At 41.4% G+C, this 57,671-nt stretch carries 52 protein-coding genes and 1 tRNA gene (2 of these 53 only partly in view); 22 read left to right on the forward strand and 31 right to left on the reverse strand.

All coding sequences use genetic code 11. From position 1 onward, the window contains the following. The 5 genes from BST97_RS09710 to BST97_RS09725 form a co-directional block, all read right to left on the reverse strand. Positions 1–262, reverse strand: the start of a protein-coding gene (locus BST97_RS09710; RefSeq protein ID WP_245833527.1) for a CocE/NonD family hydrolase. It extends 1,754 nt beyond the left edge of the window; 262 of the gene's 2,016 nt are visible here — the first part of the coding sequence; it begins with the start codon at positions 260–262; its stop codon lies beyond the left edge, outside the window. Positions 263–316: 54 nt separating this feature from the next. Continuing rightward, positions 317–1,024: a M13 family metallopeptidase gene (locus tag BST97_RS16320; protein WP_317043408.1), complete on the reverse strand. Its 708-nt coding sequence runs from the start codon at positions 1,022–1,024 to the stop codon at positions 317–319. Between the two features lie 5 nt (positions 1,025–1,029). Continuing rightward, positions 1,030–2,385, reverse strand: coding sequence for a M13 family metallopeptidase N-terminal domain-containing protein (locus BST97_RS09715; protein ID WP_317043409.1), 1,356 nt, complete (start codon positions 2,383–2,385; stop codon positions 1,030–1,032). A 170-nt stretch (positions 2,386–2,555) separates the two neighbouring features. Next, entirely contained in the window at positions 2,556–5,903 is a 3,348-nt protein-coding gene (locus tag BST97_RS09720) for a T9SS type A sorting domain-containing protein (RefSeq protein WP_085767051.1), read from the reverse strand. Between the two features lie 122 nt (positions 5,904–6,025). Further along, positions 6,026–6,514: a nuclear transport factor 2 family protein gene (locus tag BST97_RS09725; protein ID WP_085767052.1), complete on the reverse strand. Its 489-nt coding sequence runs from the start codon at positions 6,512–6,514 to the stop codon at positions 6,026–6,028. 29 nt (positions 6,515–6,543) lie between these two features. Here BST97_RS09725 and BST97_RS09730 point away from each other — a divergent pair, with 29 nt between their 5' ends. The 3 genes from BST97_RS09730 to BST97_RS09740 are packed head-to-tail and all read left to right on the forward strand — an operon-like array spanning position 6,544 to position 8,321. Beyond that, on the forward strand, positions 6,544–7,107 hold the full coding sequence (locus BST97_RS09730; RefSeq protein WP_085767053.1) for a DNA-3-methyladenine glycosylase I: 564 nt from the start codon (positions 6,544–6,546) through the stop codon (positions 7,105–7,107). Next, positions 7,067–7,678 (forward strand): hypothetical protein, encoded by a 612-nt coding sequence (locus BST97_RS09735; RefSeq protein ID WP_157111601.1) that lies wholly within the window; start codon positions 7,067–7,069, stop codon positions 7,676–7,678. The genes BST97_RS09730 and BST97_RS09735 overlap by 41 nt, the downstream gene beginning before the upstream one ends. After that, positions 7,659–8,321, forward strand: a complete 663-nt coding sequence (locus BST97_RS09740; protein ID WP_085767055.1) for a DUF2490 domain-containing protein — start codon at positions 7,659–7,661, stop codon at positions 8,319–8,321. The genes BST97_RS09735 and BST97_RS09740 overlap by 20 nt, the downstream gene beginning before the upstream one ends. Here BST97_RS09740 and aat read toward each other — a convergent pair. From aat to BST97_RS09755, 3 genes are all read right to left on the reverse strand, one after another. Next, positions 8,306–8,959, reverse strand: a complete 654-nt coding sequence (aat, locus tag BST97_RS09745; RefSeq protein WP_085767056.1) for a leucyl/phenylalanyl-tRNA--protein transferase — start codon at positions 8,957–8,959, stop codon at positions 8,306–8,308. The two genes, BST97_RS09740 and aat, sit on opposite strands and share 16 nt — an antisense overlap. Before the next feature lie 331 nt (positions 8,960–9,290). Continuing rightward, positions 9,291–9,665 (reverse strand): DUF3127 domain-containing protein, encoded by a 375-nt coding sequence (locus BST97_RS09750; protein WP_085767057.1) that lies wholly within the window; start codon positions 9,663–9,665, stop codon positions 9,291–9,293. Positions 9,666–9,672: 7 nt separating this feature from the next. After that, the gene (locus BST97_RS09755; RefSeq protein WP_245833695.1) at positions 9,673–10,476 is read right to left on the reverse strand and encodes a flavin reductase family protein; all 804 of its coding nucleotides are present in this window, start codon (positions 10,474–10,476) and stop codon (positions 9,673–9,675) included. Positions 10,477–10,723: 247 nt separating this feature from the next. Here BST97_RS09755 and BST97_RS09760 point away from each other — a divergent pair, with 247 nt between their 5' ends. Next, positions 10,724–13,123, forward strand: coding sequence for a M28 family peptidase (locus tag BST97_RS09760; protein ID WP_085767059.1), 2,400 nt, complete (start codon positions 10,724–10,726; stop codon positions 13,121–13,123). After that, entirely contained in the window at positions 13,116–13,892 is a 777-nt protein-coding gene (locus tag BST97_RS09765) for an NAD(P)H-binding protein (protein ID WP_085767060.1), read from the forward strand. Before BST97_RS09760 ends, BST97_RS09765 begins: the two co-directional genes overlap by 8 nt. Here BST97_RS09765 and BST97_RS09770 read toward each other — a convergent pair. Next, positions 13,889–14,161 (reverse strand): type II toxin-antitoxin system RelE/ParE family toxin, encoded by a 273-nt coding sequence (locus tag BST97_RS09770; RefSeq protein WP_085767061.1) that lies wholly within the window; start codon positions 14,159–14,161, stop codon positions 13,889–13,891. The genes BST97_RS09765 and BST97_RS09770 overlap by 4 nt on opposite strands. Then, complete coding sequence (locus BST97_RS09775; protein ID WP_085767062.1) at positions 14,158–14,394, reverse strand: ribbon-helix-helix domain-containing protein; 237 nt, start codon at positions 14,392–14,394, stop codon at positions 14,158–14,160. Before BST97_RS09775 ends, BST97_RS09770 begins: the two co-directional genes overlap by 4 nt. A gap of 192 nt (positions 14,395–14,586) precedes the next feature. Between BST97_RS09775 and pbpC the strand changes: the two genes are divergently transcribed. Next, a complete protein-coding gene (gene pbpC, locus BST97_RS09780; RefSeq protein WP_245833528.1) occupies positions 14,587–16,974 on the forward strand; it encodes a penicillin-binding protein 1C in 2,388 nt (795 codons plus the stop codon). 110 nt (positions 16,975–17,084) lie between these two features. On the opposite strand, the gene BST97_RS09785 is transcribed toward pbpC, so the two are convergent. The 11 genes from BST97_RS09785 to BST97_RS09835 form a co-directional block, all read right to left on the reverse strand. After that, a complete protein-coding gene (locus BST97_RS09785) occupies positions 17,085–17,579 on the reverse strand; it encodes a YciI family protein (protein ID WP_085767063.1) in 495 nt (164 codons plus the stop codon). After that, positions 17,573–18,040 (reverse strand): CYTH domain-containing protein, encoded by a 468-nt coding sequence (locus BST97_RS09790; RefSeq protein ID WP_085767064.1) that lies wholly within the window; start codon positions 18,038–18,040, stop codon positions 17,573–17,575. The genes BST97_RS09785 and BST97_RS09790 overlap by 7 nt, the downstream gene beginning before the upstream one ends. Before the next feature lie 5 nt (positions 18,041–18,045). After that, positions 18,046–18,720 carry an NAD-dependent epimerase/dehydratase family protein gene (locus BST97_RS09795; protein WP_245833530.1) on the reverse strand — a complete coding sequence of 225 codons (675 nt, stop codon included), beginning with the start codon at positions 18,718–18,720 and terminating at the stop codon, positions 18,046–18,048. Beyond that, the gene (locus tag BST97_RS09800; protein ID WP_085767065.1) at positions 18,708–19,145 is read right to left on the reverse strand and encodes a hypothetical protein; all 438 of its coding nucleotides are present in this window, start codon (positions 19,143–19,145) and stop codon (positions 18,708–18,710) included. The genes BST97_RS09795 and BST97_RS09800 overlap by 13 nt, the downstream gene beginning before the upstream one ends. 87 nt (positions 19,146–19,232) lie before the next feature. Further along, entirely contained in the window at positions 19,233–22,526 is a 3,294-nt protein-coding gene (locus tag BST97_RS09805; RefSeq protein ID WP_085767066.1) for a TonB-dependent receptor, read from the reverse strand. Between the two features lie 121 nt (positions 22,527–22,647). Next, on the reverse strand, positions 22,648–24,276 hold the full coding sequence (pgi, locus tag BST97_RS09810) for a glucose-6-phosphate isomerase (RefSeq protein WP_085767067.1): 1,629 nt from the start codon (positions 24,274–24,276) through the stop codon (positions 22,648–22,650). A gap of 12 nt (positions 24,277–24,288) precedes the next feature. Further along, the gene (locus BST97_RS09815) at positions 24,289–25,545 is read right to left on the reverse strand and encodes a M23 family metallopeptidase (protein WP_085767068.1); all 1,257 of its coding nucleotides are present in this window, start codon (positions 25,543–25,545) and stop codon (positions 24,289–24,291) included. A gap of 2 nt (positions 25,546–25,547) precedes the next feature. Continuing rightward, positions 25,548–26,561 carry a tryptophan 2,3-dioxygenase family protein gene (locus tag BST97_RS09820; RefSeq protein ID WP_085767069.1) on the reverse strand — a complete coding sequence of 338 codons (1,014 nt, stop codon included), beginning with the start codon at positions 26,559–26,561 and terminating at the stop codon, positions 25,548–25,550. A 135-nt stretch (positions 26,562–26,696) separates the two neighbouring features. Then, complete coding sequence (locus BST97_RS09825; protein WP_085767070.1) at positions 26,697–27,491, reverse strand: DUF3108 domain-containing protein; 795 nt, start codon at positions 27,489–27,491, stop codon at positions 26,697–26,699. A gap of 101 nt (positions 27,492–27,592) precedes the next feature. Then, positions 27,593–28,135, reverse strand: a complete 543-nt coding sequence (locus tag BST97_RS09830) for a DUF4377 domain-containing protein (RefSeq protein WP_085767071.1) — start codon at positions 28,133–28,135, stop codon at positions 27,593–27,595. Positions 28,136–28,192: 57 nt separating this feature from the next. After that, complete coding sequence (locus BST97_RS09835) at positions 28,193–29,659, reverse strand: sensor histidine kinase (protein ID WP_085767072.1); 1,467 nt, start codon at positions 29,657–29,659, stop codon at positions 28,193–28,195. A 300-nt stretch (positions 29,660–29,959) separates the two neighbouring features. On the opposite strand from BST97_RS09835, the gene BST97_RS09840 reads away from it, so the two are divergent. Further along, complete coding sequence (locus tag BST97_RS09840; protein ID WP_085767073.1) at positions 29,960–31,057, forward strand: aldo/keto reductase; 1,098 nt, start codon at positions 29,960–29,962, stop codon at positions 31,055–31,057. Between the two features lie 54 nt (positions 31,058–31,111). Here the strand turns inward: BST97_RS09840 and BST97_RS09845 are convergent. Next, a tRNA-Ala gene (locus BST97_RS09845) sits at positions 31,112–31,185 on the reverse strand. A gap of 196 nt (positions 31,186–31,381) precedes the next feature. Between BST97_RS09845 and BST97_RS09850 the strand changes: the two genes are divergently transcribed. From BST97_RS09850 to BST97_RS09860, 3 genes are all read left to right on the forward strand, one after another. Next, positions 31,382–32,719, forward strand: a complete 1,338-nt coding sequence (locus BST97_RS09850; protein WP_085767074.1) for an MATE family efflux transporter — start codon at positions 31,382–31,384, stop codon at positions 32,717–32,719. Positions 32,720–32,821: 102 nt separating this feature from the next. Further along, positions 32,822–36,271: a glycosyltransferase family 117 protein gene (locus BST97_RS09855; RefSeq protein WP_085767075.1), complete on the forward strand. Its 3,450-nt coding sequence runs from the start codon at positions 32,822–32,824 to the stop codon at positions 36,269–36,271. Then, a complete protein-coding gene (locus BST97_RS09860; protein WP_085767076.1) occupies positions 36,271–36,888 on the forward strand; it encodes a polysaccharide deacetylase family protein in 618 nt (205 codons plus the stop codon). Before BST97_RS09855 ends, BST97_RS09860 begins: the two co-directional genes overlap by 1 nt. 225 nt (positions 36,889–37,113) lie before the next feature. Here BST97_RS09860 and BST97_RS09865 read toward each other — a convergent pair whose 3' ends face one another. The 3 genes from BST97_RS09865 to BST97_RS09870 are packed head-to-tail and all read right to left on the reverse strand — an operon-like array spanning position 37,114 to position 38,690. After that, complete coding sequence (locus tag BST97_RS09865; RefSeq protein ID WP_085767077.1) at positions 37,114–37,410, reverse strand: thioredoxin family protein; 297 nt, start codon at positions 37,408–37,410, stop codon at positions 37,114–37,116. A gap of 60 nt (positions 37,411–37,470) precedes the next feature. Next, positions 37,471–37,797, reverse strand: coding sequence for a hypothetical protein (locus tag BST97_RS16325; RefSeq protein WP_317043410.1), 327 nt, complete (start codon positions 37,795–37,797; stop codon positions 37,471–37,473). Next, the gene (locus BST97_RS09870; RefSeq protein WP_317043411.1) at positions 37,773–38,690 is read right to left on the reverse strand and encodes a metallophosphoesterase; all 918 of its coding nucleotides are present in this window, start codon (positions 38,688–38,690) and stop codon (positions 37,773–37,775) included. The genes BST97_RS16325 and BST97_RS09870 overlap by 25 nt, the downstream gene beginning before the upstream one ends. 258 nt (positions 38,691–38,948) lie before the next feature. On the opposite strand from BST97_RS09870, the gene polA reads away from it, so the two are divergent. Continuing rightward, positions 38,949–41,801, forward strand: a complete 2,853-nt coding sequence (gene polA / locus BST97_RS09875) for a DNA polymerase I (protein WP_085767078.1) — start codon at positions 38,949–38,951, stop codon at positions 41,799–41,801. Positions 41,802–41,867: 66 nt separating this feature from the next. On the opposite strand, the gene BST97_RS15815 is transcribed toward polA, so the two are convergent. Continuing rightward, on the reverse strand, positions 41,868–42,008 hold the full coding sequence (locus BST97_RS15815; protein WP_157111603.1) for a hypothetical protein: 141 nt from the start codon (positions 42,006–42,008) through the stop codon (positions 41,868–41,870). 48 nt (positions 42,009–42,056) lie between these two features. Between BST97_RS15815 and BST97_RS09880 the strand changes: the two genes are divergently transcribed. Together BST97_RS09880 and BST97_RS09885 are read left to right on the forward strand one after the other, a co-directional pair. Beyond that, a complete protein-coding gene (locus BST97_RS09880; protein ID WP_085767079.1) occupies positions 42,057–42,371 on the forward strand; it encodes a hypothetical protein in 315 nt (104 codons plus the stop codon). A 330-nt stretch (positions 42,372–42,701) separates the two neighbouring features. Beyond that, entirely contained in the window at positions 42,702–43,283 is a 582-nt protein-coding gene (locus tag BST97_RS09885) for a hypothetical protein (RefSeq protein ID WP_085767080.1), read from the forward strand. Between the two features lie 269 nt (positions 43,284–43,552). Here the strand turns inward: BST97_RS09885 and BST97_RS09890 are convergent, their stop codons facing one another. From BST97_RS09890 to BST97_RS09900, 3 genes are all read right to left on the reverse strand, one after another. After that, positions 43,553–45,124, reverse strand: coding sequence for a family 16 glycosylhydrolase (locus BST97_RS09890; RefSeq protein WP_245833533.1), 1,572 nt, complete (start codon positions 45,122–45,124; stop codon positions 43,553–43,555). Positions 45,125–45,273: 149 nt separating this feature from the next. Continuing rightward, positions 45,274–47,304, reverse strand: a complete 2,031-nt coding sequence (locus BST97_RS09895) for a T9SS type B sorting domain-containing protein (protein ID WP_245833535.1) — start codon at positions 47,302–47,304, stop codon at positions 45,274–45,276. A gap of 59 nt (positions 47,305–47,363) precedes the next feature. Further along, positions 47,364–48,431 (reverse strand): aminotransferase class V-fold PLP-dependent enzyme, encoded by a 1,068-nt coding sequence (locus tag BST97_RS09900; protein ID WP_085767082.1) that lies wholly within the window; start codon positions 48,429–48,431, stop codon positions 47,364–47,366. Between the two features lie 67 nt (positions 48,432–48,498). Here BST97_RS09900 and BST97_RS09905 point away from each other — a divergent pair, with 67 nt between their 5' ends. Together BST97_RS09905 and fabD are read left to right on the forward strand one after the other, a co-directional pair. Beyond that, on the forward strand, positions 48,499–49,404 hold the full coding sequence (locus BST97_RS09905) for a dihydrofolate reductase (RefSeq protein ID WP_085767083.1): 906 nt from the start codon (positions 48,499–48,501) through the stop codon (positions 49,402–49,404). Positions 49,405–49,451: 47 nt separating this feature from the next. Then, positions 49,452–50,333, forward strand: a complete 882-nt coding sequence (gene fabD / locus BST97_RS09910) for an ACP S-malonyltransferase (RefSeq protein WP_085767084.1) — start codon at positions 49,452–49,454, stop codon at positions 50,331–50,333. Here the strand turns inward: fabD and BST97_RS09915 are convergent. Then, on the reverse strand, positions 50,323–50,874 hold the full coding sequence (locus BST97_RS09915; RefSeq protein WP_085767085.1) for an RNA methyltransferase: 552 nt from the start codon (positions 50,872–50,874) through the stop codon (positions 50,323–50,325). The two genes, fabD and BST97_RS09915, sit on opposite strands and share 11 nt — an antisense overlap. A 166-nt stretch (positions 50,875–51,040) precedes the next feature. Then, complete coding sequence (locus BST97_RS09920; RefSeq protein ID WP_085767086.1) at positions 51,041–52,051, reverse strand: PorP/SprF family type IX secretion system membrane protein; 1,011 nt, start codon at positions 52,049–52,051, stop codon at positions 51,041–51,043. A 318-nt stretch (positions 52,052–52,369) separates the two neighbouring features. Between BST97_RS09920 and BST97_RS09925 the strand changes: the two genes are divergently transcribed. From BST97_RS09925 to BST97_RS09955, 7 genes are all read left to right on the forward strand, one after another. After that, entirely contained in the window at positions 52,370–53,287 is a 918-nt protein-coding gene (locus tag BST97_RS09925) for a NifU family protein (RefSeq protein ID WP_085767087.1), read from the forward strand. A gap of 191 nt (positions 53,288–53,478) precedes the next feature. Next, positions 53,479–54,372: a heme o synthase gene (gene cyoE / locus BST97_RS09930; protein ID WP_407668573.1), complete on the forward strand. Its 894-nt coding sequence runs from the start codon at positions 53,479–53,481 to the stop codon at positions 54,370–54,372. 3 nt (positions 54,373–54,375) lie between these two features. After that, positions 54,376–54,954: a cytochrome c oxidase subunit 3 gene (locus BST97_RS09935; RefSeq protein ID WP_245833537.1), complete on the forward strand. Its 579-nt coding sequence runs from the start codon at positions 54,376–54,378 to the stop codon at positions 54,952–54,954. A 47-nt stretch (positions 54,955–55,001) separates the two neighbouring features. After that, positions 55,002–56,003: a cytochrome c oxidase subunit 3 gene (locus BST97_RS09940; RefSeq protein WP_085767088.1), complete on the forward strand. Its 1,002-nt coding sequence runs from the start codon at positions 55,002–55,004 to the stop codon at positions 56,001–56,003. Positions 56,004–56,024: 21 nt separating this feature from the next. After that, positions 56,025–56,432 carry a cytochrome C oxidase subunit IV family protein gene (locus BST97_RS09945; RefSeq protein ID WP_085767089.1) on the forward strand — a complete coding sequence of 136 codons (408 nt, stop codon included), beginning with the start codon at positions 56,025–56,027 and terminating at the stop codon, positions 56,430–56,432. A gap of 58 nt (positions 56,433–56,490) precedes the next feature. Then, the gene (locus BST97_RS09950) at positions 56,491–57,198 is read left to right on the forward strand and encodes a membrane or secreted protein (RefSeq protein ID WP_085767090.1); all 708 of its coding nucleotides are present in this window, start codon (positions 56,491–56,493) and stop codon (positions 57,196–57,198) included. Then, positions 57,185–57,671: the 5' portion of an SCO family protein gene (locus tag BST97_RS09955; protein ID WP_085767091.1), read on the forward strand. 221 nt of this gene lie beyond the right edge of the window; 487 of the gene's 708 nt are visible here — the first part of the coding sequence; the start codon lies at positions 57,185–57,187; its stop codon lies beyond the right edge, outside the window. The genes BST97_RS09950 and BST97_RS09955 overlap by 14 nt, the downstream gene beginning before the upstream one ends.

Here is a 57,671-nt window from a genome sequence, read left to right on the forward strand (position 1 = left end):
GTGCATAGACTACGGTATACAACTTGACGCCATCGCGCATGGGGATTTGATGAACGGTTTTTGTGTAGTTTTTCTCTACGTAGCTAGTGGATTCTTGCGCTTTTCCTCCTACGCTGATTCCAAATAGTATTAGGAATAAGTACGCTTTCGCGAAAGCGAACTTACTAAAACTCTTATGCATGCTCTGGTGGACAGGCGCGATCCCAATAGTTATCGGGACGAGAACTAAAAAACTTATCAGAAATAATGTAATTGATCTCATAATATTAGAAATAAAAATCCCTGCACTTTTAAGGGTGCAGGGATGTATTATGTTTTACCAAATAACTACCCGCTTGTCAGGAGCGATGTACATGCTGTCCTTCTCAGTAATCTCAAAAGCTTCGTAAAAAGCTGGAATGTTGAGAAGCGGCGCGTAACCTCGATACATACCCGGTGAGTGCGTATCGTTTTTAATGCGCTGCATGAGTGCCTCCTCACGCATTTTAGTCCTCCACACGGTCGCCCAGCTCATGAAGAAGCGCTGGTTTTGCGTATAGCCGTCGATTTCTCCTGGGCTACCTTTATCCTCAAGCCACAACTGAAGTGCATCATAAGCGGCATTAACACCACCTAAATCGCCGATGTTCTCTCCCAAAGTAAACTTACCGTTGATATTCACACCTGGCATTACTTCAATGGCGTCAAATTGATCAGCAAGCTGATTCCCACGAGCTTCAAACTGTTCTTTATCCTTATCAGTCCACCAGTTAGTCATGTTACCCTCAGCATCAAATTTGGCACCTGAATCATCAAAACCGTGAGAGATCTCATGCCCTATAACGGCTCCCATTCCTCCGAAATTGATCGCAGGATCTGCCTCATAGTTATAGAAAGGCGGCTGTAGTATTGCTGCTGGGAATACGATCTCGTTGTAATAAGGGTTGTAGTAGGCATTAACAGTTTGTGGGGCCATGAACCACTCGCTCTTATCTACTGGCTCACCCAGTTTTGACATATTATCCTCATGACTCCATTCCTGCACAGCCATCATGTTGTCAAAAAGATTCCCCCATTATCTAGGCTTTTGATCTCCATTTCAGAATAGTCTTTCCACTTGTCTGGATATCCTATTTTGATGGTCATGCCGTTCAATTTCTCGATAGCTTTTTCCTTAGTCTCCTCACCCATCCAATCAAGGTTATTGATGCGGTTTTCATAAGCTTTCTTCACATAATCGATCATTTCCAGCGCCTTTTCTTTTGCTTCGGGCGGGAATTTCTCGTCTACATATAATTTACCCAATGCTTCACCTACCACAGCATTTACGGTTCCCAGCGCACGCTCTTCTCTGGGACGTTGTTGCTTAGCTCCACGCATGGTTTTGCTGTAGAAATCCCAGTTTGCATCTTCTAGTTCTGTAGAAAGGTATCCAGCGGTATTGTCTAACAATGTCCATTTAAGATACTTCTTCATCATAGGCAGGTTTTTTGAGACCCACAGATCGCTCAATGCATCAAAGTACTTAGGCTGGCTCACGATAAGATTTTCAAATTCATCCACTCCCAATCCTTCAAAATAGGCTTGCCATTCCATTTGTGGCATGAGCTTTTTCAACTCAGCTACGGTCATGGGGTTGTAAGTCAGCTCTGGCTTACGGCTTTGAACTTTGTCCAGACGTGGCGTTGCCATCTTGGTTTCAAAAGCCACAATGTCTGCGGCATCTTTTTTGGCGTTTGCAGCATCCGCTCCCACAAGTTTGAACATGCGAGCGATGTGCTGCTCATATTTTGCCAATTTCTCTTTACTGTCCTCATCATCTTCCACGTAGTATTCTCTGGACATTCCCAGCGCTCCAGTTCCCAGATTAGCTACATTCTTATCGGTGTCCATGGCATCTGCACCCACATAAAAACCGAAGAATGGGCTTAATCCCTTTCTGGAAAGCTCCACCAGTAATGGTTGCATTTCTCCAAGAGATTGTACACCCTCGATTTTTTGCATGTAAGGCTTGATGGGCTCGTAACCTGTTTTGTTACGATTCTCAGTATCCATGATGCTTTGATATATATAAACCGCTTTTGCCTGATCAGAATCAGGATCTAGGTTCTCATCATTTCTGGCTTTATCGAGAATCGCTAGAACATCAGCTCTGGTGTCTTTTGCGAGCTTGTTGAACCCTCCCCACACGGTTTCATCTTCTGGAATTTGAACAGAGTCCAGCCATCTCCCGTTGACATAGCGATAAAAATCATTTTTGGGAGACACGCTGGTATCCATATAACCCAGTTCCAGACCTGGATAGTCTTTTTCTTCTACCACTTCGGTAGTTTCCTTCTCATCCTTACAAGAGAAAGTCAAGGTGCCCACTATCGCTAGTGCTGGCAGTAATTTAGAGGCTTTCATGATACTAAAATTTTGAACTCCCTAAAATACCGCTTTGCCTTAAAAATTATGTTAAGGTATTGACAAGTAAATCAAAATTCGTCGTTCAACTGCGTAAATGTTTTGTCTTGTGAAAATTTGAAGTATCTCGCTTTCGCGAAAGCGGAAACACTCAACCCATTAACTTATCACTACGACTTGATTAATTTATGCGTACTCTTTGCACCTTCACCACTTGAAATCTCGAGAAGATACACTCCTTGTGAAACGTGATCCAGCTGCAGTACTGTAGCGTTGCCGCTTACACTTTGTTCAGAAATCATTTTGCCGCTTAGATCAAAGACCTTTAAGGTAAACTCGCTACCGGAGTTCCATGATATATTAAAGGCTCCCGAAGATGGGTTCGGATAGATTTGAATGTCATTTTCAATTTGAGCCTGAGCGTTGCTAGCCGTCCCTGAAATCACAAAATTGTCTATTACTGCACCTTCCTCGGTAACCGATTGATCCGTAACAAATGAGAATCTAAAAATCACATTTGATTCTCCAGATAAGAAATCAAGTCCATGAGAATAAGTCGCCATGGTAGTTGCGCTACCCGTCCATTGTGCTCCCACACAATTGAAACAATTAGAACCATTAGGGAAACGACTGGAATTGTACCAATTAGGATCATTTGACGAACCTAAAATATCCCAAGAAGCTCCTTGATCTGTGGAGTACTCCATGTATAACAAGTCCCAATCTTGCTCGATTTCAAATGCCATTTCAAAGCTTAATTGAGCCGTAGAAACATTTGAAAAATCATAACATCCAGAATACAAGTAGCTGTTGAGTTGGTTATCATGATTACCGTTCAGATTTGTGGCATAGGCAAAATTATCACTACCTGCACCCGCAGAATTTAAAACAAAACCATTAGGCACACCACGCTGCCAGGTATTGCTGTCGTTAGTCAGAAAATCTCTAGTTTCAAAAGTATAGGTATCGTTGAAGGCGCCGCTTTGATTGATGGAAATCTCAATGCTGCGAGAATTATTTGAGCTAAATGCGTCATTAGGAACGCTTACCTCAACCGCAAGATTGTTAGTTCCTGTACTTAAGCTAAGATTAGGTAGGTTTACAATCTGAGTATTTCCTGGAGCAACAGCTACCGCTATCTGACTAGTTACAGCTGTTTGATTGTTCAAAGTGTAAGCCAAGTCAATCTGGTTGATCTGAGATGTTCCGTTATTTCTAATTTCAAGACTAAGTGGTGACGCTGCACATGCGAGGTCTCCTCCATCGGTAATAATTCTGGTGATCGCCACATCAATCGCTGGAGCTACTACAGGAATTGCGGTCTGCCATACTCCTCTACCATAGGTTGCAGCGGTCATTATTCCATCATTAGTGTTAATCTCTAGATCGCGTATACTGGAATTAGGTAGATTATTTAAAAATGGCTCCCAGCTGGTGGCATTATCTTGAAGTCTGTAAACCCCAGCAGATGTCCCTACATACAAATTTTCAATAGCATTTAAAGGCTGGTGAGCTAGAGCATTTTTACCTAGGTTAGGCAAATCATAAGTAATATCACTGAAAGTGTTCCCATTATCTGTGCTGCGATAAACTCGTCCAAAACTACTAGATGTAGACACATAAACTGTGTTACTACTATTACCATTCACCTCAATGGCAGCGATGTTGTCGTTAAAATTTTGAACAAAACTAAAATTAACTCCAGCGTCATCGCTGCGATATAAAAACGAATTGTAACCTATATAGATAGTGCTATCATCGTTAGGATCTATCTCCAGCACATCAATATTACCTCCAAAAGATTGAGATACCGGTTGCCAGCTGAAATTTGAATCCATTTTATATAGACTGGAATAACCTGCATATATGTTTCCTTGGCTATCGGTTTTGAGCGGTGTGATCCAGTTCCCTTGTTCTGGACCTTGAACGGAACCTGCTCGGCTTATTCCATTAGTTGAAATATTTAATGAGCCACCAAATTGCGTAAAACTGTAACGCAAATCTGAATTGTTAGGATCAATGCCTGCATCCATTCCATCAGCGCCGTGGTAGTTTGTCCAACTGTCATTTTTTCTCAGAAAACCTCCATTATCCTGTAATCCACCAGCGAGATCAGCGCTGGACTGTCCTACAGCAATACGATAAAACTGACCTATCTGAGCACCAGCAGTCAAATCCATAAAAGAACTACCGCCATTAGTACTGCGATAGACACCACCATCAGTAAGTGCAAAAAGCTCATTGCCAAATTGCCTGATCTGGTGAACATCTGCATGTACATAAGCTGGATCATTAGGTTGATTCCAGTTATTCATTTTAAAGAAGTTTGAACCGCCGTTAGTTGACTTCCACATGTTGAGACAGCCAGTGTAGATTGTATTTGCGTTATTAGAATCCACCTCAAGAGCTAGATCATACCAGCCTTGTCCACTCTCGAGAATATCCTGACCACGATCTCTCTGTGAGAAACTCAATCCAGAGTTGGTAGATCGATATACTCCTAATAATTGAGCTTGTGAATCTATAATTAAGAGGTATACATAATTTGCATTTGCTGGTGTAACGCCTATAACCGATCTACCCATATTGAAGGGTAGCCCGGCACTTATCTCTGTCCAAGTTTGGCCACCATTTGTTGACCTATGAAAAGAGTCTAATGTTGAAATATAAAGTGTGTTTACGTCTCCAGGTTTAAACTTTACATCTTTCACATTCCCAAAGAACGTACGATTGAACGTTATCCCAGCGTTTGTACTTATATACAGACCTCTATTAGAGGAGACAACGATTTTATTTGAGTCAGTAGGATCTATGTAGACTTCACTAATATTTGCAAAAGTGTCAAAAAACTGAAGCCCTGTAGCATTAAAGGTTATACCGCCGTCCGTACTTTTTAATAGTCCTATGCTAGGTGCATCACCAGCATCATCATCTCCAGTCCCCACATAAATAATATCAGAATCGTTAGGATCAATAGCAACCGCGCTGCTCCCTACCCTAGAGATAAAATCGTTGAGTGGAGTCCATGTTACTCCTGCATCAGTAGATTTCCAGGTTCCACCTCCTGGACTTCCTATGTAGTAAGTGTTAGGATCGTTAGGATCTACCGTCATGGAATTGACACGTCCCTGACCAGCAGACCATGACCCTGCATTTGTGTAAGTAAAAGGTCCTACGGGCAACCAGTTTGAGTCATCACTTAGAACTCCTAAAGTTTGCGTGTTTTGAAGCTCAGCAATAAACTCAGCATTAGTTTGAAGCGTTCCATCTTTTTTAACATAAGCTTTAGCAGTTTCAAGCCATCTCATATAAGGTTTAAAACCACTACCCTTAACCTCTTTATCATGCGTTTCCCAGTAGGCATCGCCAGCAGCTTTGATTTCTTGATAGGTTAGTTCCTCGGGTGACTTTTCTAGCAACAACTCTTGCATCCAAGGAGCTTCCAGTAAGGCCTGAGAATGACTCAAGTTGAACATTATAAAAATTAATAAGAACGGTAGTATTGATAATCTTTTCATGCGGTGCGCAATATAGATCGCAAACCTTGAAGATTTAAGAAATCATTATGTAAAAGACCCCTAATTCATAAATGTTTCTCAAGAATCTAAGGTAATAATCAATCCATCAAACAGAGTTTTAGTCACTTTTTGTTCTTAATGAATTTTGCATCCCAATCTTGCTTCAACTCTGTCAGCGCTTTTACGTTTTCATTAGGTACAGCAATAGAGAGTACATAATGTGCTATTTTCCAATTTCCATTAACATTTTTCAAGATACCACTACCTCTGCATATCCCCATTTGAGTATTTATTAATTCATCAAAATAACTTACTCCATCGATGAAATAGACGTTGCGCGCTATAGGAGTAAAGGACCAGGCCTTACCGCGATCGAAGTAGGGCTTTGAAAACTCTTCAAATTCCTTACGCTGCCAGTGCTCTGTAGCATCAGTACCTATGAAAACCGCATCTGAGGTCATCAAGTTAAAATAGGCGTCAAAATCATTATTTGCTGCAGCAGCATGCCAATTATCAAGCGCAGCATCTACGGCCTGTTTTTTTGAATCTGTTTGTGCAGATGTTGTGATTAAAAACGAAAAGAATAATAGAAGAAAACACGATTTTTGCATGCCTAAATGTAAGGAACATCTCAAAACTCATGAAGAAAAAAAAATGTGGCTGGTGTCTGGGCGATGCCCAATATGAACAATACCACGATACCGAGTGGGGCGTACCCGTTTATGATGATCAGACCTTATTTGAATTTCTTATTCTGGAATCCATGCAGGCCGGCTTGAGCTGGATCACTGTTTTGCGCAAGCGTAACAATTACAGGAAAGCTTTAGATCATTTTAATGTGGATAAAATTGCTCAATATGATGAAAGCAAGGTTCAAGAATTGATGAACAACTCAGGTCTCATACGCCATGAGTTAAAAGTAAGATCCATCATAAAAAACGCAATAGCTTTTAGAAAAGTGCAAGAAAAGCATGGCAGCTTCTCAAAATACATTTGGAATTTTGCAGACCACGAGCCCATTAAAAACAAGGTCAAGTCCTACCACAGTTCCCCTTCTAGAACACCCCTTTCTGATCGCATTACAAAGGATCTCAAAAAAAATGGCTTTAAGTTTGTAGGTTCAGTCACCATCTATGCCTACATGCAGGCTATAGGTATGGTAAATGATCACGAGGTATCCTGTTTTAGATATGATGAAGTTTAGGTTTTTATGGATTTTGATGGTTCTCGCTTTCGCGAAAGCGTTACCTGTACAAGCACAACAGATAAAAAAAGAGCAGGAATCTAGAATAGAATCTCAAGAATTCCCAGCTGAGACTGAAAAATGGGTTAAAGCACTTTCCGAAAACTGCAAAAAACTCAAGTTCTACAAGGAAGTAGATGGCGACAAAACCAGCTACGAGCTGAAATGCAAGTGTGAAGGGCGCAAGCGTAGCATTGAGTTCAGCGAGAAGGGAGCACTGGAAGACGTAGAAATACTTACTAGAAATAAAAAGGTAGCTAAAGCGGTACTTAAACGTATCCAGAAATCACTGGACAGCATTACCTCAAAAAACCGAATCGAGAAAATTCAAGAGCAGTATTTCCTAAATTCAACATCCCCAGCTCAGCTCAAACTCCGAATCAATAATTCTGATCTCAATGGCTACGAACTAATCGTAGCGTTTAAAGAAAAACGTAAAATCTACCGCAAAGAACTCCAGTTTGACCGATACGGCAAGCTTATAAGTTCACGGGATATCAAACGCCTAGAATATGATTTCTTGCTATTCTAAGTGGGTTTTATTTTTTCTTTTACCTTTCTGTTGCTATAGCCAGATCGATGAAGTGCTGGTCGATCCCTCGATTACCTTCTCATTTCAACAAGGTTCGAGATGGGGATTCAACACGATCTTAAATCAGCGTAGTGTAATTTATGAGGAAGGGCAAGCGCTGCATGTTCAGGCAGCCCAGTTTGCGACTTATGAAGTGGGTTTCTACAGTCAGCTGGGCATGGGTGTCATGTACCGTGAAATTTTTGATGACGATCGCCCAGAAGAATTGCGCACTACTCAACAATATGTTTTTGCACGTAAGTATAACGCCCTCAAAATTGCTCATCGTGGTAGATGGGATCAACGCTGGCGTGCAGACCGCCTCACGCACAGATGGCGTTACCGTCTTTCCAGCTCATTACCCTTAAACGGTCTTAGAACGGACAGCTCAGAATTTTATCTTACCGGAAGCTGGGAAACTCTTTTTATTGCAGAAAATGGTACAACTCCAGCATTTGACCAGCGCTTTGCGATAGGTCTAGGTCAGCAACTGAACGAGAACATAAAACTCCAGCTAGTTACCACGTACCGCATAGAAGATTTCACTAAAACATCAGAACGTTTATTGTTTTTAGAACTTGGATTATACTATTCATTCAATTGAGAGAGAAAAACTTCACGATCTATTTCCACCGCACCTAGACTTGCCAAATGATCATTGTACACCTGAGCGTCGATAAGTTTGTATTCTTGGGATTGAAGCTTTTCAATTAGATACCACAATGCGATTTTGCTGGCATCAGTTGCTCTGGAAAACATGCTTTCACCACAGAAAATTCCCTTTTGGTTTAGATCGATACCATAAAGACCACCGACAAGCTTATCGCCAGAAAATACTTCTATGCATTTAGCTACTCCCATTTTGTGTAAATGAACATAAGCAGCAATCATATCATCATTGATCCAAGTGCCCTGTTCTCCCTTGCGTTTAACTTTACTACAGTTCTTGATCACATCATCAAAGCAAGAGTTTTCTCTGATCTCGTAACCTTTATTGCGTCTACTCTGTCTGAGCGATTTGGAAATCTTCATGGGCGTCTCAGATCTAAGGTTGAAGACCATTCTGGGATCTGGACTCCACCAGCAAATAGGATCACCATCATCATACCACGGGAAAATTCCTTTGTTGTAGGCATCTAGTAAACGCTCTAGACTTAAGTCTGCTCCAGCGGCAAGCAAACCATGATCAGCAGCCTTTCTCGGATCAGGAAAAGGATCGTTTGTTTGTAAAAATGGAATCATAGATGCATATGAACTTCAAAGAAAATTTTTTTTGAAATCGATCAGCCACAAGTACTTATTTTATTAGATGACGCCATAGCCTAACCACATTTTATAGTGATCAACTAGATTTCAAACGATTGCATTTAAGGTGATTTTACAAAGATTGACGGCATAAACTTGCACATTTGAAAGTAATTAACAATCTTTGAACAGTCTTCGGATTTAATTTTATTTTCATCATTGCTTTTTTTGAGTTTGTTTGAAGACTGAACCATTTAATTAGAAAAATCCCGACCTCGCGGTCGGGATTTTTTGATTCTAATTCTAACTATAAATTTTACTTCCTCAATTAAAAAGGTAGATCGTCATGATCTTCATCTTTTGAGTTTGAGATAGGCTCATATTCATCAAATGGTGGCACTTCTGGAGCTCCTTGATGCGGGTTGGCAGTTAACTTCTCAATACGCCATCCAGAAATACTATTGAAATATTTTGTTTCTCCCTGCGGACTTTGCCACTCACGTCCTCTCAAATTGATGCCCACTTTTACTTGATCACCTACATTAAAGGCATCAAGCAAAGAGGTTTTATCTTGAACAAACTCTATCATGAGGTGCTGTGGGTACTGCTCCTCAGTCGTCACGACAAGTTCTCTTTTTTGAAAACCATTGTTACCAAAAGTTTTTGTTTCCCCTTTTACTTTGATTTTTCCTTGTACTTCCATAATTCACTTATATCAATATTATTTTCCAAGCCTCTTCCAGCTGGTTCTTTCTTATGTATTCTTTTGCTTTAGCATGTCTTTGAACCTCATTGAAACTCATGAGATCATTTTCAATTGCAAATTCTTTTACTGCCTTTTGATCAGGAATCTTTTCTACGTTTCCTAATTTTCCCAAATCATTACCCGTAAGTACCGTACTGTTTCTAGCTGTTTCAGGGATAGCATCCACACCTACTCCCAGTGAAGCAAGAGGTTTGGGAACTTCAAACATTGCATCTTTAGACCTGCAGTACCAGTTGCCTCCCATGCGCGCCACCGTATCGATTTTGAAAGGATCTATTTTATTATTACCATCCAGCACCTCATCATTCACATGCACCATTACCACTTCACAAATGATCAGGTTTCCAGCGCCACCTTCATGTCCCAACTCGACAATCTCCTTCACTTTGCACTCAAATTGTACCGGGCTTTCAGCAACGCGTGGCGGTCGCACCTTTTCTGAAGCCACTTCAGTCAACCCTGATTTTACAAACTCATTGACACCTTCTGCATATTCTGTACTGCTGAGAGACATCTGTTGGACAATATCATAATTTACGATGTTGATCACCACCTCTTTGGTGGCCTGGGCATTCAGCAAAGTATGCTTTACCGTATTGTTTCTTACCCTTCTGGCAGGGGAGAAGATCATAATCGGCGGATTTGCACTAAACACGTTAAAAAAGGAATAAGGTGATAGGTTTACTTTCCCTTCCTCATCAATTGTGCTGGCAAAAGCAATAGGTCTAGGTTGAACTGCTCCCAGCATAATGCCGTGAAGTTCAGCAGTTGGTATTTTATTAGGGTCTAGTTTCAATGTAAATAGCGTTACATACAAATATATTTTTTTGTTATGGATTGACCATTTTATGTGAGGTATTTTATTGAGGAATTGTTTCAGTCCTGAAGAGTTTGGAATCATAGTCCAACTCTTATTAATGCAAACACAGCATCAGCCTCTTGCCATTTAAAATCTTTATGTAACTTTCACTTTCCCTAAATAAACCGCCCTATTTATGAGGCCCAAGTCACATTTTACCTCAGCTATTTCTTTTATCGCGATTTTATTGCTTTGCTGGTATGCATTTCACAGTCAGACACCATCCGCAGAAGTAGAAGATAACGTCCCGCTAGAGGAGTGGTCTACGCAAAGAGCACTCAATCACGTAAAAGCCTTATCCCAAGAACCTCATTATGTAGGATCGCCTGGTCATGCTAAAGCAAGAGAGTACATTATCACACAGCTAGAATCTCTTGGTCTAAGTGTAGAAACCCAGCGCGGATTTACACTCGATGAATTTGGTAATCTTGCTGAACCCATCAATATTTTGGCACGTATCGAGGGAACAGATCCTGACGCTCGCGCTGTAGTCCTTTCTACTCATTATGATAGTGATCCGCACTCCAGTCTGGGAGCCAGTGATGCGGCAAGTGGAGTGGCCACCATTATTGAAGGCGTCAGAACATTTTTACATAGCGGCAAAAAACCCAAAAACGATGTCATTGTCCTTATCACCGATTCAGAGGAATTGGGCCTCAATGGCGCTTCTCTCTTTGTAAATGAACATCCTTGGGCTGATGATGTTGCCATAGTGCTCAACTTTGAATCCAGAGGTAGCGGTGGCCCCAGCTATATGCTGGTGGAAACTAATGGCGGTAACCAAAAAATCATTGAAGCCTTCAGCGATGCTGGTGTAGATTATCCCGTTGCCAACTCACTTGCCTACTCTATTTACAAAATGCTACCCAACAGCACGGACCTCACTGTCTTTAGAGTAGATAAAGACATCAATGGGCTCAACTTTGCCTTTATAGGCGACCATTTTGACTACCACACGCAACTGGATAATTATGAACGCTTGGATCGCAATTCGCTCGCGCATCAAGGTTCGTACCTCATGCCGCAGTTAAAGTTCTTTGCCAATGATGCCAGGAAAGGCGATTATAAAACTGAGAAAGGAAATGATCTGGTCTATTTCCCGCTCCCAGGACTGGATCTTGTAAGTTTTCCCTTTTCATGGTTGCCTATCATGATTATTGTAGGTGGAATCGGTTTGTTGATACTGATTGTTCTGGGAGTGAAAAAATCACGCATCAAAATAAAGGATGTCTTCATAGGTTTTGTTCCATTTCTAATCAGTTTAATTTTAAGTTATTTACTAATTACCTATGGTTTTCAAGTGGTAGCGGGCGATGTTTTTTATGTGGATAAAGGCTCCGTTTTTCCATACAATGGCTACTGGTGGGTTGCGGCTGCCAGCGCACTCGCACTCGCCATTTGCTTTGCTTTATACCACCTTATCTACCACCGTGATCGCATCGCCAGTCACTCGGTTGCGCCGCTATTTTTCCTTTGGCTCATTGCGCTGCTTATTTGTTTTCCGGTGGGCGACGGCGGTTTGATTCCAGGTATTTTTCTTCCTGGTGCAGGTTTTTTTCTGGTTCCCTTTTTCATGGGATTGATTCTGGTCTGGCTCAACATTTACCAGAAACGTCCCAGCTACATTCTCACCGTTTTACTTGCGATTCCCACTATCTTCATTTTTGTACCCTTTATCAAAGCTTTTCCGGTTGCGCTGGGTATGAGCATCCTCTTCTTGGCCGGAATTTTGACCGTTCTCGTCTTTGGGTTGATGATGCCTATTTTTGGGCACTACCGCAAGAAGGGTTTACTAGCAATCATTTGCTTGCTGGTAGCAGGTGGTTTTATAGTTACCGCTTTCGCGAAAGCGGAATTTTCAAAATCCCAACCACAATCCACAAGCCTCCTCTATATAGCCGATCTAGATGCAAAAACGGCGAAATGGGCGAGTTACGACGCCTTCTTGACCAATTGGACCCGAGAAAAGTTGGGCGACGCTCCAGAGGACGCGCAAGTGCTGGGCAAAAATGTAGCAGATTCCAAGTACAGATCGAGAATACGACACACCGCTCCAGCCGATTTCATAGCAATGGACTCGTTAAACATTCAAGTGCTGAGCGACACACTCCTGAATCAGAATCGACGTGTAAAATTGAGTATATCCAGCAACTCTAAGGTCAACCGCTACGAAGTTTTTGCCGATACCACCTATCAATTTACCGAACTGATCGCAAATGAAAAACCAGCCCCAATTGATGAAGAAACCGGCTTAGTTTACCCATACCGTCGCGGGAATCGCCTGATCAGTTATTATGTGAACGAGAATAAACCGCTGGAACTGGAAATGAGTTTCTCGAGTGATCAAGAGCCTGAGTTGATGATCTACGCGGCTTCTTTTGATTTACTCGAGAACAAAGACTTGAACGTCTCTTCAAGGCCAGAGAATCAAATTCCTATGCCTTTTGTTTTGAACGATGCCGTGATCAGAAAGAAATCGGTTACTCTGAATCAGGTAGATATGTCTGAATCACCTTCAATTGAGGAGAATGACTAAAAAAATAGGAATTTTGGGATGCGGCTGGCTGGGTAAAGCATTGGGTTCTAAACTGGTAAATTCTGGTTTCTCGGTAAAAGGTACCGTGAGAAAAAAAGAAGATTTTGCCCAGCTCGAAAAACTGAATATCCAACCCTATCAAGTAGAACTTACTCCTGATAAAATTAATGGAGAGATAGACGGTTTCTTAAATGGTCTTAATCAGCTGGTTTTCTCGTTGCCTCCCGGAACGAGAAAAAACCCAGAGTACAACTTCAGCGGGAGCATCAATTTGCTAATGGATGCCATAAAACCTTACGGTTTAAATAGGATTCTTTTTGTATCAAGCACATCGGTTTTTGAGGGTCGAGAAGGTAATCCTAAATATGATGAAAATAGTATCCCTAATTGTTCCAGCGCCTCCGCTCAGCAGCTCATTCAAGCTGAAAACATCATTCAAAAAAGTGGTTTTCAAAGTATCATTTTACGCTCTGGCGGTCAAATAGGTCAAGACCGGCATCCCGTAAAATATCTCGCGGGTCGGAAAGGTCTATCCAACCCAGACGCACCGGTGAATCTTGTCTCACAAGATTATCTTATTGAACTCATGACAAAGCTGATCTCTGCCAAGAATCCTCCTAAAATCATCCATGCGATCAGCGAGCCGCACGAGTCGAGGAAAGATTATTATTCAAGAATTGCTAGGGAAAGGAATTTAGAAATTCCCGAATTTGATGGGTCGAGAGGAAATGCAGGTAAAAAAATTGTTTCTAAATACTCCAATTATTAGAAATCTTGATTTCCTATTATGGTCATAATCTCGATATGATCTGTACTAATCTTATAATAGATACTATCTGATCCACACACGTATCGTCGATAACCTGGTTTAATATGATCAACCTGTGTAAAAGCTTTCGGATATTTTACTATTCTGTCAAATGCATCAAAAAGCTGATTGTAGTACTTGATTGCTTGATCTTCCCCAAATCTGAGCTTTCCGTAATTGAAGATTCTTATTAAATCTTCTTTTGCCGCAAGGCTAAGACGATATTTCATGTCGACCGACGTCTTGCTTCCTCAAGAATTTCTTCTCTGGTCATATCTGTAAAATCACTTTTTTCAGCAGCTTCAATTTTTTTTCTTATGAACTCAATTTCAGCTTGTTGCTTACGTGCCTGTCTGATTAAGTCGTTAACTATTTCACTTTTGCTGGAATACTCTTTAGAGTTCAATAACTCCTTCATCCATGTATCATTCGGTTCCGTTAAAGATATACTTTGTCGCGTCATGACTTTTTGATGCTAATTTAGCACATTTTTACACCACATTAGCAGCTTGTGCTGAAATTCAAGCCATGCTATAAAATTTTATTTGCTCAAACCGACAAACCCATTAACTTGTTATGGAATATAAAAAGTTTATTCTTCAACTCATTGAGATCGTCAATTTTCAAACACAAATTCAAAATACTGATCCTACTTGTGCTCGGGATTTGGTATTATTCCTGTCTTCCAGAGCAGCTTTTTGACGTTACTTATTCAACGGTTTTGGAAAGCAGTGATGGTCAGCTGCTGGACGCCCACATCGCTGCAGATGAGCAATGGCGTTTTCCTGAAGTGGACAGCGTGCCTTATCGTTACAAGCAATGTGTTTTACAATATGAAGACGCTCATTTTTACAGCCATCCAGGGTTCAATCTTATTTCTATATTCAAGGCTCTAAAACAAAACATTGATGCTGGCCGGGTGGTACGTGGCGGTAGTACAATCACGCAGCAGGTTATACGGCTTTCGCGAAAGCGAGATCGCAACTACCTAGAGAAAATCATCGAACTCATATGGGCTACTCGTTTGGAACTGCGACATTCTAAAAAAGAAATTCTTGAACTCTATGCTTCTCACGCTCCCTACGGTGGAAACGTCGTGGGGCTAGAAATGGCTTCGTGGCGGTATTTTGGAAGAAAACCTCATGATCTCAGCTGGGCAGAAAGTGCCATGCTAGCTGTTTTGCCCAATGCTCCCGGGCTGATTTATCCTGGCCAGCGCTCGTCGATTCTTAAAGAAAAAAGAGATCAATTACTTCTTAAACTCAATGAAGAAAAAATCATCTCTGATATGGAATACGAACTCGCTTTGCTGGAGGAAATTCCATTGAAAGATTACCGTGTACCTCAACTGGCGCCTCATTTGCTGCAAAGGGCTCGCAATGCATACGGTACTCAAAAAATCACATCAACTCTAGATTATGGATTACAGCAACGTCTGAATACGATTGCGGAAAACCATTACCATAAGCTGGCTCAAAATGGCGTCTACAATCTCTCGATTCTAGTTCTAGATGTAGAGAATGCCAGTGTCGCTGGCTATGTGGGAAATGCGCCTACCAGCGCGGAGCATAGCAAAGACGTAGACATTACCACGGCTCCCAGATCCACGGGAAGTGTTTTAAAACCCTTTCTCTATGCTTCCTTGCTTGATGAAGGTTTGCTCTTACCAGACACGTTTGTCAAGGATATTCCTACCACCATAGATGGATATAAAACTGAAAATTACGACCGCACTTACCGTGGTGCCGTGCCAGCATCCATAGCACTCGCTCGATCACTGAATGTTCCGGCGGTACGGATGCTGCAAGATTATGGTGTTGAAAAATTTTACGGCAGGTTGCAAGACCTGCATTTACCAGATATCAATCGCGGCGCTTCTACTTATGGCTTAAGTCTTATCATAGGTGGCGCTGAGAGCAGTCTTTGGGACTTGTCAGGAGCCTATTTGCACTTGGCACGGGACCTCAAGAATTACACTTCTCAAAGCAGCCAGTACGATCAAGAGGAGCATCAACCGGTTTCATATGTTTCGGATGATTCCGCTTTCACTTCGACTCCGCTCAGTGACCGCGCGAAAGCGGGCGTTTTGACTCCGCTCAATGACCGCAGATTAGATGTTTCAGCGGAAACTCAAAGACCCAAATCGACTGAAAAATGGTCTCAAGAACCCAATGTGTTTAGCGCAGCCAGTATATACCACACCTTTGAAGCCATGAAAAAAGTCAATCGACCCGAAGGAGAGGAAATCTGGCATTTTTTCAATCCCAACCGCCAGATTGCATGGAAAACAGGAACCAGCTTTGGGAATCGCGATGCTTGGGCGATAGGAGTAACGCCTAAATATGTGATAGGAGTATGGGCAGGAAATGCAGACGGTGAAGGACGCGCTGACCTCACGGGAATCGATAGTGCGGCGCCTATTTTATTTGACGTTTTCAATGGTTTTCCAGAAAGTTCCTGGTTTGATAAACCTTACGATGACCTCATAGAACTAGAAGTCTGTGCTGCCAGTGGACATCTCGCTGGTTTAAATTGTGAAGAAACGCAAATACAATATATTCCCGTCAAAGGGGAACGCACACCCCCATGTCCTTATCACCAAATCATCCACCTGAGTGAAGAAGGTTCTTATCGTGTCGAGGCAAGTTGTTATCCCGTTGAAAAGATGCAGCATAAAACCCATCTAGTATTGCCGCCAGCGATGTCCTATTACTACGCAAAATCCCATGCATCCTATGAGCGTTTGCCTGATTATCTAGAAAATTGCTCAACGGTCGACGAGAAAATGATGCGATTCATAAATCCCACGCATAATACTACGATAAGCATCACTAAAGACAAGGATGGCAATTTAAATCCTGCCGTTTTTGAATTGGCTCACAGAAATCGGGAGAAAAAAGTTTTCTGGTATTTAGATGACGCGTTCATTCAAACTACTTCAGGCATTCACGAGTTAGCTCTCATCGCTGATCCAGGAAGGCATCTTATCTCTGCCATAGATGAAGACGGGAATTCAGCTAAGGTTTACGTGAATTTTGAGTGACGAGATTTTAATCTTGGGTTTCGAATTTTTCTCTTAAAGAAATAAGTTGATAATTTAATTTCTCTTGAGGAAAATGTCCGCAGGACAAAGGGTGTAATATAGAGGTGCTATCACCTCAATTTACCCTCTTTGGCAGTCCACCAGCCGGTGGTTTTTACTTTCATCACACCACTTTTCACATACGGATCGAGATTAGCCAGACTATCTGCCATTTGTAAAGTAGGTGTATTGAAAACCACTATGCCGCGCCACTCACCACCATTGTTCATAGGCCCGATCAGACTGGCAAATCCCTCTTCATACATGCGTGAAAGGTGTTTGAGGTGTTCCGTTTGCAGGCGTGTGATTTCTTCTTTGGGCAGAGAATCGTTTTCACCGGTCAGTAATTGAACCATATAATATTCTTGCATCAAATACTGCTCACCACCTTCTTCATAGGTAAACACGCTGTAACCAGCTTTTTTGAGTGAATCGGCACGTTTTACAAGCTCTAGTGAATCAGTAGCTGTAGGATCTGGTGATACCACTTTTTGTTGCTCAACATCTCGTTTACAAGATGATGCCAGCATAATAACGAGGATGATTGAAAGTACATTTCTTACCATGTTGAAAAAGGATTTTGACTGATGTATGAATTGTAATAACGAGGATCTCCAGTTATCTCTTCTCCTAACCAATCAGGTTTAGAAAAAGTTTGGTTCTCGTCTCTGAGTTCGATTTCTGCGATGAGAAGACCTTCATTTGCTCCATGGAAGACATCGATCTCCCACGTGTTGCCATCGTGCTTAACTTCGTACCTGGTTTTTGAAATTATAGCTGGATTACATAGATCCAAAAGAGCCTGCGCCTCGTTACTGTCGATATCTTTTTCCCATTCAAACCGAGTGGTTCCAGATGCATTGCTCTTACCCTTAATCGTAATAAACCCCTGATCGCCTTTGATCCTGATGCGCACGGCTCGCTCTGGATCGGCAGAGAGGTAACCTTGAGCGATTTTGGTTCCTACCATTCCATTGAGAAATGATGGATCCTGAATTCTAAATTTACGCTCGATTTCCTGAAGCATGCTTACTAATATTTCTGAGCGATTTGCTTGAGCTCGTCACTCTCGATACGAGAAACGGCATAACCATTCTTAGCAATAAAGATCATGGATTGCGCTATGGTTTTAGGATAAATGGTTCTATACTTTCTCAGAAAGCCCACCAGCAAAGGATCAATAATTTTTTGAAATTTCTTCCATGTGGCTTCAAAAGTTCGCTTTTCTTCACGGTCACCACCTATCAAGGCGGGCTGGACAAAATAAGCCTCTGCAAATCCCAATTGCTCAATATCACGTTCCATCTCACCTTTACCTCGGTTGTACCTAAAACGACTTTCTGGATCAGCTCCTAATGCAGAGATCGCAATCACTTTTTTCATGCCATTTTTTAGCGCAATTTCTGAAACAAGCACAGGCAAATCATGTTCTATGCGGTAATACTCATCATTATCAGGTGTTTTTGCCTGAGTCGTTCCCGTACAGATGTATAAATGATCTCCCTTTAGATTTTCGGAGTAAGTACTGGGATCAAATAAGTCTGCGAGATGATTTTTATGTTTGGGGTGCTTGTTGTTGATACGCTTTCGCGAAAGCGTAACCACCTCTACATAATCCTCATCTTCCAGCAATAAGTTCAATACATAAGAACCCGTCAAACCAGTAGCGCCTACAACAACAGCACGATATTTCCCTATGCCAGCCATTGATTCCACGGCAAGCGAGACAATATGAGAATCAACGCGATGGTATAGAATATCGCAAGTTTTTTAAACTTGGCATTACTCACCAACTGCTTTTTGTGCTTAGAATAGCCTATGGTCAAAATTGCGGTAGCAATAATCATGGTAAGCGGATGCTCGAGTGCCAGCAATCTCAAACCATCATTACCCATCACTTGAGAGGTATTTGAAAACAACATGTTTGAATAAGGTGAAAATGCCCATAACGCGAGTCCTAACAGTAGCTGGATATGAGTAACGATAAGACCGACTAACGCAAGGCTGAAATCCCTATTGCCAAAATCTTTCTTACCAAAAAGGCCAATCAACGCATTGATTGTGGCAACGAGAACAACTAAAACTAAAAGATAGGCCCAGCCAGAATGTGCGTGTTTGAGAATATTATACATAGCATCAAATTTGATTTTCAAAAATAGAGCAAAACAAAAAACCCTGCTCTAAAATGAGCAGGGTTCTTGAAGCTAATTCAACAAATACTAGTTGAATATATATCTAAGTCCTATTTGTGCTTGCCATCTTGAAGAACGGATACCGCTGTCATCAAACTGCTCTTGACCTTCAGCAAAATCAATGTCATAGTTGAAAGCAGGATCTGGTCCACCGCTTACTGTTGTAAGTGGGGCTACTTCTCCAAAATCATTAGGAACAAACTCTTGACGACCCCAGTCTTTATTCAAGAAGTTGAAGAAGTTGAAAATATCAGCAGTTGCTTGAAGCGTGTGCTTTTTACCTCCAAAGTCGATACTGAAGTCTTGGATCACTTTCAAGTCTACTACGTGGTTCCATGGTCCACGGTCTGCGTTACGCTCTGCGTACTGACCTCTTCTACCATCAAGGTAATCGTTGCTTGAAATATACGCATCAAGAGCATTCCATTGCTGGCTTGCACTGATTACGTTACCAGCACCATCAGTATAAGGAACTAGGTTGATCTCGCTTTGGTTTCTTGGAACGTAGATAAGCGCGTTATCACGTGAGTCATCATTAAGAAGATCTCTACCCTCTTGATAAACGTAGCTCAAAGTAGGTCCTTGCTCACCATTATAGAACAAACTAACTGTAGTAGCGATGTTTTCATTCCAGTCCATTCTGTAAGAAGCATTAGCATTAATTCTGTGACCTAATGCAAAAGCAGAGTTTCCAACTTCAGTTCTGTTCTTACCATTTACAGTTACAGAATTTCTCCATTGTGAACTGTTTTGTGAAGATGTTCCTTCAAATACAGATTTACCTTGACCATAAGAGTAAGCTACCTGACCTGCAAAACCGTTATCAAATGGCTTAGTTAAAACGAAAGAAGCTGTGTAAGACCATCCTTCATTTGTATTTGTACCTAGGTAGATTCCCGTGTATTGATCGTCGATTCTATCAAATCTATTGTAGTATGGACGGTTATCAGCACCGTTAAGAGTACCTACAGGCTCTCTAAGGTTCAAGTTCTGATAAGTTACGTTATTGATCGTCTCGTTATATAAGAAATCTGCACTTGCGATCAAGCCCCAGACACCTGTTTTTTGGTCAATACCAATGTTGTACTTAGCAACTTGTGGTAATTTGAAGTTTGGAGAAAATAAGTCGATTTGTCCACCTAAAGTTCCTGAACCTGGCGCTGGACCATTACCTATAGGCTGGTTAAATGGATCAGCTACAAAACGAAGATCGCCATTATCAAAGTCACCCTCATTAACACCACCTACAGAAAGTCCATTGTTGTTATAAGCACCACCTGGCCATACTAAAGGAATTCTAGATGTAAAGATTCCCAGACCACCTCGTAGCTGCGTCTTTTTATCGTTGAACACGTCCCAGTTGAAACCTAGACGTGGAGATACGTGTACTTCAGTATTGATAGGTAGACCTACACGAGCTCCTTCAAGATCTTTTCCAGCTGCTTCGAGCAATGCAACCGTACGGTTGTTAAAGTCATCGTTTACGGTACCATCTTCATAGAAAGGTAAGTCGAAACGAACACCATAAGTCAAGTTGAAGTTATCTGTAAGACTCCACTCATCCTGAACGTAAAGACCAAGCTGAGAGTATCTGAACTGAGCTGCCGCTGCAGTGGCATCATCACCTGTAGTACCAGCTGGATCTAGTAAGGAATAAGAATAGTCATAGTCTGTAGGTGCAGCATCGTTTGTAGGATCATTGTCAAAATAAGTATTGAAGTCTGCTAGAGAATTGAATCTGTACTGACCGAAGTTCTGACGGATGAATACGTTACGTATGTCATACATTTCAAAGTTACCACCTACAGTGATGTTGTGAGCACCTTTAGTAATGTTGAAGTTGTTTGTGATGGTCAATACGTCTTGATCAAGAATGTTTCCAGTTGAGAAAGCCTCAGAACCAAAAGTGATTGAACCAGGACCGTCATTAATAGAAACTCTTGGGAATGCTCCACCTATAGGATCTCTATCATCTCTTACAGTTGTATAAGAAACGATCAAATTGTTAGAAAGCTCATTAGTCAAGCTACTGTTCCACTCAAAAGTAGAGAAGTTAGTCTCTGATGGGAAGAAGATACCGGCATTTGCAAAGTTGATAGAAGTATTACCACTACCGCTAGGTGAAGTAGACTCACCTCTTACATAGTTATGTTTGAGCGTGAACGAGTTTTTATCGTTCAGGTTGTAGTCTAATCTTACCGTGAAACGATCTGTATCTAAACTTCTTACCGTATTTTCAAAACTTCCAGGATTGTAACCAAAGTTGTTTATCAAATTATTACGCAAAGATTCAATGTCAGAGATTGAACTTGAACCTATATAGTTCTCAGCGTCAAAGGGTCTTGGAGTTTCTTCTCTTTCCACCTCAACGTTTGCAAAGAAGAAAAGTTTATTCTTGATGATCGGTCCTCCTACACGTGCACCATAAAGGTTAGTGGTGAACTCATCAAGACGCTCACGATCTGGAGCTGGATCAGAACCGTTGTTTTCATCTACTAGATCGATGATTGCCTGAGGAGTCTTACCAGCAAGCTTTTCATTTCTTGTAAAATAATATGCACTACCTTCCCAGTTGTTAGTACCTGATCTAGTAATGGCATTGATTGCACCACCTGTAAAACCAGACTGTCTTACATCAAAAGGAGCGATGTTTACCTGGAACGACTCTATCGCATCTAGTGAAATAGGATTGATACCTATCTGACCACCATTAGTTCCTGTACCGGCGAGACCAAAAACATCATTGTTAACAGCACCGTCAATGAAGATAGAGTTGTAACGGTTGTTCTGACCAGCGATTGAAATCGCACCACCTTCACTTACCTGAGCTTGTGGAGTCTTACGTAAGATATCACCTATGCTTCTTGTAGCAGTAGGTAGAGTATTGATTTCCCTAGTAGAGATGTTTGTATTAGTACCCGTAGTGCTGGAATCAAAAATTCCATCACGTACAGCGTTGATGACTACTTCATCAAGAGCATTTTGCTCATCAGATAGAGTAAGAGAAATGTTTTCTGACTCACCTAGCTGTAAGTAGATGTCAGTTAAAACCTCCTCATTTTTACCTACGTAGGTAATAGTAATGGTGTAAGGACCCCCTACTCTCATGTTAAGAATACGGTAGTACCCTTCAATGTTTGTAGAAGTTGCGTACTGAGTCCCAGTGGGTGTGTGAACAGCCTGTACCGTTGCTCCTAGAAGTGGCTCATCCTCACCTTCTAAAATACGACCATTAATACTGGAAGTCGTAACCTGTCCAGTCATGAACAAAGAGCTCAATAACAGCCCTAGTGTTATGAAAAATTGTAATGTTCTGTTCATCGCAGAATTATTTAGTGTTTGATTCTGCAAAAGTACTCCGCTATTCCAGTCTGTATATTAAGCGAATATTAAGAACGCTATGCTTTGAATAATAATATCGATCTGAAAATCAATTGATTAGTTAATTCAGTTTGTAAAATCTGCGTAAAAGATTTGTTGTGCTTGCATCATGAGTGCCAGTATCCTTTTTTTCTATGTCAGAAAGGATCTGATCTGCGAGCACCTTACCTAATTCAACACCCCATTGATCGTAACTATAAACGTTCCAGATCACACCTTCCACAAAAATTTTGTGCTCATACATCGCCACAAGCTTACCTAGACTTTCCGGAGTGAGTTCATCAATTAAAATGGTAGTAGTAGGGTTGTTTCCCTCAAAGACTTTGAAGGGCAATAACTTCTCAATTTCAGCGTCTGATTTTCCAGCTTGAACCATATCAGCACTCGCTTCTTTCACGCTCTTCCCGTTCATTAGAGCCTCCGTTTGTGCAAAGAAATTAGCCATGAGTTTATTGTGGTGGTCTGGTTGATGGTATTTCGCTTTCGCGAAAGCGATAAAATGAGCGGGAATTAGTTTAGTACCTTGATGTATCAACTGGAAAAAAGCATGTTGGGCATTAGTCCCTGGCTCACCCCAAACGATATTACCGGTCTGATAATCCACAAGATCTCCATTTCTATCGACACTCTTACCGTTACTCTCCATGATGGCTTGCTGCAAGTATGCCGGTAACCTGTGAAGGTATTGGGAATAGGGTAGTACAGCCTCACTTTCTGCCTTAAAATAGTTATTGTACCAGATCGTCATGAGAGCCAGCTGCACAGGAAGGTTTTTCTCAAATGGCGCCTCTTTAAAATGCTTGTCCATGGAAGCGGCACCAGCAAGTAATTTCTTGAAGTTCTCTACCCCAAAGGCAAGCGCAATGGACATTCCTACCGTACTCCAGAGTGAGAAACGACCGCCTACCCAATCAAACATGGGAAAAATATTGTCTTCTGAAATTCCAAAACCTGTCGCTCGAGAAACGTTGCTGCTCACGGCAATGAAATGTTTACTCACCGCTTCTTTACCTACTTTTTGCTCAAACCAATTTCTTATTGTGGTAGCATTAGTAAGGGTTTCTTGCGTACCAAAAGATTTTGAAACAATTACAAAAAGTGTCTTTTCTGGTACGATTTTCTTGAGCACTTCTTCAACGTGATCACCTTCCACATTTGATACAAAATGCACGTTGATATCGGTTTTGTAAGCTTGAAGCGCTTCGTAGATCATTACTGGACCTAGGTCACTACCGCCTATACCGATGTTTACCACCGTGTCAAATTTATTACCGTTATGTGCTACAAATTTGCCTTGATGTACACCATCTACGAATTCATACATCTTTTGATGGTTCTGGGCAGCGGCTTCCACATTTTCTGAAACTTTTACGCCACCTATATCTGAACGTAAAGCCGTATGCAAAACGGCACGACCCTCGGTTGCATTAATTCTTTCTCCCGTAAAATACGACTCTATAGCTTCGCTCAGCCTACATTCATCTGCCAGATCGTTTAATAAAGCAACTGTATTTTCATTGATCAGGTTTTTTGAAAAGTCTACATAAAAGTCATCGACTTCAATGGTCAGGTTTTTAGCCCGATTAGCATCCTGAGCAAAAGCTTCTCTGAGATCTATATTTTTAACCGATTGAAAATGCTCCTCAAGCTTTTTCCAGGCTTGGGTTTGCGTAGGGTTAATATTTTTCATGTGGGAGTAGCTTTAAAGCAAATCGTTATCCAGCTCCTTGAAGGGAAGCAGATCTATCTCTTCTTGTAACGGCTGTATAAATTCTAGGTATTCTTCTTTTTTGTTTTCTGGTAAAGGCTCTGCCGCTGGAAGGTTTTGTTTGTAGGGGTCTACTTGTCTACCATTTACCCAAAACCTGTAACACACGTGCGGTCCAGTCGCAAGACCTGTACTACCCACCAAACCGATGGTTTGTCCTTGCTTGACACGCTGTCCCACCTTAACCAGTCGTTTTTGCATGTGTAGGTATTGTGTGGTGTAAGTCTCATTGTGCTTCACCTTTACGTAATTACCATTACCTCTGGTATAACCAGACTTTATCACCACACCGTTTGCCGTAGAAATAATGGGCGTTCCGTAACCTGCGGCATAATCAGTTCCTAAGTGTGCTTTCCATCGTTTTTGTACCGGGTGGAAACGTCTGCCGCTATATCGGCTGGAAATGCGTGTATAATTTACCGGAGCCCGTAAGAAGAAACTACGCAGGGTTTTACCTGTCTCATCATAATAATCATGAACCTGGGCTGTGCTATCTGCAACAAAGCTGAAGGCATAATAAGGATTGCCATCAGTCTCAAATACGGCTGTTTCTACCTCTTCGATACCAGCAAAAACCGTATCATTAATGTAGCGCTCGCGGTAGATCATTTTGAATCGGTCACCTTTTTGCAATCTAAAAAAGTCAATAGACCAGCGATAAATGTCTGAAAGTTCATTAATAGCAGAGATGCCCAGACCTTCATCTTCCATAGCTTCAGACAGGGTGCTTTTTATGATTCCGCTGGCGGTTTTGCGCTTGTAGGATACTGGGTGATTGCCTTTAAATGCATTTAGGCTATCGGCAAAATTCACCACCACATATTCCATTCTATTAGGCTCATAAATAAAAGCCGCCATAGAGTTAAGGCTGTCCCGATGCTTTAAAATCTTATAAGGTTTACCCGCTTGAATGCGTCTCACGCTGTACACTTCATCAAGTGCTTGAGCGGCTCTGAAGGTACTCTGACCGGTGATAAGATGTGCGTCAATCAGGTCTCCAAAAGTATCTCCACGTTCTACGGTGTCTGCAATGATCTCGTAATCGTTAAGGTTGTAACCGTACTTCATGATGGGAAGCACCTCAGCAAGTTCCACCGGTTGCTCCTCCTCAACGATCTCAACTTCTTTATCTTCTTTGCAACTTGACAGAAAGGCTGCCGAGACCAGAAAATAGATTAATGTTTTTGTCATCTTTATTTTGTGTTCAAAACATGGTCTACCCATTGTTTTCCCCAGTTATCGTGTTCCTCTTTACTCCACAGCTCAGGAAAAAAGGAAATTTTCTGAAAATGTGGTGGCAAGAACTCTTTCCAGTTAGTTCCTCCCGTTGCGTCCACTGCCTTACCTTCTTTGCGCAAATAGCGGTGCGCCGCGCCCATATGCATGAGTAACCAATTCACATTTGCGTTTTGATCCAGATTTTTGAGAGCTGTTTTGAGACGTTCTGTTTTTTCTGAATCCGGTAACTGGTGGTATTTCTGATTCAAGTTACTAGCTTTAACTTCCTTTGCAATTCTCAAGAATCTAGGTGTGTAACGCTTTTCAAATTGCTTTAGTGTAAGTGTTTTTTCACCAGTCGCCCGGTCGATCCCGCCCTTTTTCCAGTAGATATTTTCAAACAGGTCTTCTTGAGTTGGACTTGTCTCGCTTTCGTCCCTACCTTCCTCGGAATAAACTTTATTCTGTTTTCCGCTTTCGCGAAAGCGTGCTCGATCACCAGCATGCACCAGATTCACAAGATCTGTACTATACAATTCAATCATACGGAACTGTGCGCTCTGAAAACCACTCGCCGGCAACAGCGACATGCGGAACTTTAAGAATTGCTCGCGTTCCATTCCCTTGATCATAACGTCAAAGCTGTTGATCAAAACGGTAAAATAGCGATTGATGCGATTGATCTTTTCCTCAAAATAACCTGCCGTGAGATCCTCTCTATTGATGATCTGTTTCTGCTCGTGAATAATAAGCTTGAAGTAGAGCTCCGTAATCTGATGATAGCCTATAAATATCATCTCATCAGGAAACTCCGTACTGGGAACCTGAAGGCTCAAAAGCGTATCCAGTCTTATATAATCCCAGTATGTCGTGTAGGTGTCGTACAATAAGCCGTCCATATAGGATAGCATATCCTGACCAGAATTCTTGAATTTCTCCTCGAGGAGCTTGATGCGATCCGTGATCTCGGGACTGAGCGTATCTTGCATAGACGTTATTTAGGCTAATCGCAAAAATAACAATCTCATAACAGTCTATCAACAGGTTATGATTTTAGCATGAACAGAGTTATGAACGCCTTAGATTTTTAAAAAACTGACTCGTCAGATTTGAACAGAAGGATTTTAATCTGGAATAATCCTAAAGCTATGCTTCAAACCTTTGAAGGCATCTAGATCTGCAGTAAGTGAGCCTACCGCAAGTTTTGCCTGGATTTTTAAAGGGATCTTATTGTCATCATCGCTAATCCAGACGGTAAGACTCTCTTCTTCTTTGAACACACGTCCAGATTGCACGTAGGGTCTGAATTTAAGTGCAGCGACATCGCCAAATTTAGTATCGACCACCTCGCGCCCCAGAAATTTTAATTTAAAGTCGTAATTCTCTTCATCAAAGAACATGGGTAACACAAACTCATCACCCACAGCTAATGTTTTAACGTCTACCGCGTTTCTCAAGAAATAGAAAGCACTCATCATATCTTGCGACTGAGGCTTGATTTCTAGCGTGCTCTTTTTCTTGTGCTTTTTATCATGGTAAAGCGCGGTACCCGATTCATGGTCAAAATCAATCTGAATGTCTTTTGTATGCCCACCTTCATTGATTTTTCTAATAAATCGATAAGGCTTTACCTCTTCGCGATCTATGTAGGTCTCGTAACGGTCATCCACTTCAAAAAATAGATCAAGAAGACCTGTAGATTTTCCCGTTCCTTTGATGTGGTAGACTTTTTCGCCTTTCAGCCTAGCGTTTTTCACATGCAACTCTGCATAACTGGCATTAAAAATCCCATAGTGGATACGGAACTTGAACCACTCCCCTTCTTCAAATGCCGGGTCTTGGACAGGGGGCATTTCCACACCTGTTTGAAAGCTGGTCAGAAGTAATAAGGAAACTATAAATAGAATTGATCTTTTCATGGTTGTCAACAGATTTGTTTTATTCTGTAATCACAATTACAAAGTCTGTTCCGTAAATTTAAAAAGTTATTTGAGGTAGAAAATATCCTTGAGATTTTTAACTATAAGATATCGATCAAAACCACGCCTCCATTACCATCATGTTCAAAAACTCCCACTACTTGAGAATTATTCTGGATCGCCTGCTCCAGTTCATTGCATCTTTGCTGACAATCTAGCGGTATGAAGCTTAAAAAGTTATAGGTACCATCAGTTTCAGAAATAACAAATTCAGTCCCGAAGTCTTTAATCTTCATTTCAAATGTCGTGTTTGCCGGAACTGGCATTTTTGAAACCTCATTTACTAAAATGTATTCAATGGAGGGTGCATCAGCTGGAGGATTCTCAACATTTCTCTTGAGTACTTCAAGCTCGTATACGAATCCCGGTTCAAAGTTAAAACCTGTTATACCTCCATAGAAGATTTGAAATTGATTTGATGCAATCTGATCACCTTCCTGAACTCTGAGCACGGGTACAGGCCCTACTCCCACACCCATCTCGTAATGATGATCGATGATCATATTTACCCTTTCCTCATCCGCAGAATCATCGTTTGAACAAGCCGCTAGGGCCAGTAAAAGCAGAATGGCTAATTTTTTCATAGTTGTATTTTAAAAATAGATGCATCTCGATAAAGATCGTTGCGTGTGTTGTGAAGTTTATTTAGAGACCAGCGGCAAAGTCACACAAAATGTAGTTCCTTCTCCATAAGTAGTCTCCATACCTATCTTACCGTTGTAGTTTTCTACAATCTGTTTTACCATGGCGAGACCCAATCCCATGCCGCTGTTTTTTGTGGTGAACTTGGGCTCAAAGATTTTATTCTCATGATCAGGATGGATACCGGTACCGTTATCTGCCACCTTGAGGAATACAGAGTCTTCATCATGCGTAACTTCAACCAGTATTTCAGGCTGGCTACTTCCAGAGGTTGCTTGTAAAGCGTTTTTGACTAGGTTTGTCACTACTCGTATCAGCTGCGTTCTATCAAAAATCACAAACAGTTCTGTGTCGTCTTCTTTGTAAGAAATGTAGGGCTCGTTAAAAATATCAAGAGCCAGTTTTGTCACCATAGAGACGTTTGTCTCCTCATCTTTTTGCGCTGGCATACTGGCGTATGTAGAAAAAGCACTGGCAATGTTGCTCATAACATCAATCTGCTCGATCAAGGAAGAAGAATATTCTTTGATTTTTTCCTTGGCTTCAGGATCTTCAGGATCAAAACGTCTTTCAAAACTCTGCACGGTAAGCCTCATGGGAGTCAGCGGATTCTTGATCTCGTGAGCGACTTGCTTTGCCATCTCCCGCCAGGCGTGCTCACGTTCATTTGTTGCCAGCAGTACTGCACTCTCTTCCAGCTGATCCACCATGTCATTATAGGATTCCAGCAAACTGTTGATCTCTTCACTCCCAGAACTGTCTATGGTGATATGCTGGTTTCTTTTGGCAATGTTGAGTTCTTTGAGTCGATCGCTTATGCCTCTTATGGATTTAGTAATGTACTTGGATAATACGTAAGCGAGAAATATTGAAAAGACAAACATGAGAATATAAACCAATCCCAGTCGCTGTAAGAACTCCTGGAGTTCATACTCCATAAAATCATCGTTCTCTTGATAGCCCAGCATGAGAATACCTATGTTTTTGAACTGGGCATCCGTTAAATAGGTGTAACTATATCGGTAATTCTCCTCATCCTTATTGACGATGATTTCATAGCGCCTATTATTTGAATCTGTGAGATTTTGAATGGTCTCGGCAGAAATAGTTTTCTCGTGAGGCTGGGTAACAAAAAGTGCACTAGAACTAATCAAGAGGTTTCCCTGCAGATCATAGACATAGACCGGCATACCGTGAATATTGCTCACTTCATAGATTTCGTCTTTGTCTTTAAAAATATTGGCCAGATTCTCGGTTTTCACCTCATAATCGGTTTGGCGCAGGGTATAATAAATACTCTCTTTGATGTTCTGTTCCTTGCGCATCAATCGCTCCTCGTGGTAATCCTTAGTTTGTTCCCTGAATTGATATATACTCATACCAGCAATGAGGATACTTGCCAGCAGGGTAATCAAGATCATGGAAAAAAAGATGCGGTTGCGCAGGCTGTTGCGGTACAGTTTCATGAAACGTAAATGTAGGGATTTCAAGCGATCAATAACTACGCCAGTATATTAACCTAGTAGAGAGTTTGTTTTTGTTTCGCTTTCGCGAAAGCGAGATAAAACTACAAACTGAGCATGACACTGAACTTGCGATTAAATCAGAGTCGAGCCTTGAGTACCTCAGCACTCAGATCACAAACTAAATCAAGCCCTGAGATTCTCCAAGTGTTACTTTGCGATGTAAAAATCGTTACTTCGCTTGCCGAGACAACTCACCATAACTACCTTTAACAGTCAACAAATTCAAATAGAATACTGATAATGAGCATAGATCGCTATTACACCCTTGGAAAAACCGGTTTAAAAGTCAGCCGTTTTGCGTTGGGAACCATGACTTTTGGCAAGGAATGGGGCTGGGGAAACACAAAGGAAGAAGCCCAAAAAATCTTTGATTACTACCTCGACCACGGCGGTAATTTTGTAGATACGGCTGATTTGTACACGGGCGGTACCAGTGAAGAATTTATAGGTGATTTTATGAAAGAGCGCGGCAATCGCGATGAGATTGTGCTTTCCACAAAATTCACCTTCAATACAAGTAAGAATAATGATGTAAATGGCGGCGGTAACTCACGCAAAAACATTCGCCGTACGCTGGAGGAATCTCTAAAACGCCTTAAAACCGATTACATAGATCTGTACATTTTGCATTGCTGGGATCAATTGACTCCAGTGGAAGAAGTAATGCGCACTCTAAATGATCTCGTTACTGAAGGCAAGATTCATCACATAGGATTTTCCAATGTACCTGCCTGGTATGCCTCAAGGGCACAAGCACTTGCAGAAGCTCATAATTACGAGCCTATTTCTGCCTTTCAGTTAGAATACTCTATGATTCAGCGAGAGATTGAGAACGAGTATATCGATTTGGGTCAGTATACAAATGCAGGAATCATGGCGTGGTCACCTCTAGGCGGCGGCCTACTCTCTGGGAAATATAAACCAGGCATAGACGATCAGGATGATGTAGAAGGAAGATTAAAACACATCACCGATAACGGTGGCGAGGTAAGCTCAAAAGATAATGAGCGCAACTGGAACATTGTCAAAGCTTTGCACGAAGTAAGTGAGGAGATCAATCAGCCCATGGCCAGTGTTGCCCTGAATTGGACAGCAAACAAAAACAATGTAGCCAGCGTGATTATAGGTGCCACTAAAATGTCTCAAATTGAGGGCAATATGAAAGCCCTAGATTTTGACATCCCAGCAGAGCTTATGAAAAAACTGGACGATGCCAGCGAAAGAGAAATCAAATATCCCTACACCTTTTTCCAGCCAGAGATGCAAAGCCGCATCACTCCCAATGTAAAAACAGGTCACAAACCACCTAATTATTGGAAGGATGTGCGGGTGGGGTGATCTAAGCATAAAGTATGAATACGAAAAACGCAGCTTTTCAGCTGCGTTTTTTAGTGGAGAATACCGGATTCGAACCGGTCACCTCTTGCCTGCCAGGCAAGCGCTCTAGCCAAATGAGCTAATCCCCCTTTTTATTATTTAATCTAATCAGGTTTCCGGTCACCTTCCCGACCAGGGTCGGGACGCTCTAGCCTCCCGGTAACTATCGGAATGAGCTAATCCCCCAAATTAGAGACGCAAATATATAAGTTTATCATATACTCAAATCAGTTTCTTTTCTAAACCTGATTCTTTTCAAGCTCAAGCATGAACTAAGTTTGCACGATGCCCAAGCAATCCATTACTGTCAAAGATATCTTGAAGCTCGCCATTCCTGCAATTATTGCTGGAATTGCCGAGCCAGTGATCAGCATAACAGATCTCGCAGTCATCGGCAGAATGGAAAATGGTGCTGTAGTGGCTTTATCGGCAGTGGGATTAGTAGGCTCTTTTCTAAGTGCTATTATTTGGACGCTGGCTCAAACCAAAACTTCCATTTCCTCCATTATCTCAAACGCCCTGGGAGAAGACAGGCTCGATTCCACAAAAGAATTGGTGCCGCAAGTTATATGGATCAACATTGTTGCTGGGAGTTTGATTTACCTCATCACCGCTCCCCTAGCCGAATGGATTTTTACACTGTATCAAGCCGAAGGTGATGTTTTAAAACAAGCGGTCACTTATTATCAAATCAGAGCCATAGGTTTCCCCATGACTTTATGTGCTTTTGCACTTTTTGGATTATTCAGAGGGTTGCAGAATACATCTTGGGCGATGACGGCGAGTCTTATAGGAGCCGCCATTAATGTGGTTCTGGATATCATTTTGGTTCACGGTATTCCCGAAATCATTCCAGCAATGGGAATAGAAGGTGCTGCTTACGCCAGTCTCGTAGCGCAATTCAGCCTTATGTGTATTGCCATTTACTTTCTTTATAAAAAGACCGGTTTCTCGTTAGCTCTTAAACTTTGGAAACCTCATGAAAAGCTGGGTAAACACCTTTCCCTTACAGCCAACTTCTTTTTGAGAACAGCGGCCATCAATATTGCGATCTACCTTTCCTACCGGTTTGCTAATGGCTATAGCACCAGCGCAGCAGCAACACATGCTATTTTGATGAACATCTGGTTGTTCTTCTCCTTTTTCATTGACGGCTTTGCAAATGCCGGGAACGCCATAGGCGGTAGACTATTAGGATCGCGAGATGCCGGCGGCTTGAGATACCTCGCCAAAACAACTTTGCTTTATGGCGTGGGCGTTGCTGTTATTTTAAGCCTAGGCTGCTTTGCGCTCTACGATCAGATTCCGCTGTTTTTTACTGATGAAGCACCCGTACTGGAAATGATGAGCGCAACATTTTGGATTGTCATTCTCATGCAACCGGTTAATGCCGTAGCTTTTGTCTATGACGGCATTTTCAAAGGCTGGGGTGAAGCGGTGTATTTACGTAATTTGCTCATTTTCCTTACCATTTTTGTGTTCATTCCTACTATTTACATCGCAGATTATCTGGACTGGAAACTCAAAGCCGTATGGGTGGCCTTCTTTCTCTGGATGGTGGGCAGATCAGCGGTTTTACACTTTAAATTTTACAATAAAGTAAGTGCCATTGAAGAACAATAGCATTGAAAGCTTTTGATCGTTCTCATACGTTAACATACATCTTCTCGTTACTAAAGTTAAGGCATTAAGATTTCTTATTTTCGCCTACGGTAAAGTTTAGAGATGACGATCAACTACGATAAATCAAATAAAATAGTAGGCTGGCTGGTTTTTGCCATAGCCCTAGCCATTTTCTGGAGCACGGTAGAACCTACAACAAGCTACTGGGATGCTGGAGAATACATTGCAACTTCATCGAGTCTGCAAGTAGGACACCCTCCAGGCGCACCACTTTACCAAATGCTGGGCGCTGCATTCAGCGTTTTTGCATTGGAAAAAAGTGACATCGCTTATACCGTAAACCTTTTATCTGTTTTCTCAAGTGCGTTCACGATTTTATTCATGTTCTGGTCGCTCACTTTGCTTCTTAAAAGACACCTTTTAAAAGATCGGGTGGACGATGTAATGATATTGGGATCTGCCGCGATAGGATCGCTCACCTTTGCCGTTACAGACAGTTTTTGGTTCAACGCCGTAGAGGCCGAAGTTTACGCCGCTGCAGCCCTGCTCATGAGTTTAATGTTTTATCTAGGTCTCTTATGGGAACGCGACATGTTCAAACCACGCGGTAACCGCTGGCTCATTTTGATTTCTTTCATCGTGGGACTCTCCTTTGGGGTACACTTCATGGGAATATTGACCATTCCAGCCATAGGACTGCTTTGGTATTTCAAACATTACAAGAAAATTACCCCACTCAATTTCATTGTGGCAAACATAGCCGTGGTCGCGGTGCTGCTCTTTGTATTTAAGCTTCTGCTACCGTACACCTTGGCGATTTTTGGATATCTGGAAGTGTTTTTTGTCAACCAGATTGGTCTTCCTTTCAACTCAGGTACGATCATCGCTTTATTGCTAATTATAGGGTTATTTGTGTTTTTGATCTCGCTTTCGCGAAAGCGTAACAAACCACTACTCAACACCATAACAATCTGCACCATGTTTGTGTTAATAGGCTTCTCTTCATGGGTGATGTTACCCATACGTGCCAATGCCGGAACGCCGATCAACGAGAACAATCCTAACGATGCCCGTGCCCTATTAGCTTATTTCAACAGGGAGCAATACCCGCAACCAGCGCTGTTTTACGGGAAAGCTTTCACAGACATTTATGCAGGTCTCAACCCTGACGACCCGCTTACAGATGATAATGAATCCTACCGTGATGAAGCGCCCAAATATGAGCGTGATTACGAAAAAGGTAAGTATATCATCGTCAACAATTACAAGGATGCGCTTCAAAACACGCACGAAGATCACGAGGGCTTTCTCCCCAGAATGACAGATGGCTCCCGCGCTGAAAATTACGTGCGTTTTATGGGTGGTCTGGATTATACGATCGACCCAGAAATGGAGACGAATCCTGAGCTGCTAGGCATACTGGACGACTACCAGCGACAGTTTGAGCGTGATCGCATCGAAGCTTCTGAGTACATAGAAGTATTGAGTTATCTAGAGCAAGAAGGTGCGATTACGATTAATAAACCCTCATTTGCCCAAAACATGCGTTACCTGTTCCAGTACCAGATCAGCTACATGTATATGAGGTATTTTATGTGGAATTTTGTGGGTAGGCAAAACGACATTCAAGGTGAGTGGGATCGCTATAATGGCAACTGGTTGAGTGGAATCACTCCCGTAGATTCTATGTTTTTGGGAACTCAAGAAGATCTGAGTGATGACATGCTTAACAATAAAGGTCGCAACACCTACTTTTTCCTACCGCTTATTCTTGGATTAATAGGCGTACTCTTCCATTTCAAAAAAGATCCTAAATCATTTTACGTTACACTCGTGCTATTTCTATTCACGGGACTCGCGATCATTTTTTACCTGAATCAAAGCATGTTCCAGGTACGGGAACGTGATTATGCTTATGTGGGTTCTTTCTTAGTTTTCAGTATGTGGATAGGAATGGGCGTGTATTGGATCTATGAGATTTTGAGGGATACGTTTAAAAAGAAGCCCGAGGCGGACGCTTCGACTCCGCTCAGCGACCTAACAGTCCAATCAAGACCAGCACAAATCATAGCACTAGCCGTTTGTTTTGCTGCTTCACCGCTATTGATGGGATATCAAAACTGGGACGACCACGACCGATCTGAAAAGTATACAGCCCTGGCAAGTGCCAAAAAATACTTGGACAGCTGCCTGCCCAACTCGCTCATCTTCACCATAGGAGATAATGATACGTTCCCGCTCTGGTATGCACAAGAAGTAGAAGGCTACCGTACCGATGTGCGTGTGGTTTGTACCTCGCTCTTGAGCACGGACTGGTACATGGATGATATGAAAAAACAGGCCTGGGACAGCGAGCCTGTTCCTAGCACCATGACGCACGACCAGTACACCTACGGAACAAGAGACGCGCTGATTTTCCCTGGTAAGGAAAGACTTCAGGACATTGTAAAAAGAGCTGGATCTAATTATCAGGTTCCAGACACGGTAGATCTTGAATCTTGGATGAATTGGGTCAAGAGTGAAAAAGAGTTTACTAAAGGTTATTTTGCCAGCAACGGATATCCTGACTACACTTTCCCTTCTAAGCATATACGTATTCCCGTAGACAAAGAGGCGGTACTTAAAAATGGTGTGGTTGCTCAAAAAGATGCTGATCAGATCGTTGATGAAATCGTAATTACCATCAACAGCAGCATCGTTTACAAGAACCGCATGTTTATGCTGGACATCATCAACGCTAACAACTGGGAGCGTCCTATCTACTTTTCGGGAGGTGCTTTTGGAGATGATGATTACATCTGGATGAAGGATTATTTACAGATGGACGGTTGCGCATACCGTCTTGTTCCTATCAAAACAGAACCAGAAGATCCACGTGACCCGTTTGACATGGGTAGGATTGATCCAGAATACAGCTATGATGTAATCATGAACTGGGATTGGGGTAATGGCGGTAGTCCAGATATTTACCATGACACCGAGACGCGTCGTAACAGTGTAGGTTACCGAAGTAACATCACCCGAGTCGCTGAAGCCTTGACTAAAATTGGCGAATTCAAAAAAGCTGAAAATCTTCTCGATCTGGGAATGGAAAAAATGCCATTGGACTACTATGGCCATTATTCCATGATTGAGCCATTCGTTTCTGGATATTACGAAGTAGATAAGAAAGAGAAGGCTCGTGAGTTATTGACCGCAGTCATCGCAAAATACACTGATGAACTTGATCATTATAAAGCACTGACTTTAGAGGAGCAAATAGAATCCCGCATGGAGTTGCAAGCGGCTGTGGTGCGCTACAACAGTCTCGTGGAGACGGCTGTTTTTTATCAAGATCAAGAAATGCTCGACAAGCATGTGGAAACTTATAACAATTATGTGAGGGCTTTCCCTAGATTTTTTGATCAAGACTTTTTGATTGCGACCGGCGCTCCGGGAGAGCAATTTCCAGATAGCACTGCCGAAATGGAACTGCGCCAGTTACTGGAAAGTGACATCGATAATCTAGATGCACCAGAAGTGATTGATACTAGTGCCTTAAATAATGATTGATGCGCTGGTATCCAGATCGCATACCGCACTGGATTCCCAAGGTATTTAAAGGGCTGACTTGGCATAAAAGCCGGGCTAGAAAAGAGATTTACCTCACCTTTGATGATGGACCTACACCAATAGTTACAGATAAAGTCCTTGAAATTTTGCGTGATTACGGCGTTAAGGCAACTTTTTTTTGCATCGGCGACTGTGTGAAGAGGCATCCTGATATTTATCAGCGGCTTTTAGATCAAGGACATCGTGTGGGGAACCATACCTTCAATCACCTGAATGCATGGAAAACAAGTTGGCAAGAGTACTTAGATAATACAGGTCAAGCTGCGCAGTTGATCTCTTCAAACTTGTTTCGACCTCCTTATGGTAAGATCACTTCCAGTGTGGTCAAGAAATTAAAATCTAAAGGATATAAAGTCGTAATGTGGGATGTTTTATCAGGTGATTTTGATACGTCTCGATCTGCATCAAGTTGTTTAGAAAACCTCAAAAAAAATACTCGTAACGGAAGTATTGTAGTATTTCACGATAGTGAAAAAGCTCAAGAGCGGTTGCTGGAGATCTTGCCGGAGTATTTGGAGTTTTTGAAGATCAAGGAAATAACTTGTACAACATTTTGATCAGACGCTTACATTTTAGAATTTTCTAGTCTCCTTTCTTTAAGTAAGGGCACTTAAGTCTGCCCTTACAGACGCGGTGTATATATTATCCTGCGCTTGAAAACCTAAAACATCAGCTATTTGAACATTCAAATTAGGTGATCAACTATCAACTATACACTGAACAATTTGGATTAGATAATACGCTGATCAAGAAGCTACTTGATATAAGTAAAACGCTTGCTCTTACTTATACTGCTGCAACACCTGAACCAGGGTATTCACATCTTGCCTACCGCTCTTGCGCCATTTCATCTCGCCGTTCTTATAAAGAATGAACGTAGGCAGTCCTTTAATGCGTAGGGCTTCGGTGATTTCAGGATTTTTGTCGACGTCTATTCTAATGACCTTGGCGTCCTCTCCTATCACTGCAGCAACATCTTTGACGATGGGTTGCATAGAAATGGAGTCCTCATTCCAACTTGTAAAAAAATTGAATAACACCGGCACTTCTACACTGATAAGCTCACCAAACTTTGACATGACCTAGAAGATTTACGTAAATGTAGCTAAAAATCTCTAATAATCAATGGGTTGAAAAAATCATCCCTTCTTCAAAGTAATCACCGTAATTTCTGGCCAAATACCTGCTCGACCTTTATATCCCAAAAATCCAAAACCTCGATTTACGTTTAGAAAGCGCCCGTATTCCTTATAGATACCAGCCCATTTTTTATACACAAACCAGGCTGGACTTAACTTGATAAAACCTGGAATTTCTACGCCAAATTGCATACCGTGTGTATGACCGCTCAAAGTCAAGTGATAATTGAGATCGCGTTCCTTCACCTGCAAATCCCAGTGCGTCGGGTCGTGGCTCATCAACACCTTGAAATCCTTTTTAGTTAAACCCTGCGAAGCTTTATCCAAATCTCCGTATTTAGGAAAGCGACCGCCCCCCAGTTTTGAACCCCTACGATGGAAATAGAATCGGCACCGCGGGTGATCTTTTCATTCTCATCCAGCAATAAGCGCCAGCCCATCCCTTTCTGAATGTCAAAAAGTTCTTGAAGGTTGGCTTTTTTGGCGGCTGGAGTTTCCCAACTCACATAGTCTCCATAATCGTGATTTCCCAAAACAGAAAATACGCCATCGGGAGCTTTCAGCTTCCCAAAAACTTCCTCCCAGCCGTACATCTCACTCGACATATTATTTACCAGATCACCTGTAAACAGAATCGCGTCACTTTGCTGCTCATTAGCAAGGTTTATGGCATATTCCACCTCTTCTTTATTCTCAAAACTCCCCACATGGATATCACTGAGTTGGGTGATTTTATAACCGTCAAAGGCTTCTGGTAAATCTGCAAACGTCAGCTCATAACTCCTGACTTGGTAGTTGAATTTCCCGCGCCAGGCTCCGTAGAGAATTGCCCCAAAAGGCAGCGCAGCTACCGCAAGACCTACTTTGGCGATGAAAGATCTCCTACCGGGCAAGAATGACTCATCAAGTTCCCGCTTTCGCGAAAGCGAGATAAAAACACCTTTAATGAACCGGTAAATATCTTCTCCAAACATGAAGAGAAAAAAGACCAGCTTGAGGACAAAAAATGCCAAAAAGAGCGTCACGGCAAAATCCCTCGCACTAGAAACTGCAGAACGATCTGAGTTAATGGCAAACTGAATGATGAGGTTTGAGATGACCAGAAGCGACACCACTGGATACGCCCATTTCCACCAGTGCCCTCGAGACAACACGCGCACCAGTTGAAATGCATAAATCTCCAGTGCCAAAAAGATGACTAAAGCTATAATCCAACGCATGCGGCGAAATTAAATGCAACTTGAGCTTAAAATGTTGCTAATGTGTTAAGAAATAATACATCTTGTCGTGCTGGACAAATATAGTGCGTTCCGTACAGCGGTCGGGACAGCGTCTCATTGATCGGGACGTAAAGATCGACAAAGCTCTAACCAATCATATAGAGACTCTGAACACCTTATTCTTCGGTTTCAGAGTGACAGATTTGAAGTTCAGAGTGCCAAACATACCCTATCTTTAACCTCCTTAAAATTTTTCACGTGACTAACGACGGAACTGACGACAAGAGACTTTTTTTACTGGATGCCTATGCGCTGATTTTCAGAGGTTATTACGCCCTGATAAAAAATCCGCGTATTAATAGTAAAGGCATGGATACGAGTGCGATTATGGGCTTTACTAATTCGCTCTTTGATGTGATACGCCGTGAAAAACCTGAGTACCTCGCCGTTGCTTTTGACAAAGAAGGAAGTGCTGAGCGTACAGAGCTTTATGAAGATTACAAAGCAAATCGCGACGAGACTCCAGAAGCCATACGCATCGCTATTCCCTACATTCAAAAAATTCTGAAAGCCATGCATATTCCCATCGTGGAGATTGCCGGTGTCGAGGCAGATGATTTGATAGGGACACTTTCTAAACAAGCCGAGAAGGAAGGCTTTACCGTGTACATGGTCACGCCAGACAAAGATTACGCACAGCTCGTTTCAGAAAATATTTTCATGTACCGCCCGGCTCGTATGGGTAACGGTATCGAGATTTGGGGAATTCCTGAAGTTCAAAAGCGTTTTGAGGTGGAGCGTCCTGAACAGGTAATCGACTATCTGGGAATGATGGGTGACGCGAGCGATAACATTCCTGGTTTACCCGGTGTGGGCGATAAGACGGCCAAAAAATTTCTCAAGCAATTTGGCTCCATGGAAGGCTTGCTGGACAATACCGATCAGCTCAAGGGTAAGCTGAAGGAAAAAGTTATCGCCAATGCTGAGCTCGGACGCCTTTCCAAACAACTGGCAACTATAAAACTGGATTGCGATGTGCAATTCAATGCTAAAAACTACACCCTGGACGATCCAGATGTGGAACAGGTTCACGAGGTTTTTGACGAATTGGAATTCCGACGTGCTAAGGAAACCATGGCAAAAATTTTTGCTCCTGACGGTGTTCCTGGGGTTAATTATAAAGAGGCTTCGAGTGCCTCATCCTCCAGTTCAAGTTCAGATTCAAATTCAGACGGTCAATTTTCACTTTTTGATACACCGGGATCGGGAACCGCTGCAGAAGCTGATGCTACAGGAAGAAAAACGCTAGCAACTACAGATCATTTGTATCAAATCGTGGAAGAAGGACTGGGTATGAGCTTGTTCCTCAAAAAACTCATGCAGCAAAAAAGCGTGTGTTTTGATACCGAGACGACCAGTCTGGATCCACTAGTGGCAGAGCTGGTCGGGATCGCATTTTCATGGGAAGCGGGAAAAGGTTTTTATTTGCCGTTTCCAGAAGAGCGAGACAAAGCTCAGGAAATCGTAAATCAGTTGAAACCATTTTTTGAAAGTAACGAGATTGAGAAAATCGGTCAGAATTTGAAGTACGACATCAAGGTCTTGGACAAATATGACGTTGAGGTCGCGGCGCCGGCGTTTGACACTATGCTCGCGCACTATCTCATCAATCCAGACATGAGGCACAACATGGACGTGCTTGCGGAGACCTACCTCAACTATACACCGCAATCCATAACGGAATTGATCAGTAAGAAAGGTAAGAACCAAAAATCCATGCGCGACGTGGAACTGGAAAAGCAGAAAGAATATGCGGTGGAGGATGCCGATATCACACTCCAACTCAAACAGTATTTTGTCAAAGAACTCGACTCTGCCGGAACTAACAAGCTCTTTACCGAGATCGAGATGCCACTAGTTCAGGTGCTGGCAGATATGGAAATAGAGGGTATCAATCTGGATGAGGATTATCTGGGTACGCTTTCGCGAAAGCTAACAGAAGACATCGCTCAACTAGAAGAAAATATTTATAAAGAAGCCGGCGAGGAGTTCAACATAGGATCGCCGAAGCAGCTGGGAGAAATTTTGTTCGGTAAGTTGAAGCTGGTGGACAAGCCTAAAAAAACCAAGACCGGTCAATATTCTACCGCTGAGGATGTGTTGAGTTATCTGGCTGCTAACCATCAAATCATCGCTGATGTTCTCGAATACCGCGGACTGACAAAATTGCAATCGACTTATGTGGATGCTCTGCCCAATCAGGTGAATCCAAAGACGCAGCGTATTCATACCAATTATATGCAAACGGTGGCGGCGACAGGCCGCTTGAGCTCAACCGATCCCAATTTGCAAAACATCCCGATACGTACCGAGCGCGGGAGACAAGTGCGTAATGCCTTCATCCCTCGCGATGAAAACTACACCTTAATGGCTGCCGATTACAGCCAGATTGAGTTGCGTATAATCGCTGCATTAAGCGAGGAAGAAAACATGATCGCTGCCTTTAAAAATGGCGAGGACATTCACGCTTCTACCGCTGCACGCGTTTTTAATGTAGACATAGAGAAAGTGACCCGAGAGCAGCGTAGCAATGCCAAAACGGTGAACTTTGGGATCATTTATGGGGTTAGTGCTTTTGGACTGAGCAATCAAACCGATCTGGATCGCAGCGAGGCCAAAGAACTGATCGACACCTATTATAAAACCTACCCAAAACTGCGCGCCTACATGGACGACCAAGTGGCTTTCGCGCGTGAGAATGGTTATGTAGAAACGGTTTTGGGAAGGCGTCGCTATTTAAAAGACATCAATTCATCTAACAATGTCGTGCGAGGCGCAGCCGAGCGCAACGCTGTCAACGCTCCCATTCAAGGGAGCGCGGCCGATATCATCAAAATCGCGATGATTAACATTCACGAAAAGTTCAAAGAATTGAACTGCAAGTCAAAAATGTTGCTGCAGGTTCATGATGAATTGGTTTTTGACATCCACAATGATGAGCTGGAAGACATGAAAAAACTGATCCAAGACGAGATGCAAAATGCTTATAAATTAAGTGTGCCGCTTGATGTGGAAGTAGGCGTAGGGATGAACTGGTTAGAGGCGCATTGAGTTAGTTTTCGGTTGTCAGTTGTCAGTTGTCAGTTGTCAGTTGTCAGTAAGGAAGTTTATCAATTTCTACTTATCTCCCTCTCCTTTGGAGAGGGCTGGGATGAGGAAAATGGTTGCAAAACGCCTACAAGTTAAGTGTGCCCACTGGATGATGAAGTGGGTGTAGATTAGAATATAATCAGTCCAGTATAAATGGAGAGTTTGCATCAAATTTTATTTAAAAATTAGGCTCAAACTATTTAAATAAATCTCGGCATGACGGATGAAAGAATTGATTTCAACTCATATAAGGTTGAGGTAATAAAAATGCTTCGCTTGGTAAAAGCGAAAGAAAAAAATATCAAAAGACTTCTGATGATAAAAGACAAAGTTTCATTTGATCATCTCCTACTTAATTCGATAAGAAAGAAAAAACTTGATCGACTGAGAAGTAAAGGACTTATTATTCAGGTCCTAGACTCAAAATCAAAGGGTAAGATAAAGTCTAAAAATAGGTATTCAAAAGAGTTTTATGATGAGACCCAAAATTCTGTAATGCCAATTTATACACCGATGGGAAATAAAAGATAAAATCTTTCTACGATAGAGAGACATCACTATCCATTATTGAATACACCTTGCAAGTACAGGCCTTTTTATTGCTTTTCAAAATCGCAAATTAGATGACATGAAAAAACTGATCCAAGATGGGATGCCATACGCCTACAAAATGGAAGTGCCGCTGGATGTGTAAGTAGGAGTGGGTCAGAACTGGTTAGAGGTGCATTAGATAGAATTTACGAGAATAAATATTGAGATAATGGCTTCACGTTAAAGTCAAAACTAATTTTAGAAGCTTTATCTGAAAAAAGTTATTGGAATGGGCAAGAAAGCATTTATCACGGTTAAATACTGACTAATATGTTAAAAGACGAGATTGATGAGATCAATAATAATATCCAAACTCAAATTATTATGAGTTATTCATTTTATAAAGGAATGGATAGTAGAAAAAATTTTAGGTACAAGTCTATAGTCGAAACAAATCTTTACGTAATGACAATTCAATCTGATTTAGTTAATGCTGTTGTTGGGTTAACAAACTCAAATACTGAAATTCAAATGAAATTTTATGCACGAGCGTTATCAGTTATACTTTACGAATATCTGAAAGATTTAAGTTCAATTCTCGGCAAAGAATTGATCGACAATCTCAAAGCTATCGGGTTCTTAGACCCAATCGAAGGCATAAAAAAATTGAATAAAGAGTATAGCAATTTAAGAAAGGCGAGGTCTAAAGAACTTAGAACAATAAGACACAAAACTTTTGCTCATAAAAGTAAAAATAGAATTGAACTCATTGATACTATTTTTAATGTAGATGTAAAATCTATAGAAAACTTAGCATCAGATATCATATTATTAAACGGTAAGTTGACTAGACTGTCTACAAAAATTTTCAAATACATTGGCGATTATCACAGAGAAAATGGAGAGTTGTGATGGCTTACCGCTTGATCCTCATTACTTAAATTCAGATCTATTATAGGGAGGTTGGATAGGATTTTCATGGTTTGAATTTGACATAAAGATACAAACCAAGAAATTTTTAATTTATAGGATCATGGAGTTAGGATTATTTTTGAGTAGCATAGAATACTCTCAAAAACTTAGTAAAGGCAGACTTAAGTCTGCCCTTACTAAGTACTGGCGTAGCAGCTCAAGTAGGAGTTCAGAGAGGTACGTTTCCTTCAAAACAGATTGATAGCGCTTTACCTTTTCACCACCTTACGAGTAACTAGTCGTCCATCAATTTCCAGCTGCAACAAATAAATACCTGAATCTAGAGACTGTAAATCAATCTGTCGATCTACATTTTTTAATTCTAAAACTTGAGTACCAACTAAGTCAAAGAGTGTTGCAGTTTGCACAGGTTCAAGAGACTGAATGTTCAAAACCTCATCAACTGGATTAGGAAATAATTTCACCTCAGATTTAAAATCCTCCTCAATACTCGCCGTGTTTTGATAAACCCTAACGTAATCGATAACCATATCGTCTTCTTGAAAATTGGGATCGATACCACCTGCTATTCCACCCATAGCAACATTCAACAGCATGTATTGATCAGCGTCAAATGGCCAGGTGTTTTGATCTTTTATCGCTGGGTTATATGTATAGAAGGGAACGTCATCTATCAAAAAAGTAATTTGATTAGGCGACCAGTTCATAGAATACACGTAAAAGTTATTTGCTACATCATTTAATACACGCTCTCTAACATTCTGAGTATTTCCAAAACTGCTGGGCGTGTGTAAGGCACTTGAAACATGATTAGTTGCTCCCAGACCGTGTTCCATAATGTCTATTTCACCACAAAATGGCCAATCGACATTACCAAACTGTGGTTGCCAGAACCCACCAGCCTCATTGACATTTTTCCCCAGAGTCCATATCGCAGGCCACGTACCGTCTCCAAATGGTAATTTTGCTCTCACGTCTACTCTACCGTAGGTAAATGCAAACTTGGAATTCAATCGTGCCGATGTGAATTGCTTCGTCTCTCCTTGGTCGGTAAAAGTTTCTCTTTTTGCAACGATATGTAAAAATCCATCTTGCATATAAGAGTTGGTCAAACGGTCTGTATAATGTTGCACCTCACCATTGAACCAGCTACCACCAGCGGGCAGTTGGGTCTGATGGAACCAGTTTGAGGAGTTAATAGGGACTTGAGTGTTAGAGGGAGAGTCAAATTCATCACTCCAAACCAGATCCGTATATTCAATGTCGATGACATTGGGGTCGGTAGGTGTGCTACCATCATCAATGTCATCTACGAGAAAAATTCCAGCTTGATTGAAACTGGGATCAAAGAAAAAGGTTACCCTGCTGTATTCTTCGTCTGCATTGATAGAAGTATTTGTTCCACTTACGATGGCATTGGCAAAATCAAAACTCAGATCGATCCAGCTATTTTGATTTCCAGCTGATATTCCCACGGGAACTTCCACATCTTGTCCCGTGCCCTGTTCCATTTTAAGTAAGATGGTATGAGTAAGATTATCGGTGATGTAAACTCGCATGTTAACGATTTTATTTACATCCAGATCTACGGGTCGTATCAAATCTATAAAGGCACCTTCAAACGGTGCGCCGCCAGAATTTTGGAATCTTCCCACATCATTTGAACCATTTTGAGGATCACTAACCCGTGTAAAATTAGTCCCACTAAAACCAGTAAAAACATCTTGAGTGTCAGAAAAATCAATAGGCATTTGCTGCGCATTCAGTACCTGAGAAAAGCAGAAAACATATAGGAGCAACAGGGTATTCTTAATCATCATAGTCATTTTGACTAAAATAGCCCTAACTACAACGATTGCACTAATTTATGACCTCAACACGAGTATAACATGACATAAGTTTAACGAATAATGCCTATTAGGACGGTAGAGGTTGCTGAGATCTCGCTTTCGCGAAAGCGAGAAACAAATCATCTTTTAAGTGCAAAATACCCCTTGAGTATTTCTTGATCAGGAATTTCTAAGGTAAACCAATAGCTACTGGAAGGCATGGGTTGATTGTTAAATGTACCGTCCCAACCTATTCCCGGACTGGTAAATTGATATAACAACTTGCCGTGACGGTCAAAAATGGTAAGCACCGTTCCTGGAAATTCCTCAATACCTTCAATATTCCAAGTGTCGTTATAACCATCATCATTTGGGGTGAAAAAAGGCTCAAAATCCAAAACCACAAAATCTTGCGTAGTGATTCCGCAACCGTTTTTATCCCTAACATCTACTATATGAGTACCTCTGAAGAGGTTTTCAAAAATATTTTCGTCTTGATAAGGCAACCCGTCAATGCTGAATTCATAGTCTCCCGTCCCTTCTACGACGATGGTCGCATTATTACCACCTGAATTGAATCCATCAGTCAGAATTTCAACGATTGTAGCCGCTTCTGAAGGCTCTACGGTGATGGTCAAGTCAGTAGTACAGCCAAATTCATTAGTAACTGTAACCGTAAAATCACCTGAAGTCGTCACCTGAGTCTGAAAGGCATCAGGCCCTTCGTCGCCATTACTCCACTCATAATAATCAAAACCCTGCTCTACTTCAAGTGTCAATGGCGTGGTAGCGTCCAAGCAAATCCCAATAGGCTCTTGTGGTTCTAGAAATGGTTTGGGATTCAACCGCGCAGATACCTCACCTACGTCGATACAACCGGTCACATTATTCTGGATTACCACGTAAAGCGTTTGAGGTGTTGAACTGATACCGTAGGTTGTTAATCGGTTGATATCATTGGTGCGATCCTGGGGTGTTTCATAATAGAAAACATCATTTACAGATGCATCTTGTCCATCGAGAATTTCTGCATCAAGATCGGCGAGAGGTGCATCAAGGAAATCATCAAAATCGTCATCACAAAATTGCCCTACCGCAGGATCGATGTTAAACACAGGTGGCGGCGCAACTTGATAAGGAAAAGTTACGTAAAACTCGCAACGATCTCCTGTAGGATCGACAAACTTGATCACGTCTTGCTGTAATGTCGTAGTTGCCGTACGATTTGGGTTGATTGGGTTCGCATCTATATAAGCGTCATCAATGGTATTAAAGTACGTCACTTGAAATTGATTGAAATCGGGCTCGATCGCATCCAGGTAATTAGACAGATTTAGTGTTTCAGTCGTCAGGGTGGAGCAAAAGAACTCGGTTTCAGTAGTGAAGTCAACGGCCTCATCATCTACCCTTAGCTCAAATTCCGAGAAGTTGACACAGTCAGAGTCGGTACGCTCTGCTCGAACGTAAATGGTATCGCTATTTGAGTTATTTTGATATAATCCTACGATCTCATTGTCATTGATATTTGCATCATTTTCAGTCTGAAAATATCTTACAATCGTGTTAGGAGTAGCTATAAGGTCAGTATCAAATTGCGTCAGGTCTATATTTGTGATTCCATCGTTAGGCGAGGGGTCATTATCGCAAAATTCTATAAAATCCAGGGGATTGATTTCTGGTGGTGGAGGCAGTTGTGCGCTACCACCCGTACTCATGGTAAAACCTCCATCGCCTATTGCCAGTCCTATAATAATATAATAGGTTTCTCCCGCGATCACGTCCAGCGCTCTCAGAAAACCATCGTTAGCAGGATCATTAGACATAGCTCCAGGACCCTCACTCACCTCTGTGGCGACATCATTTAGTCCCGTGGCACCACTAATTCCTGCAGCGGCTGGATTAATACTGGAACAGCGTATCGCAGCTCCGAGATTTGTACAATCTGTCGTGGGACCAAAAACCGCAAAATCATAATCAGCTTGATCTTGCTCGGGATCTAGGGTGAAGGTAAATTGACCTGTTTGTTCGATCTCGATCTTAAACCACACCTGATCTGCTCTAAAATTATAACAATTGGGCGCAGGATTATTGGGTAAGGTAAACTCATCTACACCTATTCCAGCTGGGTCTATCGCAAGATCTGTATCGCCGCATAAACTTATGGCATTCACGCAATCATTTGGATTCTGTGCGATTAAAAATATTGGAAATAAAAAGAAAAACAGTTTTCTCATAAATGGCGGTCGATAGTATTTAAAAATTGATCCAAGTCTTCAGTTGTATTGTAGTAATGAAATCCCACTCTTATACCATCTCCTCTTTTACAGCACAAAATTTTCACGGCAAGTAAGTCTTGCAGCACCTCATCACTCAGCTTCAGATTAAAGATAGAAGAATGAACATCTCTTCCTAGAACCTCACTAGCAATTAAATTGCGTGAAGCAAACGCTGTTTTTGCTTGACTGGAAATCTTGTTTATAGCAATGCTTATTTTATGGATCCCATAAGAATCAATAAGTTCTATAGCTTTACGCAAAGCTCCAAAAGAAACCGAATCAAGATGCCCGGGTTCAAAATAACCAATAAAACTGCCTCGTTGGTTTCTTATTTCTGATATTTCTATGTGAGGAAAATATTCACTTAGCCTAGCGACTGTTTCTTCTTTGAAACACATAAATGCGTTACCATTCCCAGCGTGCATCCACTTGTAACAGCTGGCGGCTAGGATGTCTATTCCGCTTTCGCGAAAGCGGAATTCTTCAACACCTAGATATTGAGTGGCATCTGCAATGATTATAACATCAGGAAAGCTTGCTTTGAGATCTTTAAGAAAATCCAGATCGATTTTCATTCCTGAAATGTATTGTACGATGGAAAGGCACAGAAAATCGGGCTCGTGTTTTTTCACTGCATCCCAAATTTGATGCTCCAGATCAGCGCAGAGCGGCACATAACTTGTCGGAAAGCCCATCGAAATCACGGGATAATTGATCGAGGGGTAATCTCCATCAATCAACAAAAACCTTTTAGATCGCGGCAATTTTTCTAGCAACGCATTAAATGCTAGTGAAAAATTGGGTGTGAGCGCGGTGAATTGATAGTCTGAATCTAAGAAGTGAGCGACTGTCCTGCGTACCTCTTCCAGAAAGTCACCTCTTTTGCGCATCATAAACAGAGGGTCACTTGCCAACTGATTTGCGAAACAAGTTTTGTAATCTTTGAGTTCTTGAGATATAAGCCCTTGTTCAGGCGTGTTGAGGTAAACAAAATCTTCTAAAACAGGAAAAGTGAGAGTCATTTATAGCTTTATTAATGCCACCTGTTTCAGGTATGAATTACATTTGATCGTTAAAAATAGGTAGAAAATGTTTGGGTTCAAGAAAAAAGAGCAACAAGGAATAGACCCTGTACAGAAAGAAATGATTGAAAACGCGCGCTTGCGCATCAAGCAAAAAAGGGGGCTGTTCACTCACTTCATCGTCTTTCTGGTAGGATCAGTAGGTTTGATTATTATCAGTCAGGTTTTTATGGAAAGTAAACCAGAACCATGGTTTGGAATCGACTGGTGGATCTGGATCATTTTTGCATGGTTCTTACTGCTTCTTTATCATGCCTTCAATGTATTTGTGACCAAAAGGCTTTTAGGTCCTGAGTGGGAAAAGCGACAGTATGATCGCCTGGTAGGAAAACAAAAGGAACGTATCTCAAAATTAGAACAGAAAGTAGCCAAAGAATTTCCTACTCCGCTAGCAAAGGTTGAGACTGAAGCGCCCATCAAACCCGTAGTAACCATGATCGCCGCCGTTGACGGTAATCTGGGATTAGGAAAAGACAATGATCTAGTCTGGCATCTACCAGATGACTTTAAACGCTTTAAAGCAATAACAACTGGTCATAATATTATCATGGGTCGCAAGACTTTTGAGGGTTTCCCTAAGCCGTTACCCAACCGTACCCACATAATTCTCACCAGAGATCAGAACTACAAAACCACTCAAGGCATAGTTGTTCATGACATGAAAACTGCACTCGCAACCGCTGCAGGTGATGACCAACCTTTCATTATAGGCGGCGGTGAGATTTACAAATTAGGGCTTCCTTTTGCAGACCGTTTAGAGCTCACACGCATACACGAGGTCTTTGATGTAGACACTTATTTCCCTGAATTCAGCAAGTCACAATGGAAACTAATTAACTCAGAACATCATCCTAAAGATGATAGCCACAAACACGACTTTGATTATGAGACGTGGGAAAGGATCAAAAAATAGTATAGTTTACTCATATCTTATATTTGCCCTGACTTAAGCATATCAATATGAAAGCATACGTTTTTCCAGGACAGGGAGCACAGTTTACAGGAATGGGTAAAGATCTTTATGATCAATATGAGGAAGCGAGAGAACTTTTCCATAAAGCCAATGAGATTCTAGGCTTTGACATCAGTAAAATAATGTTTGAGGGTTCAGCAGATGAACTAAAGCAAACTAAGGTTACCCAGCCCGCAGTTTTCATTCACAGTGTAGTCTTGGCAAAAATGATGGGCGATCATTTCAAGCCAGACATGGCTGCCGGTCACTCACTGGGAGAACTTAGTGCGCTTACCGCGATAGGTTGTCTCACTTTTGAAGATGGTCTCAAAATTGTATCAGAAAGAGCCATGGCCATGCAAGAGGCTTGTGAGATCCAAGAAAGCACTATGGCTGCCATTCTAGGACTTGAAGACGACATGGTTGAAAAGATCTGTAGGGAAACTGATGGTGTGGTGGTTGCCGCAAATTACAATTGTCCAGGTCAGCTGGTAATCTCAGGAGCCGTACCCGCTGTAGAAGCTGCTTGCGAAAAGCTAAAACTTCACGGTGCAAAAAGAGCACTTGTTCTACCCGTAGGAGGTGCTTTTCACTCTCCTTTAATGGAGCCAGCACGTGAGCGGCTTGCCAGAGTTATTGAAAAAACGGAGTTTAAAAATCCCATTTGTCCTATTTATCAAAATGTATCCACCTTTGCAGTGAGAGATACCGATACTATAAAGACAAATCTCATTTATCAACTCACTGCTCCGGTAAAATGGACGCAATCCATTCAAGAAATGATTAAGGATGGAGCCACAGAATTCATTGAAGTCGGTCCGGGAAGAGCTTTGCAAGGCATGATCAAAAAAATAGATCGCAGTCTTGATGTGGGTCAGGCTAGTGCTTAAGTTCTTTTATTGTATTGATCTTGTGAAATAGGTCGTAAGTCACTATCCCAGCACAGACTGATATATTCAGACTGTGCTTAGTTCCATATTGTTCTAGTTCAATGACACGGTCACTGGCGTTTACGACATCCTGTTGCACGCCTTGAACTTCGTTTCCTAGAACTACAGCTATTTTAGACCCTCTTTCAGGATTAAAAGAATGTAAGCTGGTCGAGTTTTCAGCTTGCTCGATGGCGCAAACTTCATAACCGTTTTTTTTCAAATTTCTGATCGCCTCGCTGGTGTCCTCAAAATATTCCCAGGAAACTGTTTCTGTAGCACCTAGAGCCGTTTTTCTAATTTCCCGATGTGGTGGTTGTGCAGTTATACCGCACAAAACAACTTTGTCGACCCTATAGCAATCTGCCGTGCGGAAAACGGATCCCACATTATTCAAACTACGTACATTATCCAAAACGATGACAAGGGGAGTTTTTTCGCTTTCGCGAAATTCCTTATCAGACAACCGGTCTAACTCATCATTCCTCGTTTTTCTATTCATATTAGGTTCTATTAAAAGCAAAAACCATAGCTGGGCTATGGTTTTTGAAAATATTTAAATGTGATTTCTAGCACGCTTTCGCGCTGCGCCTTCGGCAAGCCTAGCCATCTGCGCCGAAGTGGCTACGAAGGCTGCATGGCGAACGAAGGAAAGCGTAATTATCAATTTATCTATTCACCGCGGGACAGTTACAACTCCATCGCTCTTGTCTACACAAGAAATCGATTCCCAAAGTGAGCTGGTGAAAACCACCATTATCAAACTTGATATCTCCAAACTGGTAACTGTAAGTGTATGCAAAAGTGAACTCTTTATACTTGACACCTACAATAGGTGATAGCAACGACAAGTTTTGCTCTTGGATATTGTTTATATCATTTCCGTTTACAAATTCAGCACTCTCAAAACTCTGACGAAACGATAAACCACCAAAGAACTGGCTGTTATCGTTCATATCATAATATGCCTTTGCATTTATGTCTACAAATTGCTCTTCAGTCTGGTCTGTACGCTGGTAGAGAACAGACGGTTCAAATTGCCAAGCACTTTTAGTAGGTGAAAACACATAGCCCAAAGTTGCAATATATCTACGCTGGTTTGAACTTTCAAAGCCTTCCGTATAGATCTCACGATTTTGGAAAACCGCATTCTTTACCGTAAAATGTCCATAGAATTCTTTATAGAAATAAGACATCCCTATATCTACGTTAAAATAAGAATCACTTACAAGCACTCCGGCAACCACAGGGTCAAAATCGAGCGGGTCAAAATCAGTCTCATCAAGACGGCTCTGAACCATTCCCACATTTGCTCCAAAAGATAGCCTATTGAGCTCACCATAACCACCCCCTACTTTAAGGTGATATGCATAAGATAAATAAGCACCTGTTTGAGAGTGATAACCATTACGGTCATTAAAAATGATGGCTCCTATACCACTATTTTGACCTATTCCAGTATTGAAACTCAAGGTCTGTAGGTTGGGGGCATCTTCTTGATCAAACCACTGTTGTCTTGCGGTTCCTCTCACCTTACCGCAACTCGCGGCACCTGCCATGGAAGGGTGAAGTAAATAATAATTGTCAGTTAGGTAGTCTAAATAGACCGGTACACCTTCTTGCGCTATTGATAGTTGTGATATGGCTGCTACAACTATTAATACAAAAAATCTTTTCATGCGTCGTTAAGTCTCTCCTTTCCAGCACGTGTTCCTAGTACAGCTTCAGGGGTTAGGCTGTTCTTTTTGCCACCATGGCTTTCATGGTTCGAGGACACATCCCAATCGGTCAAATATATACATTTTACGATTCAATTAACAATAAACCCTGCTAGTTCAAAAAAATTGTTCAAATCATGTTAATTTTCAGCAAGTTGCGACCTCGTTTGAATTTATTATGCAGTCATACTATTTGCTTTGAAGCACTATGTACACAATCTATGATCAAATGAAGCACAGCTTTAATATCATCATTATTTTTGCAAAAAATTTCCTGTTATGAGCGAGCACATTATTTCCATAATACCTACTTCAAACAATGCGATTGTAAAATTTGAAAGCAACCAGTTTTTAGTGAAGGGAAATAGCTATGAATTCAAAAATATAGATGAAGCAAAACCATCTCAACTCGCTCAACAACTGTTCTACCTTCCTTTTGTAAAAACCGTCTACATCGCACAAAACTTTATTGCGATTGAGCGCTATGATATTGTTCAGTGGGAAGATGTTCAAGATGAGGTTGCAGAACAAATAAACAATTACTTGAATAGCGGAGAACCACTCTTACATGAGGAGGCGCAACCCACCAAAAAAGTTCCCGTAACAGTTTATGCTGAGGCCACTCCCAATCCCAACAACATGAAATTTGTGGCCAATAAAAAACTGGTCGTACAGAGCAAGGAATTTAAAAGCATAGGCGATACAGAAGATGGCACCTTGACTCGCAAACTCTATGAATTCCCATTTATCAAAGAAATTTATGTGGACGAGAACTATATCTCGATCCAAAAACATGAAATCGTGGAGTGGGATGAGGTTGCAAATCAAGTGCGCTCTTTTATTAGAGAATCTCTTCAAAACGGACTAGAAATAGGCGAGTCTAAAGGAAAGAGTGAAGGGATTGAACTCAACAAAGCCGCTGAGCCTACTAACCTCCCCAAATTTGAAAACCTCGATGATGTTTCTAAAAAAATTGTAGAAATTCTAGATGAATACATTAAGCCAGCAGTAGCTAGCGATGGAGGAAATATCGTATTTAAAGAGTACGAGCAGGCATCAGGTGATGTTCACGTAATTTTACAGGGCGCTTGCAGTGGTTGCCCTTCTTCTACCATGACTCTCAAAAATGGAATTGAAACCATGCTTAAGGATATGATTCCTAATAAGATCAACCAGGTTGTAGCTATAAACGGCTAGAAGATCATCATTCAACGAGATTAGTGTGGTAATTCCGCTTTCGCGAAAGCGAGATATCAAAGAATATTCTCACCAGGCTCAGAGGTTAAGGAATAACATTGTTCTTGTTTTAGCAAAACACTCTGAAAGCAAGTGATTTGCTTTGCTACAAAACAAGCACAAAGTATCTTTGCAACCCCTTAAAAATAGCTGTGAAAGAAGCAAAAACTCTTACTAAAGAACCCGGTATGATCTCAAATTTCATCGAGATCACTAAACCTAGGCTTTCTGTAGTAGTGGTGTTTTCATCTTTAGCCGGTTATTTCTTAGCAGCAGAGTCCATAGACTGGCTCACGCTTTTGTACTTATGCGTAGGTGGATATTTTCTTGTGGGGTCATCAAATGTGTTTAATCAAATCATCGAGAAGGACCGTGACGCTCTCATGGTACGTACGATGAACCGTCCTTTGCCTACGGGTAGAATAGCGATCTCTACCGCTTGGGTTTACGGCTTATTGATGGCACTTATTGGTGTATACCTGCTCTATCTCATAAATGGAGCGACTGCATTTTTTGGCGCGTTAAGCATCGTGCTTTATGCAGCTCTATACACTCCACTCAAGACCGTCTCGCCGCTTTGTGTGTTTGTGGGAGCTTTTCCTGGCGCGATCCCATATATGCTAGGCTGGGTGGCTGCCAGTGGTAATTTTGGCATTGAACCTGGGACTTTGTTTATGCTTCAGTTTTTTTGGCAATTTCCCCACTTTTGGGCGATAGGATGGATGCTGGAAGACGACTATAAAGCAGGTGGTTTCAAGATGCTTCCTACAGGAGCGGCTGATCGAGGTACTGCTTTTCAAACAGTGTTGTATACAGTATGGACAGTAATTGTATCGATCATACCCGTATTTAAAGTTACGGGTGATTTATACATTACTATTTATAGTGCGATTGCTGTAGGGGCGCTGGGATTGTGGTTTTTATACCATAGTATTGAGCTTTTTAGAAAAAGAACCAAAACTGTTGCACGTAAACTCATGCTGGTAAGCGTGAGTTACATAACCCTAGTACAGATTATTTACGTAGTCGATAAATTTTTGAGATAATTAATGGTAGATATCACTCAATTACCAGAGAAAGAAAAAAGGGCTCGATCCAAAAAACAAATGATGTGGTTTGCCATCGCAAGCTTGATCATGATGTTTGCGGGACTTACCAGTGCCTACATAGTTAGCGCAAGTAGAAGAGACTGGGTAGATTTTGAGCTGCCTAGTGAATTTTATTACAGCACAGGTGTTATAGTTTTGAGTTCGCTTACTTTACTTCTGGCAAAACTTAGTATTAAAAAGAATAATCGCAAGGGGGCGACGTTGATGACTGTTCTCACATTTGTGCTGGGTGCGACATTTGTTTACATGCAGTTTGCAGGCTTTGAGACATTAACTGAAAGAGATATTTTCTTCACTGGAAAGGGAAGTAGTGTGAGCGCCTCTTTTGTTTACTTAATTGTGGTTGCGCACTTAGCGCATATTGTTGCAGGCCTTATCTCCCTGATGGTCATTACAATAAATATGGTTAGAGGGAAATATACAGGCACTGATTTCCTCGGATTTGAATTAGGGGCGATATTCTGGCATTTTGTAGATTTTCTATGGATTTTCTTGCTTTGCTTTTTACTCTTTTATTAAAAAGTTTTTTCATCTATTTTTGCAACTTATAGCAATACACTCACACTATGGATACAACAGTAGCTGCTACTGGTACCGAAGGACAAAAATGGGGAGGCGGTAACTTGCCTTTAAAGGTGACTTATGGAAAGATGATGATGTGGTTCTTCATCCTTTCAGACGCGCTGACCTTCTCTGGATTTCTTGCCGCATACGGATTTTCAAGATTTAAATTTATTGAAGAATGGCCTATAGCTGATGAGGTTTTCAACCACTTCCCATTCATGCATGGCGTAGACGCGCCTATGTTTTATGTGGCGTTGATGACCTTTATACTTATTGGATCATCGGTTACAATGGTGCTTGCAGTGGACGCTGGTCATAAAATGGACAAGAAAAAGGTTTCTCTCTACATGTTGCTAACCGTAATAGGTGGTATGATCTTCTTAGGTTCTCAAGCTTGGGAGTGGGCTAACTTTATAAACGGTGAGTACGGTGCGGTTAAAACTAAAGGTGGGAACATTCTTCAGTTTGTCAACACTGAAACTGAAGAGAGGGTAGGCCTATCAGAATTTGTCGTAGAAGGTGATCGCGATGTAGATACTTACGGTCCTAGTGAAGGAATCTGGTATGAGTCATCAGGAGAGTATAATGCAGAGTACACTTTACAAGAAGTTATCGCTGGTTTGGAAATCAATGATAACATCACTGTTCGTACACAACAGCTTATAGTTAATCAAGAAACTGGGGCTAGTGAAAAATTAGTGCTTTCTAGAGAGGAAGGTCTTGCCAAAGTTAAAAGAGAAGCCATCTCTGTAGTTCAAGGTGCTAATCTTACTGAGAATGAATACGGCGCTCCACTCTTTGCTGACTTTTTCTTTTTCATTACTGGTTTTCACGGTTTCCACGTTTTCACTGGAGTCTTGATCAATTTGATCATCTTCTTCAATGTAATTTTAGGAACTTATGAACGTAGAGGAAGCTATTTAATGGTAGAAAAAGTAGGTCTTTACTGGCACTTTGTAGACCTTGTTTGGGTATTTGTATTTACCTTCTTCTACCTCGTATAAAAATTTTTGAGACAAATCATCATGGCAGATCACGCATCACACGCAGAACACCATCACGAGCACAAACTAGAAATCTTTAGAGGACTGGTTAAGTTTAAAAACAATACCCAGAAAATATGGGGTGTCTTAATCTTCCTTTCTATTGTTACCATTATTGAGGTAGCGTTAGGTTACATTAAACCTGATTTTCTCAATGCTCAATTTCTTGCACTAAAATGGTTGAACTGGATTTTTATCATTCTTACCATAGTTAAAGCATATTACATTACTTGGGATTTCATGCACATGAGAGATGAAGTGAGTGGATTGAGACGTGCTGTGGTTTGGACCGCTGTTTTCCTAATCATTTATTTAGTAGCTATTCTTCTTGTAGAAGGAGATTATATTTATGAGGTTTACAAAAACAATGCTGTAAGTTTTGACTTCTAGTGACTACTATATCTAAATAAACTTAGGACGGTTCTACCGTCCTTTTTTATATCTTATAATGACTGAAGACTCATCTAAAGATCAAATTAAACAAGTCAACCCAATAGCAAAATACTCTGTGTTGATTATTTTGTTTGCTCTTCCGTTAGTTGCTTATCTGTTTTTTCTGCAGGGTAAACACAATTTTGACACCCTACCTGTCATAAATGAAGAAATAGGTACGCTTGAGAATTTCAAGACATTAGAAGGGCGTAAACTGCAACTCAAAGACAGTATCACCATCATTACATTTCTAGGTAATCATCCTTATGAACGTTTAGGGCATGTCTCAAATGTCAATGAGAAAATCTACAAGGAGTTTCACAAATTTGACACCTTTCAGCTAGTGGCGATTTTACCCGAAGCCGGAGTGGAAGACGTTCAAGAGATCAAGAATCAAATGGCTGAAACCACAGACATTTCAGATTTCCATTTTTTGGTCGGTGATGATAGTGATATCCTAAAGTTTTTTGATGATCTGGGATCTGATCTCGAGCTCAATAAAGACTTATCATCTGATTATGCATTTATCATTGATAAAAGCGCCTCACTTAGAGGTCGTGACGACAACGACCCAGAAGAATCCATTATTTATGGGTACGACACGAGCTCCATACCTGCGTTACAAAAAGTCATGGTAGATGACGTGCGGGTTCTTCTCGCTGAGTATAGATTTGCATTCAAGAAAAATAGAGATCAAAAAATTCAGAAGGATGGCAAAGGGTAAAGACACTCCTTATTACATAGGTCTAGGAATTATCATTCTCATTTTTGGATACTTTGCTGTGACAAATGTGGTTCACTACATCGAAAAAGATAAAGTGGTAGACAGCAACCGCAGTCAAGACCGCGATCCAGTGGCTGACAAGTTTCTGAAAAAGTTCAATAAGGTTCCAGACTTTTCATTTGTTAATCAGAATAACGACACCATTACTAACAAAGATTTACTGGGAAAAGTTTACGTGGTAGACTTTTTCTTCACGACTTGCCCTACCATTTGCACACCTATGAGTGTTAATATGTCTAAGATCGTTGAAGAACTTGAAGACTATCCCGATTTTCAAGCAGTGTCTATAAGCATTGATCCAGAGTATGACACTCCAGAGGTTTTAAAGGAATATGCCTCGAGATATGTTGAAAAAGATGACTCATGGCACTTTTTAACGGGAGACAAACAAGCCACCTATAAACTAGCGAGAG

It is taken from the genome of Nonlabens spongiae, from assembly GCF_002117125.1.
Taxonomy (GTDB): domain Bacteria; phylum Bacteroidota; class Bacteroidia; order Flavobacteriales; family Flavobacteriaceae; genus Nonlabens; species Nonlabens spongiae.

Excerpts from the sequence above, each read along its gene's own strand:
- BST97_RS09715 (WP_317043409.1), bottom strand. The coding sequence starts at position 2,385 with ATGAAAGCCTCTAAATTACTGCCAGCACTAGCGATAGTGGGCACCTTG.
- BST97_RS09720 (WP_085767051.1), bottom strand. The coding sequence starts at position 5,903 with ATGAAAAGATTATCAATACTACCGTTCTTATTAATTTTTATAATGTTC.
- BST97_RS09725 (WP_085767052.1), bottom strand. The coding sequence starts at position 6,514 with ATGCAAAAATCGTGTTTTCTTCTATTATTCTTTTCGTTTTTAATCACA.
- BST97_RS09730 (WP_085767053.1), top strand. The coding sequence starts at position 6,544 with ATGAAGAAAAAAAAATGTGGCTGGTGTCTGGGCGATGCCCAATATGAA.
- BST97_RS09735 (WP_157111601.1), top strand. The coding sequence starts at position 7,067 with ATGATCACGAGGTATCCTGTTTTAGATATGATGAAGTTTAGGTTTTTA.
- BST97_RS09740 (WP_085767055.1), top strand. The coding sequence starts at position 7,659 with ATGATTTCTTGCTATTCTAAGTGGGTTTTATTTTTTCTTTTACCTTTC.
- aat (WP_085767056.1), bottom strand. The coding sequence starts at position 8,959 with ATGATTCCATTTTTACAAACAAACGATCCTTTTCCTGATCCGAGAAAG.
- BST97_RS09750 (WP_085767057.1), bottom strand. The coding sequence starts at position 9,665 with ATGGAAGTACAAGGAAAAATCAAAGTAAAAGGGGAAACAAAAACTTTT.
- BST97_RS09755 (WP_245833695.1), bottom strand. The coding sequence starts at position 10,476 with ATGCTGGGAGCAGTTCAACCTAGACCTATTGCTTTTGCCAGCACAATT.
- BST97_RS09760 (WP_085767059.1), top strand. The coding sequence starts at position 10,724 with ATGAGGCCCAAGTCACATTTTACCTCAGCTATTTCTTTTATCGCGATT.
- BST97_RS09765 (WP_085767060.1), top strand. The coding sequence starts at position 13,116 with ATGACTAAAAAAATAGGAATTTTGGGATGCGGCTGGCTGGGTAAAGCA.
- BST97_RS09770 (WP_085767061.1), bottom strand. The coding sequence starts at position 14,161 with ATGAAATATCGTCTTAGCCTTGCGGCAAAAGAAGATTTAATAAGAATC.
- BST97_RS09775 (WP_085767062.1), bottom strand. The coding sequence starts at position 14,394 with ATGACGCGACAAAGTATATCTTTAACGGAACCGAATGATACATGGATG.
- BST97_RS09785 (WP_085767063.1), bottom strand. The coding sequence starts at position 17,579 with ATGGTAAGAAATGTACTTTCAATCATCCTCGTTATTATGCTGGCATCA.
- BST97_RS09790 (WP_085767064.1), bottom strand. The coding sequence starts at position 18,040 with ATGCTTCAGGAAATCGAGCGTAAATTTAGAATTCAGGATCCATCATTT.
- BST97_RS09795 (WP_245833530.1), bottom strand. The coding sequence starts at position 18,720 with ATGGCTGGCATAGGGAAATATCGTGCTGTTGTTGTAGGCGCTACTGGT.
- BST97_RS09800 (WP_085767065.1), bottom strand. The coding sequence starts at position 19,145 with ATGTATAATATTCTCAAACACGCACATTCTGGCTGGGCCTATCTTTTA.
- BST97_RS09805 (WP_085767066.1), bottom strand. The coding sequence starts at position 22,526 with ATGAACAGAACATTACAATTTTTCATAACACTAGGGCTGTTATTGAGC.
- pgi (WP_085767067.1), bottom strand. The coding sequence starts at position 24,276 with ATGAAAAATATTAACCCTACGCAAACCCAAGCCTGGAAAAAGCTTGAG.
- BST97_RS09815 (WP_085767068.1), bottom strand. The coding sequence starts at position 25,545 with ATGACAAAAACATTAATCTATTTTCTGGTCTCGGCAGCCTTTCTGTCA.
- BST97_RS09820 (WP_085767069.1), bottom strand. The coding sequence starts at position 26,561 with ATGCAAGATACGCTCAGTCCCGAGATCACGGATCGCATCAAGCTCCTC.
- BST97_RS09825 (WP_085767070.1), bottom strand. The coding sequence starts at position 27,491 with ATGAAAAGATCAATTCTATTTATAGTTTCCTTATTACTTCTGACCAGC.
- BST97_RS09830 (WP_085767071.1), bottom strand. The coding sequence starts at position 28,135 with ATGAAAAAATTAGCCATTCTGCTTTTACTGGCCCTAGCGGCTTGTTCA.
- BST97_RS09835 (WP_085767072.1), bottom strand. The coding sequence starts at position 29,659 with ATGAAACTGTACCGCAACAGCCTGCGCAACCGCATCTTTTTTTCCATG.
- BST97_RS09840 (WP_085767073.1), top strand. The coding sequence starts at position 29,960 with ATGAGCATAGATCGCTATTACACCCTTGGAAAAACCGGTTTAAAAGTC.
- BST97_RS09850 (WP_085767074.1), top strand. The coding sequence starts at position 31,382 with ATGCCCAAGCAATCCATTACTGTCAAAGATATCTTGAAGCTCGCCATT.
- BST97_RS09855 (WP_085767075.1), top strand. The coding sequence starts at position 32,822 with ATGACGATCAACTACGATAAATCAAATAAAATAGTAGGCTGGCTGGTT.
- BST97_RS09860 (WP_085767076.1), top strand. The coding sequence starts at position 36,271 with ATGCGCTGGTATCCAGATCGCATACCGCACTGGATTCCCAAGGTATTT.
- BST97_RS09865 (WP_085767077.1), bottom strand. The coding sequence starts at position 37,410 with ATGTCAAAGTTTGGTGAGCTTATCAGTGTAGAAGTGCCGGTGTTATTC.
- BST97_RS09870 (WP_317043411.1), bottom strand. The coding sequence starts at position 38,690 with ATGCGTTGGATTATAGCTTTAGTCATCTTTTTGGCACTGGAGATTTAT.
- BST97_RS15815 (WP_157111603.1), bottom strand. The coding sequence starts at position 42,008 with ATGCAAACTCTCCATTTATACTGGACTGATTATATTCTAATCTACACC.
- BST97_RS09880 (WP_085767079.1), top strand. The coding sequence starts at position 42,057 with ATGACGGATGAAAGAATTGATTTCAACTCATATAAGGTTGAGGTAATA.
- BST97_RS09885 (WP_085767080.1), top strand. The coding sequence starts at position 42,702 with ATGTTAAAAGACGAGATTGATGAGATCAATAATAATATCCAAACTCAA.
- BST97_RS09890 (WP_245833533.1), bottom strand. The coding sequence starts at position 45,124 with ATGATGATTAAGAATACCCTGTTGCTCCTATATGTTTTCTGCTTTTCT.
- BST97_RS09900 (WP_085767082.1), bottom strand. The coding sequence starts at position 48,431 with ATGACTCTCACTTTTCCTGTTTTAGAAGATTTTGTTTACCTCAACACG.
- BST97_RS09905 (WP_085767083.1), top strand. The coding sequence starts at position 48,499 with ATGTTTGGGTTCAAGAAAAAAGAGCAACAAGGAATAGACCCTGTACAG.
- fabD (WP_085767084.1), top strand. The coding sequence starts at position 49,452 with ATGAAAGCATACGTTTTTCCAGGACAGGGAGCACAGTTTACAGGAATG.
- BST97_RS09915 (WP_085767085.1), bottom strand. The coding sequence starts at position 50,874 with ATGAATAGAAAAACGAGGAATGATGAGTTAGACCGGTTGTCTGATAAG.
- BST97_RS09920 (WP_085767086.1), bottom strand. The coding sequence starts at position 52,051 with ATGAAAAGATTTTTTGTATTAATAGTTGTAGCAGCCATATCACAACTA.
- BST97_RS09925 (WP_085767087.1), top strand. The coding sequence starts at position 52,370 with ATGAGCGAGCACATTATTTCCATAATACCTACTTCAAACAATGCGATT.
- BST97_RS09935 (WP_245833537.1), top strand. The coding sequence starts at position 54,376 with ATGGTAGATATCACTCAATTACCAGAGAAAGAAAAAAGGGCTCGATCC.
- BST97_RS09940 (WP_085767088.1), top strand. The coding sequence starts at position 55,002 with ATGGATACAACAGTAGCTGCTACTGGTACCGAAGGACAAAAATGGGGA.
- BST97_RS09945 (WP_085767089.1), top strand. The coding sequence starts at position 56,025 with ATGGCAGATCACGCATCACACGCAGAACACCATCACGAGCACAAACTA.
- BST97_RS09950 (WP_085767090.1), top strand. The coding sequence starts at position 56,491 with ATGACTGAAGACTCATCTAAAGATCAAATTAAACAAGTCAACCCAATA.